This is a genomic window from Pseudoalteromonas sp. CH_XMU1449-3, from assembly GCF_037027245.1.
GTDB classification, from domain to species: domain Bacteria; phylum Pseudomonadota; class Gammaproteobacteria; order Enterobacterales; family Alteromonadaceae; genus Pseudoalteromonas; species Pseudoalteromonas shioyasakiensis.
Map to the genome: position 1 here is coordinate 1 of NZ_JAYMDY010000014.1, position 56,141 is coordinate 56,141.

Annotated in this window: 60 protein-coding genes, 2 tRNA genes and 1 rRNA gene (1 of these 63 running past the window's edge); 26 read left to right on the forward strand and 37 right to left on the reverse strand. The window is 42.0% G+C overall.

Annotated elements, in window-relative coordinates; all coding sequences use genetic code 11:
* From rrf to WA256_RS16115, 9 genes are all read left to right on the forward strand, one after another.
* Positions 1–92: ribosomal RNA gene (gene rrf, locus WA256_RS21065) — 5S ribosomal RNA — on the forward strand; the annotation flags it as partial.
* Between the two features lie 505 nt (positions 93–597).
* Positions 598–1,530: a hypothetical protein gene (locus WA256_RS16080; RefSeq protein ID WP_062566278.1), complete on the forward strand. Its 933-nt coding sequence runs from the start codon at positions 598–600 to the stop codon at positions 1,528–1,530.
* Between the two features lie 30 nt (positions 1,531–1,560).
* Positions 1,561–2,460 (forward strand): DUF350 domain-containing protein, encoded by a 900-nt coding sequence (locus WA256_RS16085; protein ID WP_062566277.1) that lies wholly within the window; start codon positions 1,561–1,563, stop codon positions 2,458–2,460.
* Between the two features lie 73 nt (positions 2,461–2,533).
* A complete protein-coding gene (locus WA256_RS16090; protein WP_442961445.1) occupies positions 2,534–4,186 on the forward strand; it encodes a polyamine aminopropyltransferase in 1,653 nt (550 codons plus the stop codon).
* Positions 4,187–4,265: 79 nt separating this feature from the next.
* A complete protein-coding gene (locus WA256_RS16095) occupies positions 4,266–4,679 on the forward strand; it encodes a YjfI family protein (protein ID WP_054563728.1) in 414 nt (137 codons plus the stop codon).
* Between the two features lie 24 nt (positions 4,680–4,703).
* The gene (locus WA256_RS16100) at positions 4,704–5,396 is read left to right on the forward strand and encodes a PspA/IM30 family protein (RefSeq protein ID WP_054554603.1); all 693 of its coding nucleotides are present in this window, start codon (positions 4,704–4,706) and stop codon (positions 5,394–5,396) included.
* A 71-nt stretch (positions 5,397–5,467) separates the two neighbouring features.
* Complete coding sequence (locus WA256_RS16105) at positions 5,468–6,106, forward strand: hypothetical protein (RefSeq protein ID WP_335992620.1); 639 nt, start codon at positions 5,468–5,470, stop codon at positions 6,104–6,106.
* On the forward strand, positions 6,103–6,420 hold the full coding sequence (locus WA256_RS16110) for a hypothetical protein (protein ID WP_062566275.1): 318 nt from the start codon (positions 6,103–6,105) through the stop codon (positions 6,418–6,420). Before WA256_RS16105 ends, WA256_RS16110 begins: the two co-directional genes overlap by 4 nt.
* Positions 6,421–6,485: 65 nt before the next feature.
* A complete protein-coding gene (locus WA256_RS16115; protein ID WP_054554683.1) occupies positions 6,486–6,671 on the forward strand; it encodes a hypothetical protein in 186 nt (61 codons plus the stop codon).
* Here the strand turns inward: WA256_RS16115 and WA256_RS16120 are convergent.
* The 5 genes from WA256_RS16120 to WA256_RS16140 all read right to left on the reverse strand — a co-directional run bounded on the left by WA256_RS16120 (position 6,664) and on the right by WA256_RS16140 (position 9,765).
* Positions 6,664–7,065 carry a hypothetical protein gene (locus tag WA256_RS16120; protein WP_063528141.1) on the reverse strand — a complete coding sequence of 134 codons (402 nt, stop codon included), beginning with the start codon at positions 7,063–7,065 and terminating at the stop codon, positions 6,664–6,666. The two genes, WA256_RS16115 and WA256_RS16120, sit on opposite strands and share 8 nt — an antisense overlap.
* A 13-nt stretch (positions 7,066–7,078) precedes the next feature.
* On the reverse strand, positions 7,079–7,564 hold the full coding sequence (locus tag WA256_RS16125) for a hypothetical protein (RefSeq protein WP_062566274.1): 486 nt from the start codon (positions 7,562–7,564) through the stop codon (positions 7,079–7,081).
* Positions 7,565–7,713: 149 nt separating this feature from the next.
* Entirely contained in the window at positions 7,714–9,090 is a 1,377-nt protein-coding gene (locus tag WA256_RS16130) for a class II fumarate hydratase (protein WP_105174393.1), read from the reverse strand.
* An 8-nt stretch (positions 9,091–9,098) separates the two neighbouring features.
* A complete protein-coding gene (locus WA256_RS16135) occupies positions 9,099–9,425 on the reverse strand; it encodes a hypothetical protein (RefSeq protein WP_058585360.1) in 327 nt (108 codons plus the stop codon).
* A 145-nt stretch (positions 9,426–9,570) separates the two neighbouring features.
* Entirely contained in the window at positions 9,571–9,765 is a 195-nt protein-coding gene (locus tag WA256_RS16140; RefSeq protein ID WP_054554610.1) for a hypothetical protein, read from the reverse strand.
* A gap of 183 nt (positions 9,766–9,948) precedes the next feature.
* Here WA256_RS16140 and WA256_RS16145 point away from each other — a divergent pair, with 183 nt between their 5' ends.
* Positions 9,949–10,539, forward strand: a complete 591-nt coding sequence (locus WA256_RS16145; RefSeq protein WP_269408428.1) for a DUF938 domain-containing protein — start codon at positions 9,949–9,951, stop codon at positions 10,537–10,539.
* Here WA256_RS16145 and WA256_RS16150 read toward each other — a convergent pair.
* From WA256_RS16150 to WA256_RS16160, 3 genes are all read right to left on the reverse strand, one after another.
* On the reverse strand, positions 10,516–11,655 hold the full coding sequence (locus WA256_RS16150; protein ID WP_335992621.1) for a GNAT family N-acetyltransferase: 1,140 nt from the start codon (positions 11,653–11,655) through the stop codon (positions 10,516–10,518). The genes WA256_RS16145 and WA256_RS16150 overlap by 24 nt on opposite strands.
* The gene (locus tag WA256_RS16155; protein ID WP_335992622.1) at positions 11,652–13,019 is read right to left on the reverse strand and encodes an alpha/beta hydrolase; all 1,368 of its coding nucleotides are present in this window, start codon (positions 13,017–13,019) and stop codon (positions 11,652–11,654) included. Before WA256_RS16155 ends, WA256_RS16150 begins: the two co-directional genes overlap by 4 nt.
* Before the next feature lie 67 nt (positions 13,020–13,086).
* Positions 13,087–13,548, reverse strand: coding sequence for an Lrp/AsnC family transcriptional regulator (locus WA256_RS16160; RefSeq protein ID WP_062566269.1), 462 nt, complete (start codon positions 13,546–13,548; stop codon positions 13,087–13,089).
* 113 nt (positions 13,549–13,661) lie between these two features.
* On the opposite strand from WA256_RS16160, the gene WA256_RS16165 reads away from it, so the two are divergent.
* Positions 13,662–14,831: a PrnB family protein gene (locus WA256_RS16165; protein ID WP_054563718.1), complete on the forward strand. Its 1,170-nt coding sequence runs from the start codon at positions 13,662–13,664 to the stop codon at positions 14,829–14,831.
* Positions 14,831–15,949: an aminotransferase class V-fold PLP-dependent enzyme gene (locus tag WA256_RS16170; RefSeq protein WP_332393185.1), complete on the forward strand. Its 1,119-nt coding sequence runs from the start codon at positions 14,831–14,833 to the stop codon at positions 15,947–15,949. The genes WA256_RS16165 and WA256_RS16170 overlap by 1 nt, the downstream gene beginning before the upstream one ends.
* On the opposite strand, the gene WA256_RS16175 is transcribed toward WA256_RS16170, so the two are convergent.
* The 5 genes from WA256_RS16175 to WA256_RS16195 form a co-directional block, all read right to left on the reverse strand.
* Complete coding sequence (locus tag WA256_RS16175; protein WP_062566266.1) at positions 15,921–16,685, reverse strand: MBL fold metallo-hydrolase; 765 nt, start codon at positions 16,683–16,685, stop codon at positions 15,921–15,923. The genes WA256_RS16170 and WA256_RS16175 overlap by 29 nt on opposite strands.
* Before the next feature lie 69 nt (positions 16,686–16,754).
* Complete coding sequence (locus WA256_RS16180) at positions 16,755–17,255, reverse strand: DUF4124 domain-containing protein (RefSeq protein ID WP_335992623.1); 501 nt, start codon at positions 17,253–17,255, stop codon at positions 16,755–16,757.
* Positions 17,256–17,363: 108 nt separating this feature from the next.
* Positions 17,364–17,456: transfer RNA gene (locus WA256_RS16185), tRNA-Ser, on the reverse strand.
* Between the two features lie 53 nt (positions 17,457–17,509).
* Positions 17,510–17,600 (reverse strand) — tRNA-Ser (locus WA256_RS16190).
* 227 nt (positions 17,601–17,827) lie between these two features.
* Entirely contained in the window at positions 17,828–17,968 is a 141-nt protein-coding gene (locus WA256_RS16195) for a hypothetical protein (protein ID WP_166341396.1), read from the reverse strand.
* A 324-nt stretch (positions 17,969–18,292) separates the two neighbouring features.
* On the opposite strand from WA256_RS16195, the gene WA256_RS16200 reads away from it, so the two are divergent.
* On the forward strand, positions 18,293–19,141 hold the full coding sequence (locus WA256_RS16200) for a diacylglycerol/lipid kinase family protein (RefSeq protein WP_269408422.1): 849 nt from the start codon (positions 18,293–18,295) through the stop codon (positions 19,139–19,141).
* Between the two features lie 54 nt (positions 19,142–19,195).
* Here the strand turns inward: WA256_RS16200 and WA256_RS16205 are convergent, their stop codons facing one another.
* Positions 19,196–20,125, reverse strand: a complete 930-nt coding sequence (locus WA256_RS16205) for a DMT family transporter (protein WP_054563712.1) — start codon at positions 20,123–20,125, stop codon at positions 19,196–19,198.
* Positions 20,126–20,226: 101 nt separating this feature from the next.
* On the opposite strand from WA256_RS16205, the gene WA256_RS16210 reads away from it, so the two are divergent.
* A complete protein-coding gene (locus WA256_RS16210) occupies positions 20,227–21,669 on the forward strand; it encodes an aminotransferase-like domain-containing protein (protein WP_054563711.1) in 1,443 nt (480 codons plus the stop codon).
* Positions 21,670–21,730: 61 nt separating this feature from the next.
* Here the strand turns inward: WA256_RS16210 and WA256_RS16215 are convergent, their stop codons facing one another.
* Positions 21,731–22,531: a YggN family protein gene (locus WA256_RS16215; RefSeq protein ID WP_054563710.1), complete on the reverse strand. Its 801-nt coding sequence runs from the start codon at positions 22,529–22,531 to the stop codon at positions 21,731–21,733.
* A gap of 391 nt (positions 22,532–22,922) precedes the next feature.
* Between WA256_RS16215 and WA256_RS16220 the strand changes: the two genes are divergently transcribed.
* Positions 22,923–23,111, forward strand: a complete 189-nt coding sequence (locus WA256_RS16220; RefSeq protein ID WP_082389337.1) for a PA3496 family putative envelope integrity protein — start codon at positions 22,923–22,925, stop codon at positions 23,109–23,111.
* A 52-nt stretch (positions 23,112–23,163) separates the two neighbouring features.
* Here WA256_RS16220 and WA256_RS16225 read toward each other — a convergent pair whose 3' ends face one another.
* From WA256_RS16225 to WA256_RS16235, 3 genes are all read right to left on the reverse strand, one after another.
* Positions 23,164–23,646, reverse strand: coding sequence for a glutathione peroxidase (locus tag WA256_RS16225; RefSeq protein ID WP_054563709.1), 483 nt, complete (start codon positions 23,644–23,646; stop codon positions 23,164–23,166).
* Positions 23,647–23,753: 107 nt separating this feature from the next.
* On the reverse strand, positions 23,754–24,053 hold the full coding sequence (locus WA256_RS16230; protein ID WP_063529256.1) for an AzlD domain-containing protein: 300 nt from the start codon (positions 24,051–24,053) through the stop codon (positions 23,754–23,756).
* Positions 24,050–24,757 (reverse strand): AzlC family ABC transporter permease, encoded by a 708-nt coding sequence (locus WA256_RS16235; RefSeq protein ID WP_063529257.1) that lies wholly within the window; start codon positions 24,755–24,757, stop codon positions 24,050–24,052. Before WA256_RS16235 ends, WA256_RS16230 begins: the two co-directional genes overlap by 4 nt.
* Positions 24,758–24,908: 151 nt before the next feature.
* On the opposite strand from WA256_RS16235, the gene WA256_RS16240 reads away from it, so the two are divergent.
* The gene (locus WA256_RS16240; protein ID WP_062566261.1) at positions 24,909–25,559 is read left to right on the forward strand and encodes a cytochrome b/b6 domain-containing protein; all 651 of its coding nucleotides are present in this window, start codon (positions 24,909–24,911) and stop codon (positions 25,557–25,559) included.
* Between the two features lie 62 nt (positions 25,560–25,621).
* Here WA256_RS16240 and WA256_RS16245 read toward each other — a convergent pair whose 3' ends face one another.
* Together WA256_RS16245 and WA256_RS16250 are read right to left on the reverse strand one after the other, a co-directional pair.
* Positions 25,622–26,074, reverse strand: coding sequence for a c-type cytochrome (locus WA256_RS16245; RefSeq protein WP_058585373.1), 453 nt, complete (start codon positions 26,072–26,074; stop codon positions 25,622–25,624).
* 103 nt (positions 26,075–26,177) lie between these two features.
* Positions 26,178–26,648, reverse strand: coding sequence for a DUF2721 domain-containing protein (locus tag WA256_RS16250; RefSeq protein ID WP_054554628.1), 471 nt, complete (start codon positions 26,646–26,648; stop codon positions 26,178–26,180).
* A 244-nt stretch (positions 26,649–26,892) separates the two neighbouring features.
* On the opposite strand from WA256_RS16250, the gene WA256_RS16255 reads away from it, so the two are divergent.
* On the forward strand, positions 26,893–30,294 hold the full coding sequence (locus WA256_RS16255; protein WP_335992625.1) for a S8 family serine peptidase: 3,402 nt from the start codon (positions 26,893–26,895) through the stop codon (positions 30,292–30,294).
* A gap of 129 nt (positions 30,295–30,423) precedes the next feature.
* Complete coding sequence (locus WA256_RS16260; protein WP_335992626.1) at positions 30,424–32,589, forward strand: S9 family peptidase; 2,166 nt, start codon at positions 30,424–30,426, stop codon at positions 32,587–32,589.
* A 21-nt stretch (positions 32,590–32,610) separates the two neighbouring features.
* Here the strand turns inward: WA256_RS16260 and WA256_RS16265 are convergent, their stop codons facing one another.
* Genes WA256_RS16265 through WA256_RS16280 form a run of 4 tightly spaced genes read right to left on the reverse strand, consistent with a single transcriptional unit; the run spans position 32,611 to position 36,309 of the window.
* Complete coding sequence (locus WA256_RS16265) at positions 32,611–34,086, reverse strand: sensor histidine kinase (RefSeq protein ID WP_062566258.1); 1,476 nt, start codon at positions 34,084–34,086, stop codon at positions 32,611–32,613.
* Positions 34,086–34,811: a response regulator transcription factor gene (locus WA256_RS16270; protein WP_062566257.1), complete on the reverse strand. Its 726-nt coding sequence runs from the start codon at positions 34,809–34,811 to the stop codon at positions 34,086–34,088. Before WA256_RS16270 ends, WA256_RS16265 begins: the two co-directional genes overlap by 1 nt.
* Positions 34,812–34,869: 58 nt before the next feature.
* Positions 34,870–35,598 carry a spondin domain-containing protein gene (locus tag WA256_RS16275; protein WP_062566256.1) on the reverse strand — a complete coding sequence of 243 codons (729 nt, stop codon included), beginning with the start codon at positions 35,596–35,598 and terminating at the stop codon, positions 34,870–34,872.
* A gap of 9 nt (positions 35,599–35,607) precedes the next feature.
* Positions 35,608–36,309 (reverse strand): spondin domain-containing protein, encoded by a 702-nt coding sequence (locus tag WA256_RS16280; RefSeq protein WP_063530416.1) that lies wholly within the window; start codon positions 36,307–36,309, stop codon positions 35,608–35,610.
* Between the two features lie 205 nt (positions 36,310–36,514).
* Here WA256_RS16280 and WA256_RS16285 point away from each other — a divergent pair, with 205 nt between their 5' ends.
* Together WA256_RS16285 and WA256_RS16290 are read left to right on the forward strand one after the other, a co-directional pair.
* Positions 36,515–36,886 (forward strand): DUF4870 domain-containing protein, encoded by a 372-nt coding sequence (locus WA256_RS16285; protein WP_054563699.1) that lies wholly within the window; start codon positions 36,515–36,517, stop codon positions 36,884–36,886.
* Between the two features lie 57 nt (positions 36,887–36,943).
* Positions 36,944–37,384: a YqaA family protein gene (locus tag WA256_RS16290; protein WP_062566284.1), complete on the forward strand. Its 441-nt coding sequence runs from the start codon at positions 36,944–36,946 to the stop codon at positions 37,382–37,384.
* A gap of 248 nt (positions 37,385–37,632) precedes the next feature.
* Here WA256_RS16290 and folX read toward each other — a convergent pair whose 3' ends face one another.
* From folX to WA256_RS16320, 6 genes are all read right to left on the reverse strand, one after another.
* The gene (gene folX / locus WA256_RS16295; protein ID WP_054554637.1) at positions 37,633–37,992 is read right to left on the reverse strand and encodes a dihydroneopterin triphosphate 2'-epimerase; all 360 of its coding nucleotides are present in this window, start codon (positions 37,990–37,992) and stop codon (positions 37,633–37,635) included.
* Positions 37,993–37,994: 2 nt separating this feature from the next.
* A complete protein-coding gene (gene folE, locus WA256_RS16300; RefSeq protein ID WP_055199245.1) occupies positions 37,995–38,549 on the reverse strand; it encodes a GTP cyclohydrolase I FolE in 555 nt (184 codons plus the stop codon).
* An 18-nt stretch (positions 38,550–38,567) separates the two neighbouring features.
* Positions 38,568–39,287, reverse strand: coding sequence for a dihydromonapterin reductase (gene folM, locus WA256_RS16305; protein ID WP_062566254.1), 720 nt, complete (start codon positions 39,285–39,287; stop codon positions 38,568–38,570).
* Positions 39,288–39,535: 248 nt separating this feature from the next.
* Complete coding sequence (gene nadE, locus WA256_RS16310; protein ID WP_054563697.1) at positions 39,536–40,372, reverse strand: ammonia-dependent NAD(+) synthetase; 837 nt, start codon at positions 40,370–40,372, stop codon at positions 39,536–39,538.
* Between the two features lie 67 nt (positions 40,373–40,439).
* Complete coding sequence (locus tag WA256_RS16315; RefSeq protein WP_062566253.1) at positions 40,440–41,066, reverse strand: YceH family protein; 627 nt, start codon at positions 41,064–41,066, stop codon at positions 40,440–40,442.
* A gap of 15 nt (positions 41,067–41,081) precedes the next feature.
* Positions 41,082–44,447, reverse strand: coding sequence for an ATP-binding protein (locus WA256_RS16320; protein WP_332393194.1), 3,366 nt, complete (start codon positions 44,445–44,447; stop codon positions 41,082–41,084).
* Between the two features lie 165 nt (positions 44,448–44,612).
* Between WA256_RS16320 and WA256_RS16325 the strand changes: the two genes are divergently transcribed.
* Entirely contained in the window at positions 44,613–46,895 is a 2,283-nt protein-coding gene (locus tag WA256_RS16325; RefSeq protein WP_332393195.1) for a penicillin acylase family protein, read from the forward strand.
* Here the strand turns inward: WA256_RS16325 and WA256_RS16330 are convergent.
* Complete coding sequence (locus tag WA256_RS16330) at positions 46,888–47,988, reverse strand: GGDEF domain-containing protein (protein WP_240701471.1); 1,101 nt, start codon at positions 47,986–47,988, stop codon at positions 46,888–46,890. The two genes, WA256_RS16325 and WA256_RS16330, sit on opposite strands and share 8 nt — an antisense overlap.
* A 259-nt stretch (positions 47,989–48,247) precedes the next feature.
* On the opposite strand from WA256_RS16330, the gene WA256_RS16335 reads away from it, so the two are divergent.
* Positions 48,248–49,780 (forward strand): carbon-nitrogen hydrolase family protein, encoded by a 1,533-nt coding sequence (locus WA256_RS16335; RefSeq protein WP_058585386.1) that lies wholly within the window; start codon positions 48,248–48,250, stop codon positions 49,778–49,780.
* Positions 49,780–50,097 (forward strand): DMT family transporter, encoded by a 318-nt coding sequence (locus tag WA256_RS16340; protein WP_304637075.1) that lies wholly within the window; start codon positions 49,780–49,782, stop codon positions 50,095–50,097. Before WA256_RS16335 ends, WA256_RS16340 begins: the two co-directional genes overlap by 1 nt.
* A gap of 40 nt (positions 50,098–50,137) precedes the next feature.
* Here the strand turns inward: WA256_RS16340 and WA256_RS16345 are convergent, their stop codons facing one another.
* Complete coding sequence (locus tag WA256_RS16345) at positions 50,138–51,016, reverse strand: DMT family transporter (RefSeq protein WP_082710959.1); 879 nt, start codon at positions 51,014–51,016, stop codon at positions 50,138–50,140.
* A 235-nt stretch (positions 51,017–51,251) separates the two neighbouring features.
* Between WA256_RS16345 and WA256_RS16350 the strand changes: the two genes are divergently transcribed.
* On the forward strand, positions 51,252–51,635 hold the full coding sequence (locus WA256_RS16350) for an MAPEG family protein (RefSeq protein ID WP_063700644.1): 384 nt from the start codon (positions 51,252–51,254) through the stop codon (positions 51,633–51,635).
* 78 nt (positions 51,636–51,713) lie between these two features.
* Here the strand turns inward: WA256_RS16350 and WA256_RS16355 are convergent, their stop codons facing one another.
* The 3 genes from WA256_RS16355 to WA256_RS16365 form a co-directional block, all read right to left on the reverse strand.
* Entirely contained in the window at positions 51,714–52,919 is a 1,206-nt protein-coding gene (locus tag WA256_RS16355; RefSeq protein ID WP_335992629.1) for a M56 family metallopeptidase, read from the reverse strand.
* 8 nt (positions 52,920–52,927) lie between these two features.
* Positions 52,928–53,302, reverse strand: a complete 375-nt coding sequence (locus tag WA256_RS16360; RefSeq protein WP_054554650.1) for a BlaI/MecI/CopY family transcriptional regulator — start codon at positions 53,300–53,302, stop codon at positions 52,928–52,930.
* A gap of 68 nt (positions 53,303–53,370) precedes the next feature.
* Positions 53,371–54,057 (reverse strand): pseudouridine synthase, encoded by a 687-nt coding sequence (locus tag WA256_RS16365; protein WP_269408432.1) that lies wholly within the window; start codon positions 54,055–54,057, stop codon positions 53,371–53,373.
* Positions 54,058–54,137: 80 nt separating this feature from the next.
* Between WA256_RS16365 and WA256_RS16370 the strand changes: the two genes are divergently transcribed.
* A complete protein-coding gene (locus WA256_RS16370) occupies positions 54,138–54,443 on the forward strand; it encodes a DUF6482 family protein (protein ID WP_062566248.1) in 306 nt (101 codons plus the stop codon).
* 47 nt (positions 54,444–54,490) lie between these two features.
* Positions 54,491–54,898 carry a GNAT family N-acetyltransferase gene (locus WA256_RS16375; protein ID WP_335992630.1) on the forward strand — a complete coding sequence of 136 codons (408 nt, stop codon included), beginning with the start codon at positions 54,491–54,493 and terminating at the stop codon, positions 54,896–54,898.
* Positions 54,899–54,911: 13 nt separating this feature from the next.
* Here the strand turns inward: WA256_RS16375 and WA256_RS16380 are convergent, their stop codons facing one another.
* Entirely contained in the window at positions 54,912–55,271 is a 360-nt protein-coding gene (locus tag WA256_RS16380; protein ID WP_332393200.1) for a HopJ type III effector protein, read from the reverse strand.
* Positions 55,272–55,280: 9 nt separating this feature from the next.
* Positions 55,281–56,141, reverse strand: the 3' portion of a protein-coding gene (locus WA256_RS16385) for a retropepsin-like aspartic protease (RefSeq protein WP_335992631.1). Its footprint extends 252 nt past the window's final position; 861 of the gene's 1,113 nt are visible here — the last part of the coding sequence; its start codon lies beyond the right edge, outside the window; the stop codon is at positions 55,281–55,283.

Genomic DNA, 56,141 nt, shown 5'->3' on the forward strand with positions numbered 1-56,141 from the left:
CCCACCTGACCCCATGCCGAACTCAGTAGTGAAACGAAACAGCGCCGATGATAGTGTAGCAGCTGCTATGTGAAAGTAGGTCATCGCCAGGCTCCAAATAAGAGAAAGCCCGATTCGAAAGAGTCGGGCTTTTTTGCGTTTGAAGCTGTCAGCTTTCAGCCGTCAGACGTCAGTTGAACTGTGGGGTTGTCCTGTACAGAATCATCCTCAGCAACAAAACCCCGTAGGAGGCACTTCAGTGTCGAATTCAGACCTTAACAAACACATTCACGGCTTAGCCATTCCTACAAGTACACTTTGTCTAGAACCTAGAACCTAGAACCTAGAACCTCGGGCAGAGGAAGACGCAGCACCAAACACCCACACCGCGCGGCTGATCGCTGACGGCTGAAAGCTGATAGCTCTGTGATGTGTTGGGTTTCGCTCCGCTCTACCCAACCTACGCCAGACCTTAAAACTTTCCCCTCGCTAACTTTCCCCTCGCTAACTTATGTAACCTACCAACCCAATTTACCCTTTGTTGCAATTTTAATCTTGGTTTAGTACCTGAGCTATGTAAAACTATTTGCGTTTTTAAACCACAATCAGGTGACATGAATGTCTCAAATAAAAGCTTGGAAACTTATTAGCCTGTTTTGTTTGGTAAGCTTGCTTATGGGCTGTGAGTCGAAAGAAGAGCAGCTGAAACAAACAATACAACAATCCATAGAAAAAGCTGAAGTTGAATTAAATCAACTCGGTACAGCGCTTGATAATGGCTCTTTGCGTAATGCGACGATACTTAAACAATACGGCAAGGTGCTTGCTGAGCAGCAACCGCAACTTTCTGAGATCGCCCGTGTAATTAGTCTTGATGCCACTCGTGAAGGGGCTATTTATTCAGGTCTTACACAACGCTTAGCTGATGTTAAGTCTACTTATCTAATACCCCCTTATGAAGATACTCTTCATCAACTTGATCTCATTCGTGATGCTGCCAAGCCATCTTTATTTCAAGATGCGCTTACCGATCCTATTAATATGCTTGCTGATATGTCGCAGGGGTCACTAGCACGGGTTGGCGCAATTAGTGAGGCCGCTGAAGGTGAAAGTGTTGGTAACCAGTTAGTTGGTAATCCTAACTATGGGCAATGGCAAACGAATAGCAGCGGTACCAGTTTTTGGGTTTGGTACGGGATGTATCGCATGTTGGGCGATGTATTCGACCGAGTTGAGTATGGTCGCTGGAGCCGCCACAGAAAGTACAGCTATTACAATGACTATGGCCGTTACCGTTATTCGAGCCCAAAACAGATTAAAGCACAACAAACGGTAGAGACACGTACTCGTCAGTCTTATCAACGCCAAGGTAAACAATTCACTAGTCCGTATGCCACTAAGCGCAGTGGCGCATCTGGATTAAGCCGTAGCAGCTATACGCCGCCACGCACACGCAGTAGCTATGCTTCTAGCAGTAGTTACAGTAGAAGCTCTGGGTCATTACGTAACAGCTCGAGCAGAACATCACGTGGCATTAGCCGCGGTAAGTAGTGAAAAGAATAACCACCGGAGTTACAACACATGTATGAATTTAATGGAATAACAACTTGGTCGTTGCAAGCTTTAGCAATCGACTTTGCAATCATTATCGCTTTATTTGTCAGCCTAAAATTTATCAAAGGCTGGGTATCTAACTTACACGCTAATGATGAAATAACTGAGCGTGACAATTTTGCTTTTGGTATTAGCTTTGCGGCTGGGCTTGTGGCACTGGCTATTGTTCTTAGTGGCGTGAGTAGCGGCTCATTTGCACCGACTTTACAACAAGAAGCATTACAAATGCTAGGTTATGGTGTGATGGCGATTGTGCTTATCAAGCTAGGTCACTTCTTCCAAGACAAGGTAGCGCTTCGTAAAGTGAGCCTGCATGACGAAATCGTAAAAGGTAATGCGACTGCTGCACTCATTGATTTTGGCCATGTGGTGAGTGTGGCTATTGTTATTCGCTCAGCTTTATTTTGGGTGGCAACCGAAGGCTGGCATGGTATTCCAATTGTGATCGCAGCTTTTGCCATTGGCAGTATTGCGATGCTACTGATCAGTCAATATAGAGTGCAGTTATTCAAGCGTACTAATCGCAGTGGTGATTGCTTACAGCAAGCGGTTATTGACGGTAACTTAGCAGTAGGTATTCGTTATGCTGGCTTTTTAGTGGGTAGTGCATTGGCATTAACGGCTGCATCAGGTATTGCTCCTTATGCGGCTGACAACATTGTTGCTAGTTTAGGATACTGGGCATTAAGTGCAGCAGTGAGTTTAGTTGCTTTCATTTTACTACACTTAGTGACTATCAAAATCATCCTATCTGGTTGTGATATTTCAGATGAAGTGAACCGCCAGAAGAACGTGGGTGTAGCAGCTATCTCTGCAGCAATCTCATTTGCGATTGGTTCGACTATGGCAACCTTGTTAGGTGCCTAATTAAGTGTCTACTACAACAAGCGCCCCAAGTAGAGCCAATCTACTTGGGCATGATTTCCTATTAATAACTGTTATGGCCGTACTCGCTGGGTGCGGCCTTATTTATGAGTACCTGCTATCTCATTATGCAGGTCGTGTCTTAGGCTCGGTCGAGAGTGCCATTTATGCCATGATCGGCACCATGATTGTCGCTATGGGTATCGGTGCATTTTTAGCACGTTGGTTTAAAGATGCATTTACTGCTTTCGCGTGGCTAGAGAGTATTATTGCCTTGGTCGGCATGGGCTGTATTTTAGCGATAGCGAGTGTTATCGCTGTCAGTTATTCATTGCCGCATATCTTCTCCGAAATTTTTAACTTGCCTGCAGATACCGTACTTAATGGCTATGTATTTGAAAAGCTACAAGAGTGGTCACGTTTCTTACCCTATGTGTTTGGTCTGTTACTCGGGCTATTAATTGGTATGGAGATCCCGCTGATTGCGCGTATTCGCCAGCAAGTTTATGGCCGCTTTTTAGAAAATAATGCGGGAACTATTTACGGGGCGGATTATATCGGTGCCGGTGTCGGTGCTGCTATTTGGGTGAGCATTATGCTTGCGATGCCAATTATGCAAGCAGCAGCTTGGACGGCGTTGTTTAATATTATTGCTGGCCTCGTGTTTTTATGGCGCTATCATCAACATGTTCGCTTCGCTAAGTTACTGCTAGTTTGCCATGTGCTGTTGTTGGTATTTTTTGCGTTTGTGCTTGTGTTTGGCACCAGCTGGATGAAAAACTTAAGTAATGTTTTATACAAAGATAAAGTTATCTACTCGCAAGCAACTAAGTATCAGCACCTAGTCTTAACTGAGCGTCTGAGCCGTAATCAGCCCAATGCAATTACCGATCTTTACCTCAATGGCCGTTTACAATTCTCAAGTGTGGATGAGCAAATTTATCATTCTATGCTTGTCTATCCTGCTATGTTGGCTTCAAATCGTCATGACCGCGTGTTGATCATCGGGGGCGGTGATGGACTTGCATTGCGTGATGTTTTGAAGTGGCCAGTAGAGCATGTCACTCTGGTTGACTTAGATGGTCAGCTGTTAAACTTATTTGGTAATGATGTTGGCGACTATGATGCGCCAGAGAAAATCAGAACACGTTTAACAGCGCTAAATAAACATTCTATGAGCGATCCCCGCGCTGATATTCGCATTGCAGATGCCTTTTTAGAGGTCGAAGCTATGCTTGCTAAAGGCGAGCGCTTTGACACTATTTTAATTGACCTACCAGACCCTAATCACCCTGATCTTAATAAGATGTACAGTGATTATTTTTATAATCATGTGCGTCAGTTGTTGGCGCCTGATGGGGCTGTGGCCGTGCAATCAACATCCCCTTATCATGCGAAGAAAGCATTTTTAAGTATTGCTAAAACAATGAAAGCTGCTGGCTTTGGTTATGTTGAGCAATACCAACAAAATATCCCTTCGTTTGGTCAATGGGGTTGGACTATCGCGACCACCGCTGGCAAATCAGCAAGTCAGCGAATTCGCGAAACTAACGAATTACCCGTGCCATCTCGTTGGGTAAGCAAAGAATATTTATTGGCTTCTTTTGTGTTTCCGAGTCATTTTTTTGAACAAGTAAACACGATTGAAGTCAATAGATTAGGTTCTGGAACCTTATATGATTATTACCGCCAAGCGTGGCAAGTTGAAACCGAATTGTACAAAAATTGATATTTTATAGTTGACATAATATGTCGGCTATGCAAATCTTAACTCAGACATAATATGTCAAAACGTGAAAAGGTGAGACATGGAATTAAATGAACTATCAATCAAACTGGCTTCTTTTGAAACAGAAGGTGTGAGCTTTGAGTCTTTCTTGATTGCCAACGAAGGTGAACAAGATGTGTTACAAGTTATCGTCGATGGGAATGATGAGTTACCTATCTTTGTTACTCAAACAGAAGAGCAATTACTGTGTATTAGCTACCTGTTTGCTGAAAACGAAGTACAAGCAGATATGCGTAATGAGTTAAACGAAACGTTACTACGTTTAAATGTACCAATCCCATTAAGCGCATTTGCAAAAATTGATGATAAATACGCTATTTTTGGCGCGTTATCGGTTAATTCATCGTTTGATGATATTACCCATGAGTTGGTAACACTGGCAGACAATGCGATTGATGCACTTGAAGCCGTGACCATTTATTTAAACGATTAATTAGCAATTTCTGGAGTTAAGATTATGAGTATTTTAAAGAAACTATTTACAGCTGTACGTGGTGGCGCTCGTGAAGCAGGACAAGCAATTGTTGATGCAAACGGTATCCGTATCTTTGAACAAGAAATTGCTGATGCACAAAATGCCCTACAACGCGCTAAAAAAAGCCTGACTGAAGTAATGGCAAAAGAGATGCAAACGAAGCGTAAAATTAGCGCACTAGATGCATCAATTGCTGAACATGAAGCGTATGCAGGCCAAGCACTTGAAAAAGGTAACGAAGCTCTTGCATTAGAAATCGCAGAAAAAATCGGTGATTTTGAAGCTGAAAAAGCAGAGCACGAAGAAGTGTTAGCTGGTTTTAGTAACCACATTGTGCAACTAAAGCAGCAAGTTAAAGAAGCTGAAAAGTCGATTAAAGAAAACCAACGTCAATTAACAATGGTTAAAACGACTGAGAGTGTGCAGCAAGCAACAATGGCTGTAAACAGCACGCTAAATACTAATAGCTCATCAATGACATCAGCACGTGAGTCTCTAGAGCGTATTAAGCAGCGTCAGCAAGACCGTCAAGACCAGTTAGGTGCGGCTAAGCAACTAGAAGCTGATACTAATGGCGATGATTTAAAAGCGAAAATGGCTGAAGCGGGTATTGGTGATACCAATCCGAAAAGCGCGGATATTCTGGCGCGTATTAAAGCAAAACAAAATAGCTAATCAGTTAACGGAAAGACAAAAGGTAACCCACGCACTGGGTTACCTTTTTTGCTTCAACAAGGAGTCAGCCAATGTTTAACTTTTTCAAATCTAAAAAAGCCCCAGAGCGTCAGCTTACTGATCCAAGCCAATTACTCGTTGGTGATATGCTGACGGTGATTGATTCGTTCGCTTACCCAAGCTGGTTAAAAGGACAAACACTGCGTGTTATTGATGTGCAAACGTATCAGTACCAACGTAGTGCAGAGTATGAGTTGGTACTCGAGAGTGAATCTGGCCAAGTGGTGTTTTTGCAAATTGAATCAGATGATGGTGAGCAATGGGCAAACTTTGCGATCAAAATTCAACGCGATGATGTTGATGAGATTTTTACCCTTGATGAGTTCGCTCGTATTTTTGATGAAGACGAATTAACGGCAATTAATGTACAAAATAGTCCGGAGCGTTTTAGTCACTTTTTAGCATCGAGCTACAAGCAATCAGAAGCGCCTTATGTGTGTTATTTCCATAATAAGGACTACCGCAATAAGCCTTTACCTCGTTATGAAGATGAAGGCGGTGAACCGTGTGAAATGATCTGTTTAAGTTCTGATGATGAATCGCATAATTTAAATATTGAGATTTGGGAAGGCGGTGAAACAGAGGTATCACTGACGTTAACCAGACCAATTAGCGATATTGTTGACTTATTTCCTGGGGATGCCAAGTGAGTGATGCAAAAGCCAAATGGCAGCGTCAGGAGCAAGCCGTTAGAGCCACGCAAATGGCGTTTGATTTAAGCTCTGAAGTGCAAAAATCAATTAAGAAGCAAGCCATTGACCAAGAGCTTACGCCATCAGATATGATCCGTAAGATTTTGGATCTCGACGTTAAGTCAAAAAAAACCAGACAGCGTTTATCGTTTAACTTAAATGATGAAGAGATTGCTTTATTGGCTGAGCGTTTTGGCGTTGCAGCCGATGATAAGCGTGCTGTGAAGCAGCGCGTGGCTGAATTACTCATTGAACACAGTAAAAAAAGCTAAGGTTTTGCCTTTACTTCTTTAAGCCCTTACACTGAGACTAGATGTTTTAAAGAAGTGGCATGACTGTGGATATTATTTTACTTGCGTATTTAGTTATTTTTGCATTATTTGGCACTGCTGCAAGTTACTTTGTTCGCTACATTTATGCTTACTGGGTGCATAATACAATGCAGGTTAAGTACATATATAAGGCCGGGATTTGTATCATCAGCGTGGTGATTGTTTCCGGCCTTATTGCATTATTTACTTAATCTCGATTGCTTGGCACTGCTTTGAAATACACAGTGATTGTACAGGCAGAACTGGTGAGCAATCGTTAACGGTTAATGCTTGATCAGATGACTTTTCAGCTGCTGTAATTCGCTCCGCAAGTTGTTCAGCTTGCTCTTGTGCGTTGTTTAACGTTGAATAGACCACATAGCGACTTGGGCCACCACATGCTCGCTCACCAACTTCTAACACCTTACATTGAAAGCTCGCAGTACAGCTATTATTACTAACGATATCGTTCAGCTGATCATTTAAATCACCTAGATCAACGCGCGCAGAACTAGCCGACGTTGTTGTTTCGCAACCGCTTAAAGCAATGCTTGCTAACACAGTTGTGGTGATAAAAAGTTTCTTGAAAGTCGATGAACGAACCATTATTGCTTATTCCTTAGTATACACTTGCCGCTGAGCCTTCGATTCTAACACAAGTATTCTCAGAACACTGCGCACCTGGTGCGGTTAGATGCTGACAAATACTCATCATGTCGTTTGCTGCGTTAAATTGCTTTTCAAGGGCGGTGATATCTTTTGCAAGTTTTTCAACCTCAGCCGTGTCAGCTGTTTTGGTTGAATACACAATGAAACTACTTGGGCCGCCACAGGCACGACTACCAACAGGTAATACTTTACATTGGGTACTGTTGTCACAGCTTGGATCATCGATTAATTGTTTAAGTTGCTCATGGGCAGAGCTAATAGTGGCTTTATCTGGGGCTGCTTTGGTCACTTCCTCAGCGTTTTTTATTTCAACGGCTTTTGGTGCCTCGACAAGTTTATTGCTGGTTGCCGTTGATTCGGCTTGCTCATTAGTTGCAGCGTCCGAGCACGCAGTTAATAACACAGGAAATAAAATTGCCAATAGTGGATAGCGCATAACATACCTAAAAATCGTTGAATAAGTACTCACTATCATACACATTGCTCAAAGTGGAGCAATAAAAACGTTAGCTTTCAGTAAGTAGCTCTGTATTCACAGAGCTACAGTAAGATAAAAGTTTTACAGCTATCTGCAATAAATAGGTATTACAAACCACCTTGGGTTAGTTTGGCAGGGTTCAGTAACTCGCTCAGTTCTTCGCGCGAAATATCCGTATGCTCAGCAGCAACATCAATAATAGGACGACCTTCTTGATAAGCTAATTTGGCAATTTTTGCGGCTTTGCTATAGCCGATCACCGGATTAAGTGCAGTAACCAGAATTGGGTTTTTAGCGAGCGCTTTATCAACATTGCTTTGGTTTACTTTAAAGCTGGCAATCGCTTTATCTGCCAGTGCTTCACTGCTATTCGCCAGCAGTTCGATACTTTGCAAAATGTTTAAGGCAATCACAGGTAGCATTACATTAAGCTCAAAGTTACCCGCTTGACCAGCCACTGTAATGGTAGCGTCATTGCCAATGACTTGTGCGCTGACCATCGCTGCCGCTTCAGGGATCACAGGGTTTACTTTACCCGGCATAATTGATGAACCTGGCTGTAGAGCTTCAAGTTCAATTTCACCAAGACCTGCAAGTGGGCCTGAGTTCATCCAGCGCAAGTCATTGGCTATTTTCATTTGTGCTACAGCAAGTACCTTTAGCTGGCCTGACAGCGCAACAATGGCGTCTTGTGAGCCGATGTTATAAAAGAAGTTTTTGCTTGGGCTAAAGCGAATACCTACATTCTCACTCAAGTGTTGGCAAAACTCACCGGCAAACGCTGGATCGGCATTTATGCCGGTACCAACTGCTGTGCCACCTTGTGCAAGTTCACAAACTCGCTCAAGAGCTTGGCGAATACCTGCCATTGCATGATCCACTTGTAACTGCCATGCAGCCAGTGTTTGTGCAAAACTCACAGGCATTGCATCCATTAAATGAGTGCGACCGGTTTTAACAATATGGCCTACTTCGGCTTGTTTGCTTTGTAGGCTTTGACTGAGTTTATCGAGTTTAGGAAACAGCTCATAAATGATGTTAATAGCGCTACTTACAGCAATCGCAGTGGGGATCACATCATTTGAGCTTTGTCCCATGTTCACATCATCGTTGGGGTGAATGGTTTCTCCTGCAAATTGGCTCGCCAGCGTTGCAATGACTTCATTGGCATTCATATTTGAGCTAGTGCCAGAGCCTGTCTGAAATACATCAACCGGAAACTCTGAAAAATGCTTACCATCGATGACCTCCTGGCATGCTTGCTCAATGGCTTTGGCTTTACCTTGGCTCAAATGGCCTAAAGCAGCATTACTTTGAGCGGCAGCTTGCTTAATGTAGGCGAGGGCGGTGATAAATTGCTTAGGCATGGCTAAGCCACTAATTTGAAAATTGTTGATAGCGCGTTGCGTTTGAGCTTGATACAACGCATTCGCAGGGACTTGTAGCTCACCCATGCTATCTGATTCGGTTCTAAATTGGCTCATAAACACTCCTAAATCGGGTTAAATTCTTGGCTGAGAAGGCACGCTTCTCGCTCCAAACTGAAATACTTTTCAATACAGTTATGAGTTTTGTAGTAACGCTTTAGCGCAAGTTGCGGTTTATAAAGCTGAGCCAAACATTGTTTACGAATTGCATTATGCACTAATGAATCACACATCTTTTCAAGTAGTTCATGAAAGGTGCGTCTTAGATACAGCTCTTGCAAAATAAAGTTGTGATGCTTTTCGTAATAGCGTGCAATGTTTAAACCCGCTTCAACATAGTTCGCAACAAGTGCAGGGGCATGTAGCCCAGGTCTTTGGCAAACACATTTCATTTGCCGCTGATAATGGAGCATAGCATTGTGAGAGTGCATAGAAAAACCGATTAACTGTAATGATAATTGTTATCATTACAGTTAATCGGTTTTAGTGCAAGTCTTATATAATGAAGCTAAGACTGAATGGATTAACTGTGTGTGATTAATTGTAGCCGAGAATAAAAATCTGGTCTGTTTCATGTTTTTTCGGCGCCTGTACATTTTCTTTGTTACATTGAGAAAGAAGATCGATCACGGTTGCTCTGTCGTCACAACTTGTTAAGGCGGCTTTTTCGCTTTCAGCACGTTCGCTGGCTGCAAGTGCTGCATCTACAGCGGTGTAGGGTGAGATATACATAATATTGCTCCTATTGGTTAACTCACTTAGGAAATAGCATAAGCTGTACCAATATTTATCAATAAATTTAACTTGTTGAAAATAATGGTTTTATATTTTTAACTAATAAATTCACCGCGACTTTATTATTTATTTTTGCTTTACTGTTGTGCACTAATTACCAAACATGGTGCACTAATTTGTATGGATAAACCCTTCTCTCAAGCCTGTGAAAACAACAAATTACCTATTTTAAACGTATTAGCAGAGTTCTTTTCTGATGTGACGGATGTATTAGAAGTCGGCTCAGGTACTGGGCAACATAGTGTGCATTTTGCAACGCATTTAGCACATTTGCAGTGGCATTGTAGTGATCGCGAGGTTAATCACCCGGGGATTTTACAATGGCATCAAGAAGCTGCATTAACTAACTTGCATGCGCCACTGACACTCGACCTTAATGATCCTTGGCCGGTTGAAACTGTGAATGCCATTTTCACCGCGAACACAATGCACATTATTAGCTGGCCACTGGTGGAACGCTTTTTCAAAGGTGTAGCAAAGCATTTAGCGCCAAAAGGTAAGTTGTGTATTTATGGACCATTTAAGTACCAAGGTAAGTTTACCAGTGCTAGTAATGCTGAATTCGATGCTTTTTTAAAACAGCAAGATGCAAATAGTGCGATTCGTGATTTTGAAGCGATTTGCCAACTTGCAGAGCAAGCTGGCTTATCCTTTGTTGAAGATGTGCAAATGCCAGCGAATAACCAATTATTGCTGTTTAAAAGGCAGTAAGCTTTCGCATTGGGCTTTATAGAGCGCCATATGTTGGCGTTCTCTAGTAATAAAATCACTAATGGCAACTGCAAACTCAGTGTGCTGAATATGATGCAATGAATAGGTATTTACGGGCTTAAAACCGCGACTTATTTTATGCTCACCTTGTGCGCCAGAATGGAACTGTTTAAGTTTGTTGGCAATGCAGTATTCAATGCCTTGGTAATAGCAAAGCTCAAAGTGCAAACTATCGAGCTCATAGTTCGTTCCCCAGTATCGACCATATAAACAGTTCTGATCTTTAAAACTGAGTGTGGCGGCAATCACCTCTCCTTGATATTTAGCGAACATTAAAACCAGTTTGTCGGCCATGCTTTGCTGTAATAACTCAAAAAAAGCGGTATTCAAATAACCATTGTGGCCTGAGCGCTTTAAATACGTTTGGCGGTAAAAATGACTAAATTGCTGCATGTGCTGTTTGCTGATGTCAGCACCTTCGATCCATTCTACGGCTATCTGCTGTTCAGTTATTTTAGCGCGTTCTTTTTTGAGCGATTTACGCTTTCTTGCGGTGAGTGAAGCTAAAAAGTCCTCAAAGCAATTATAGCCTTCATTAAACCACTGAAACTGCACACCATGACGTTGCATTACGGTTTCGCTAGTTAATGCAGTCGCTTGCTGTTGGTGGCAAAAATTTATATGCCAACCTGACCAGCCTAACTGCGCTGCTGTTGCTGTGAGTATGTGCTGAATATACGCATAGACTTCAGCGGGCTTATTGTGATTTATACTAATTCGTTGCCCTGCAATAGGTGTGAAGGGTACGCCACACAGCCATTTAGGGTAATACTCTAGGCCATGTTGTTGATAGGCTTCAGCCCAAGCCCAGTCAAATACATATTCACCATAAGAGTGGTGTTTTAGATACCCGGGTAGTAAGGCTATGACCTGTTCTTGCTGGTAAATTGCTAGGTGCATAGGTTGCCAACCCGACTCTTCACTCACACAGCCCGTTTGTTCTAAAGCCGCTAAAAAAGCGTGATCAGTAAAGGGCGTATCATCAAAAAATGACTGCCAAAGAGCGGCATCAATCTCGCTTATTTGATTAAACCAGCGGTGGCTAAGCTCACTCATTGTGCAGCCGATTCAATATCTTTGATGAAACCCTTGATATGCATAGCAAGCTTATCGAAATAAGGGTTAAACGTGAGTCGTGCAAAGGGTTTGTGCGCTTGTAAATTTTCGGCTGTTCGTTCACCCATCACAACGTCTTTTTGGTATTTGCAGGCTGAATAAAGCTTGTCGTCATCTAAGTAGCTTCCGCAATTGCGATACAATGCTGTGCGACCGTAGTAAGGGTTGCTGGGTTTATTAACAATACCAATATGTGACATTCCTTTGATTTTTTTACAGTCATCGGTGTCGCAGTCATCACGAATTATTTGGTAATCAGCTGGAAAGCTAGCGGGGATGTTTTTGTCATCCCCATAGTATACAAGGCGATCAAGCTGGTTATTTTTGCGCGTTTTTGGGTCGTGCAGCTTAGTTAAAATTTTAAAGGTTGCTTGGTTATCTATTGTGGTGTCAACATCACTAAAAGTGCTAAATATCGCTACATTAGGGAGTTGGCGATGACGAAGCTCATCAAGGCTAATACGGCTCATTGCTTCGTGACTAGCTGAGGCTGCACTAAATGGAAACGACTCATACTTGGCAAAATCAAGGTCCGCGTCTTTATCAATCCAATTCACAAATGGAATCGCATCGACCCATTTCGCCAGCCAACCGTTTTTATTGTGTGGCTCGCTTGCAGGTGAAAACAGCATAGCAGCAGTAATCTTATTATCGACCGGGCCTTGAGTTAAGTAATCAATAACTAGTGCAGCACCGGTTGAGTACCCCCCTAATATCACCTGATCAAAATCTTTTAATGTGCGCTCAATGGCATACACGCTAGCCTTTTGCCAATCATCGGCATCTATGTCTCTAAGTGCTGCAGGAGCGGTACCATGCCCAGGTAGTAAAATTGTGCGTACCGTATACCCTTGTTGATAATACACTTGTGCAAGGTCGTGATAGGTAAAGGGTGAGTCGGTTAAACCGTGGATCAAGAGCACTGCTTTACGGCTATTGGCCTGTTTAAGTTCAAATGGGCTTATTAAATCGGCAACAGTCGCGTTAGCTGGTCGAGCGCCTTGTGCAACAAGCTGCTGATAGGTGTCTGTGTAAACAGGGCATGGCAAACTAGCACGCGGGTTTTCGCTACTAATTTGCAAGTAGGCAGCGGTTAAATAGTCACTAAATGCTTGCTCGATATTATAGCTAAAGGTGCTATGGGTGCGTGGTAATGGCTCTCTAAATAGTCCTTCGCGCTTACTTTTCATCATCAGTTTTTGGTCTTCAAGCTGAGTAAGGCAGGTTTGTTGCTGCGCCATTAATGAGCTGCTAAATAGCCCACTGATGGCCCAAGAGATAGCAACTAAGTTGATGAATTTCATATTTAAGCATCCTTTTAAAGCCTGTTTTTAGCTTATCGAGTTATGTTTTATTTGCAAGCAAGGTGCGTCAAGCGAGCGGTAAATGACGCTTAGTGAACGCTTGTTTTAAGACCACTGTCGATTCGATGTTAGCAATACAATCAATACTACCTAATTTATGTTTCACAAAGCTTTCATAGCTTTCTAAATCAGCGGCAACGATCTTCAGCAGGTAATCATAACTGCCTGAAATAACAGAACACTCAAGTACATGGTCAAGCTTCTCAACCTGCTGTTCAAATTGCTCAGCAGCGGCAACAGAGTTCTGGTTTAAGCGAACAAAGGCATACACAGACACATTTAAATCAACTGCTTTAGGATTGATGGCAGCATGGTAACCACTGATCACATTTGCTGATTCGAGCTTTTTAATGCGGCGTAGGCAAGGGGTATCGGACAGGCTAACCGAGTGTGCCAGCTCTGAGACAGAAGTTCTCGCATTATCCTGTAAAGCATTAAGTAATTGTTGGTCTTTTTTATCTAATTTCATTTTTATTTGAGTGATTTTCACTAATCTAGATGGATTCTAGTCTATATTTTGGCGATTAGCACTCATTGAACTCTGTTAACATTATCGCAATATAATTATTTTGGAGTGAGCCTGTGACTGAGAACACTAAGGCATTTGATAGCTGGCTTCGCACCCGTTTTGTTGAGATCAACAGCGAATTAGAAAAACTATATTGGCAACAAGACGATAAAGCGAATGTAGAGGGTGTCGGTGAGCACCTTAAACGTCAATTAGAGCAAGAAGGTAATGAGCATATTCGTGCTTTACTGGCTGAGGGCAATACCGATGAAGGCTTTGATAACGCCTTCGATTTATTAGGTAATGTTGGTTTGTATATGGCGGCATGCCGTCGTCATGAGATCACTGAGCCTTCTCGTGAAACAAGTTCACCTCTTGTTGAAGCTTCTGCGTTGGCAATGCACATTGGTGCATCTATTGGTGTAACCCCGCGTTTTGCAACGGCGCATTTAACCACCCACAACAAAGCGGTTGATGGTTTGTATAAGCGTTTTACTGACCTTGAAGATGAGAAAATCTTTATCGATTACAATACCAAGGGCATTTTAGCGTATAAGCGCGCGGCGGATGCTTTATTAAAAATTCAGCCGTTAGGGATATCACATCCTATCGCGGCAGATTTACTCGCAGTAGCAAAACAAGCATTGCTTGATGTGATTGAGTCGAACAATACGTTATACAACAAGCTCGATACAGACCGCTTTTTCTATTGTGTACGCCCGTATTACAAGCCGTATCGAGTAGGTAAAGAGGTATATCGTGGCGCGAATGCTGGTGATTTTGCGGGCATTAATGTCATCGATTTATTGCTTGGTCTTTGTTTTGCTAACGAACCTAGTTACTCGCAAATGCTGGTGGATAAATTCTTGTATATGATGCCTGAAGATCAGCAGATCCTGCGTGAAAGCATGCGTATGACAAGCATTATGGATGACTTTTTAGCAGCAGAAGCTGAGCGCGATAGCGAATGGTTACAAACTAACTTAAAGCTGTTCATTCAAGTGTGTAAACTGCATGGTGATACAGCCATTGGCCACCATAATCAATTAGTCAGTAAATACATTGCGCAGCCTTCACAGCAAATGCAGCAACAACATATGGATAAAGTCACAGCCAGTGGGCCGCCTTTGCATGTGTTACTTAACTCATTAGAGCAGTTACGTGATCGCCGTGCGGCAGCAAAACGGGATGATATTCGTACTCGGTTTGATGATTTAACTAAGTTAAAGCAGTGGATTAAGTAATGAGTAAAGACGATTTTGTAATTCCACAAGGCAGCTATTTGCTTAACCACTCTGTTGGGCGCCCCTTAAAATCTGCTGAGCAGCATTTTCATCAGCAGTTTTTTGCCGCTTGGCAAAATGAAAATAAAGAACCATGGCAACAGTGGTTGCAAGGTGTTGAAGCATTTACGAGTAGTCTCGCTAAACTATTTAACTCGCAAAGTGAGTTATTTTGTCCACAAGTTAACTTATCGAGTGGTTTAACCAAGCTGTTGATGTCGCACCCGCGACTGCAACAAGAAAATTGCAAAGTGTTAATGGCAGAAAGTGACTTTCCAAGCATGGGTTTTGCGATGCAAAAAGCCCTACCTGAAAGTGCTGAAATCGTGTTTATTGGTAAGCATGAAGATTTAACTGATGCGCAGATTTGGCAGTCATATTTAGCGAAAAATGATATTGATTTAGTCTTTATTAGCCATGTTTATTCAAACACGGGTCAGCAAGCGCCTATTCATGAAATTATAAATATCGCGAAACAACACAACACATTGAGCTTACTAGATGTTGCGCAGTCTGCGGGTATTTTAGAGGTCGACTTAACTAAGCTTGATGCCGATTTTATGTTGGGCTCGAGTGTTAAATGGCTATGTGGTGGACCGGGTGCTGCTTATTTATGGGTTAACAGCAAGCAGCTATCACTTTGTCAGCCACAAGATGTTGGCTGGTTTTCTCATCAAAATCCGTTTGAGTTTGATATTAAGCACTTTGCTTATCATCAAACCGCGTTACGCTTTTGGGGCGGTACTCCTTCAGTTGCACCTTATATTTTAGCTTCGCATAGTATTAATTACTTTGCTGATCTTGGTATTGAGAAAGTACGCGCTCATAACTTAGCAATGCTCGCTCAGTTTCATGATCAATTAGCTGATTATATGCGCTCACCAATACAGGCTGACAAATGCTCTGGTACGGCTATTATGCATTTTGGCGAGCAACAAGCGGCTGTTAAAGCTGCGCTTATTGCAGCGAATATTGCGGTTGATGAACGTCACTTAGGCTTAAGAGTCTCTGCTCATATTTATAATGATCAGCAGGATATAGATACTTTTATCACGACTGTGAAAAGCGCCTTAAATTAAGAGCTTGTCGAGCTTTTGCTTTGACGGAACGCCAGTGCGTCATTGGTTTTTCGGGGACCAGCGCTAAAATTTGCTCAAAGTCGATGTCATCAATACTGACTTCGTTGCTGTGGGCAAACATAATCCGTTTTGGTTGTAGCGCTTTTAGCATCAACAAAGAGCTTAAATACAGCTTCGGGTAAAAAACAGGAAAGGGTGGTACAAGCTGCCCTTTTACTTTCACTAGTAAATCAGCAATGTAAATTCGCTCGCTAGGAATATGATACAGGCTAATATCTCGGTCAGTGTGACCTGGGCTATGTAGTGCTTGCCAATCGTCAAAGCCGGGTAAGGTTGCATCAGTAGCAAGGTAATAATCTGCATCTAGATGGCGGCTGTACCAAAGGTTGTGCCGTTTTTTATTTAACCTACCGGCGACCCACCAAGCCAAAGCGATATCGGTTAAATGCATTAAGAAACCGTCAATGCCTCTATACCATTGACCTGGAGCATTCGACGTCGCTATTTTGCCGCCGCTTAACTTTCTTAGTGCATGCGCTCCACCGGCATGATCTGGGTGCATATGGGTGACAACAATCAGTTTTAAGTCAGTGATGGGACGCTTTAGTTGTTCGGTAATATAGTCAAATACTGTATCAACATCAGCACGGCAACACCCATCAAGCAGCATCAATTTATCTGGATATTCAACTAAATAGATATTTTGAATATAACCTTCGAGCGTGTGAATGTGCAAAACAATTGATCCCTAAACTAAATCAGCAAATGTTGTTATATCATGTCTGACCAGTTTTGGTAAGTTAAGCTAATTGGATTGCGTGCCTCGCTCTTTGAGCTGCTTTTTGTTTTCTTCTAACTGTGCTACCTGTTTTTCGAGGATGCTGATTTGGCTCTTATAGTAAGCGTTAATACGCTCACTTTGTTTGCTGATAGCATCATCAATAGACGTTGCGCCTAACCTATTTGCGGCATCTTGCGTCATATTATTGAGTTTATCGATGCGCTCACTTTGTTGTTTTTGTAGTTCTTTAATTTCTAGCTGAAGGCGCTCTATTTCACGATCGGCTTTTTGAATTTTTAAATAATCTTCAACACTTAAGTCGGCAGGCTTTTGTGGTTTTTGCGGTTGCTCTGTAGCTGGTGTTTGGCTAGTTGCTGGTGGCGGTGCAATTTTCACGATTACTGCATCTTTTCCACAAGGCTGCTCCGTAAAAGTGGCAACCCCGTCAATCATGCACTTATAAATAGTGGCTTTACTGTTGGCGCAGGCAAGTAGGGCAAGAGTAAAAAATGCAAAACGAAACATAGCATCACTTTGTGTAGCAAATAGATACTTAGCATGCATGAAATATAATGAAGTGTGCAAGTTTTCGGGCATAAAAAAACCGCTTAAAAGCGGTTTTTAATAATAAAATGGTGGAGAAGGAGGGATTCGAACCCTCGATAGAGCTACAAACCCTATACTCCCTTAGCAGGGGAGCGCCTTCGGCCACTCGGCCACCTCTCCAGCGCATAATTCTGATTGTAATTTGCTGAAATTAATCAACAAATAAAAATAAGTGGTGGAGAGATAGGGATTTGAACCCTAGAGGGGCTACAAACCCCTGCCGGTTTTCAAGACCGGTGCATTCGACCACTCTGCCATCTCTCCACATCGTGATGCGAGAATAATACTTAGCTGAATCGGCTGTGTAAATAGGAAAAAGTTTGTTTGCTTGTTTTTTGAGCGTAAAGAGGGAGTTTTTTGTAAAAAGGTTTAATTAATTGCTGTTTTTAACTTAAAAGAAAGGGGTTGGAGCAGTAAACGGAGGAGCTAAAGAAGGATCTTCGTTAGTGGTTGGGTGTTTACTGCACCGATAAAGTAACCATGGTTGGGGATTACTTGTGTTGTACTGCGCCGCCAAGAGCTAACTTTTTGCCGTAGCGATTTAGTTTTGCCAACATTTTTGCTTTGCGGTTTGTTGGTTTTACGGCAACATGAGTTGCAGCGTTTTGGTTTAATGTATTAATTGGGTTCATTACTTTGCTCCGGGTTGTGTTTGGTTGAAAATGTGAGTATTTTGCAATCAAACTGAACAAAAATAAAACGATAAAAATTGAGTCTGTCGGATAACTTTTTCTAATCCAAAAACCTTTTATTAACATGGGGTTAAGTTTTTACCTTAGTGGTATCTTGCATTCTTATGCAGTTTGTTTGACGCTGAAGTGTAGGTAAATAAAGGTTTTTAGTTTTTATTCTTTTTATTTATGCGTTTTTAGAGTGAGAAAGTGACTAAATATTCAGATTAATATAATTTGAACGAGTGTGGTGTTTTTACCATGCAAGAAAAGAAGTAACCGTTGATGTTGATAATAATAAAGCCAAGTGACAAAAAAAATCATAAAAACAGTGTTGATTGGCTACTAAAAGAATGTAAAAAAAGACAGATTGAGCCTGAACTGTATTTAACCACAGGCAAGTTTGAGAATGATTGCGCTGATATAGCGCTTTTGGCTAAAAACCAAACTCAAGTTGTGGTGATTGGTGGTGATGGGACGCTGCATTTAGCTGTTAATGCATTAATGATGAGTCGCTGCTCTATCGCGTTAATTCCGGCAGGCACAGGAAATGATTTTGCTCGTGGCTTTGCGTGTAAACAACAGGCTTGGTATGACGCTGTTTTTAATAGCCGTACTGAGTTAATCGATGTTGGACAAATCAATCAGCGCTATTTTATTAATGTGGCGGGAATAGGTTTTGACGCTGAAGTCGTGACTCAACTAAATAAAGCCGGAAGTTTTAGCTCGTTTGGCTACACTTGGCAGGGCATCAAGCAGCTATTTTCATTTAAGGCACAGTCACTTCAGGGTGAGTTTAATGGCAAAGCACTCAGCTACAGTAATTTAGCGACGATTTTTGCTAATCATCATTACTTTGGTGGTGGCTTAAAGATTGCCCCTCGGGCAAAGTTAAATGATGGTCAGCTTGATTGCTACTGCATGCCAGCTGGCGGTTTGTTGAAAAACCTGATCAGCTTTTTGTATTTACTGCTCGTAAAGCATCATGGTTTGCAAGCGCTAGAATATACCCAGTTAACAACTGCAGAGGTCACCACGAAAGGGTTGGCTATAGAGGCCGATGGTGAGCTTGTTGGTTTTACTCCGGCTAAAGTTAAGATTCACAAACAAGCACTTCGTTTTCATATGCCATAAAAAAGCGCCGGCAAAATTTGCCAGCGCTTGGTGTTAGAGGCGACATAGTCACTTCTAACTGGGGACGGAGCTTTTTTGCTGCAAGTTACGCGCAGCAAAAAATGCTTTAATTTGTCGAGTAGGAGTCAGCACGATAGCATTACCGAATAACACTAGGCTAAAACCCATAAAGGTATTCGCTTGCCATTCAAATCCTTCAAATAAAGTACTTAACACCACTGCAACCAGTGGGAATAATACGATTACATAGCTTGCGCGCTCAGGGCCGATGTTTTTAAGTAGCGCGAAGTAACAAGCAAATGCGATTACGGTACCAAACACTGCTAAGTAGAAAAGCGACACCCAATAGCTACTCGGGGCGTTCAACGTGAGCTCAACATCACTTACTAAAACATAAGCTGCTAGACCTAAAGCGCTGTATAACATACCCCAGGCATTGCCTTGAAGTACGCCAATGTTACGTTGTGAATTTCGAACACTGACCATATTCCCCAATGAAGCCACAAAGGTTCCAGATAGCGCAAGTAGTAACCCGACCAACGCACCATTACTCAAGTCGAATTGCTGAATTTGTGGCCAAAACAAGCTGGCAATACCCATTACGCCGAGTAGAGCGCCAAAGTAAATTCGTTTCGCAATTGGCTTTGCGAAGAACAAGCGGGTATTAATAATGTTCATCAATAGCAACATAGAAAACGCAATTGAGGCCATTGCTGAGGTGAGATAGTTCTGAGCCCAATACAGCACTAAGTAATTTAAACCAAAGTTAAATAAGGCTAATAAAGCAAAAAATCCGTGATCACGCAGTGAATAATGCATAGGTAGCTTTTTCATGAGCACAAAGGCCCACATTAAAATAGCTGCAATGGCAAAGCGGTAAAATAAAGAGACCTCAACAGCGACATCACCTAGTTGAAACTCAATAGCTAGCCAAGTCGATCCCCAGATCAGCACTGTAGCAAGGTAGAGAGCGGCGCTTTTCATAGTTAGTACCCAAAAATTGAAAGTATGTTCATTTTAATCCTCTTCTGTATACTTAACATATACAGAAAACTAGAAATGCAACCTATACAGTTTGGTGGGCTATGTCACAAGTTATCAGTCGTAGTAACAGTGAGTTCTTATATCAACAAGTTATTCAGCTAGTTAGAGATCTTTGCTTGCAAGGATCGTTATTACCGGGCGAAAAATTACCTTCGCTCAGAAAAATGGCAGACAAGCTCAACATCAGTATTCCTACTGTAAAACAAGCGTATCAATTACTTGAAGGGCAAGGATTGATTGAAGCAAGAGAAAAGTCAGGGTACTTTTTAAAGTCTTCACAGTTAAATCAGTCACGACCAAAGCGAGTTAGGCTCAGTCGAGAGCCGACCACAGTCAATAAGCAAGGCTTGATTGAGCAAGTCTACAGCGCTATCCATAAAGCTAATGTGGTGCCATTTGGTATCGCCAACCCTGTAGCCGCTGCACCGACAGATAAAGCACTGGCACGAACAATGCGCCGAGTAATGACATTAGCGGGCGCATCGGCAATTAATTACGGCCCGATGGATGGCTTTGCACCACTTAAAAAACAACTCATTCATCGCTATCTGGATTTTGGCATTGGGGTTGATAGCGATGAATTAGTGATCACCAATGGTGCTCAAGAAGCGTTGGCGATTGCCCTTAAGTGTGTCGCTAAACCCGGTGATGTTATTGCTATCGAGTCGCCTTGTTATTTTGGCATTATCGAATTAATTGAAAGCTTAGGCTTAAAGGCACTGGAAATACCGCTATGCCCCGATGAAGGAATATGGCTAGATGATTTGGCTCAAGCACTCGATGAGCATGATATAAAAGCCTGTGTGTTTTCAACCTCATTAAATAATCCTGTTGGCAGTTTTATGCCTGATGCCAAGCGTGAGCAATTAGTGGCACTTTTAGAGCAGCGTGACGTGGTGCTTATTGAGGATGATGTTTATGGCGACTTACATTTTACAGCTAAGCGTGCCACTCCTGCACAAGCTTATTCAAAAAAGGGCTTAGTGATCACCTGCGCGTCGTTTTCAAAAACAGCCGCACCTAGTTACCGCATTGGTTGGATCATTGCCGGTAAGTTTGCAGAGCAAGCAAGGCGACACAAACGTGCGCTTAGTTGCTCAGCGCCACTTATAAACCAGTGGACCTTGTATGAGTTTATAGCTAGCGGTGAGTACGACCGTAACATTCGTTTGCTTAGACAGCGCTTAAGTACCAATAAAGAACGTATGATTTGGTGCCTGCAGCAATATATGCCAAGTTGTGCGCGTATAAGTAACCCGCAAGGGGGCTGTGTTATCTGGGTTGACCTTGGTAGCCAATATGATGCGGTAAAGTTATTCCACTTGGCATTAGAGGCGGGGATCAGCATTACTCCAGGGTTGATATTCTCAGCGGGTAAAAAGTACCGTAGCTGTTTTCGCTTAAGTTATGGCTTGCCTTGGTCTGAAAACTTAGAGCAGGCGATTAAAACGTTATCGCAACTGACTGTGCTGGCCAAAAAATAAAAAGCGCAGAGCAAGCTCTGCGCGAAAGGACCAAGTGTTTTGGTTCAGGGATGTTAATTCATTACTCTGCGTTCTGTTTAAAAGTAAATAGTTGATACTCTTTTAGCTCTGGTACTAGAACCACTAGCTCTTGCTCTTTATGAGCGATATCAGCAAAGCTGCCGCATAATGCATCTGCACGCTCTTCAAGTTGAGCTGCTTGAGTTTCTACGCGCGCTTCGATTTGTGCGCCCATGTTTTCCATACGTTGCTCAAACTCATCCATGTCGCCACCTGAACCTAAAAGTTCAGAGCCTAGCGCCACTAAAATACTGCCCATCGATTGCATCATGGCTGACTCGACAGCCGATTCGATTTGCTCATCGAATTGGTCTTCAAAGTTTTGGCCAAATTTTTCGAAATTTTGCTGACCCATGGTGAACGCACCTTGCTGATAGAAAGCGTTTTGTACTTCTACGCTGATATCGTCCATTAATTCTGAAATGTCGCTTAGGCCATCAATATTGAAAGCATTTGAGACTTCTTCGATGGCTACACCAGCTATTTTTACACCATCAAGTGCGATATTTGCTACTTCAGGAAGTTGGCTGCGTAAGCTGTCTGAGTAATCTGCAATTGCTTGCTGTTGTGAAGCATCAAGCGACACGCTTTGACCATCGATATATAAAGTGTGTTGATCGATGATTTTCATAGTGCGATTATCGGCTGTGTATACTTCTAACTCGCTTGGTGTAATGCGTACATCATTTATAAATTCAACATCACACTGCTCACCGCTGAATGAAATATTTGTATCATTATCGTTATGAGCCATTGCGCCGGTAGCGATAAATAAAGAACTTACTAACAATAACTTTTTCATTTTTTTCTTTCCTGTTTGAAATGACACAAATACATAATCAAATTGAATGCCAAAATTCATAAATTCAATTAATTCAATAGTTTGTTGTGTTTTAAGGCTTTTTCAAAAATAGCGGGGAATAATTTTTTAACCATTTTTTAGTCAAATTAACTAAAAAATACACATGCATAAATGACTTTTATCGAAACGATAAAAAACTCTCACTTTTCAGAAATCAAATTTAGCGCTATTTATTCACAATATTGACATATGACCTATTTAGCATGGGTGTATGGCTTTATTTTGGTGGTTTTTTAGATACTAAATTACTACCGAGCTTTTTAATCTTTGCCAATTCATCGAGCAAATTTTAATCTCAAGAATTGGTCTCAAACACTTTATGGAGTGGGTTGTGGGTAAGACATTTAGTTATGACGCGCTAGATGACGATTTTGTTGAAGACGAGTACGAAATGGTCGGGCGTAATCAACACGACAAGAAAAAGCAACGCGTAAAGAAGAAGTTGGAAGACTATCTTGAACAAAAACGCTTGCGCAGAAACTTAGGCGATGACGACTTTGACGAGTACTTGAACGACTAAGCATAAATTTAGATAAAGAGGCAATTTGCCTCTTTATTGCTTTTAGGCTTTGTTATTTGCCCAGTGCAGCTGCGATGTCTGACTCGAGCTGTTCAGGTTTTGTCAGTGGCGCATAGCGCTTAATTGCCTTGCCATCTTTACCAATTAAAAATTTGGTGAAGTTCCATTTTATTTTGCGGGTGATAAATCCCGGTAACTCTGATTTTAGGTATCTAAAAACAGGGTGAGCATGTTCGCCATTCACATCGACTTTGCTCATCATTAAAAAGCTAACGCCGTAGTTAATTAGGCAGCCTTCTTTAATTTCTTTTGCATCACCTGGTTCTTGTTTTCCAAATTGGTTACATGGAAAACCAATTATTACTAAGCCTTGCTCATGATACTTTTCATGCAGTGCTTGTAAGCCTTCATATTGTGGAGTGAAACCGCATTTACTTGCTGTATTTACAACAAGTACGACCTTGTTTTCAAAATCAGAAAAGTCAACGGTTTGGCCTTGTAGGCTGGTGGCAGAAAGTTGGTGAAATTCGCTCATAATGATAACTTTTTATTATTGTTGCATTGATTCTAACTTGCTTGGAGTTTTTCTAAAAGGGTAAATTTTAATCAGCGGTTTTTCTTACTTGGCGTTAAGTATCGCAGCTAACTTAAAATTATAAATAATCCCATCCCTGCCAGTGTTGTGTAGTATATGTTATGTGTTTTATAGGCCACGATAACAGACACAACAGCAGCACTTAGGTAAGGGTTTTGCCAATCTAGATTTATCCCTTCGTCATTAATAAACACAATGGGCACCCAAATCGCGGTGAGTACGGCAGGGGCGCTAAAACTTAAAAATTGCTGCATTTTCGGACCGACTTTGAATGGTAATGCGCGGTGCAAAAATAAGTAACGTGTGAAGAAGGTAATACACGCCATTAATAAAATGGTGATCATCATAGCGTATGCTCCTCTTTTGCTTGCCAGCGAATAATTAGATAACCAACCGTCATAGCGATAAGAGCCGCGGTGACAAGCCAAAGTTGAAAGCCCTGATTTTTTAATAGCGTTGCAACAACGCCAGCGGTGATCACAGTAGCTAGTGTTGCAAGGTTTTTTACACCCGGAATAACTAAAGCGATAAACGTGGCTGCGATGGCGAAATCAAGCCCTAGGTGTGTTAAATCGGGAAGGAGGCTTCCTGCGACAATACCTAGCAAGGTCCAGATATTCCAAGCAATATAAAAACTAAACCCGGCACTGAGTGCGTAAATAAGGCGCACTTTTGTGCGATAGGCTTTGCGATGATGCGAAAAAGCAAATAATTCATCCGTCAGTACAAAACTCACAGGCAGGCGCCAACGAAAGGGTTGATCTATGACTTTGTGGCGAATAGCTAAACCATATAAAAAGTGCCGTGAGCTAATAATGAGAGTGGTAAATAAGATAGTTAAAAGCGGGGTATTGCCGGCCATTAATTCAATCGCAACGAGTTGTGCTGATCCTGCAAATACCAACAACGACATAGCTTGTGTTTCTAAAGCACTGAAGCCATTTTGAACGGCTAACGAGCCACATAAAATCCCCCAAGGTAACACCGCAAGACATAAGGGGAGCATGTCGAAAAACCCTTTTAGCAAGGCTCTTATTGTTGATTTATGCATCTTATCGCTCATGTTTGTTGTTATGGCTCAGATCAAAACAGCTGAAATAGAGGTGTGTCAAAATAACTGAAGTTTGCAATAATGTATAGCCGAACCCATTGCTGAAATTTCATATCTGCAAGTTATAAGCGTCTTTAAAGGGAAAGTTACAATGTCTAAAGTTAAAGTATGGGATGGCTTTATAAGAAGCTTCCATTGGTTATTAGTTGCGGCCATCGCAACCCTCTATTTTAGTGCTGAAGAAGGTATGTTGGAGCTGCACTTTGCTGCAGGCTACTTCACTCTAGCGCTTATTATTACACGTCTTGTTTGGGGCCTTATTGGTAGTAAAACGGCAAAGCTGTCTGCGCTTATTCACTCACCTGTTGCTGCAATTAAGTCATTTACAAGCAATGAACATAAGGCGGGTCACGGCGCGGCGGGTAGTTATATGGTGATAGCCTTTTTTGCGTTACTCATTGTGCAGCTAACCTCTGGCTTAATGACTAGTGACGATATATTAACGGATGGTCCACTCGTCGAGCATGTATCCTCAGATACCGTAGAGTTTGCCGGTTGGTTACATCATTTAAACTTTGATATTTTGTTGTATGCCATTGTGTTGCATGTAATAGCGATTGTGATTTACCGCATTAAAGGAAAAAACTTAGTGAAACCTATGCTTACGGGTAATAGTGAGCAAGTTGCGGTTACTGAGCCTGTCACTAAATCACCGTTGATAGCTTTTGTTATTTTTGCAGTGTGCTTAGTGGTGCTATTTACGACTTGGGGTGCAGAGCCGCTCAGCTATTTGCTTGGGTAGCAACTTCAAAACATGAAAAAAAGGCGCTAATAAGCGCCTTTTTAGTTTAAATCATAACTAGACTAGTCTTTGAAAGACTTATGGCAATCTTTACAGCCTTTAGCCCAAGCGCCAAATGCTTTGCCGATTACTTTCTTATCGCCACTTTGTGCTGCTACTGCTAGCTCATCAGCATATTGTTGGAAAGCAACTGCTTTTTTCATAAAGGTTTCGTTGTCGCTCCATACAGCTGCAAGTGCAGATGTATCACCCTTGTCAGAACCCGCTACGAAAGCTTCCCAAGGCATTTTAGATAATGCCGCTGCATTGTCGGCACGCTTTTGAAAACGTTCTGCATCAAAAGGTACTTTTCCTTTTAGCATATCGCCCATGTCACCAATTTGTACGCGGATCATTGAAAATGCTGCTTGACGATACTCGATTGCATCGCTTGGCTCTTCAAATACAGAATTTGCTGAAGCGCCTAGTGCCATTGTTGAAAGCATTGCACCCACTACTAATTGTTTTAATTTCATTCCTTTTGCCCCTTAAGATGTCATAAAAGTAAACTAACTGAGTTTTATCTTAGCTCAATATAATATTCAAGTGTATCGCGGTTAATCTTAACTTAAGTTTAATTTAATCATTTATATCAATATCAGCGAAGATCATGCCGCGGCGCATGCTTCTTGTTGCTAAGAAAACCTCGCATAGTAAAGATAAAAATCCACATATCAAAAGCGCCATAGCAGCCACAAAGCAGCTAGCAATTGTCACGCTCAAGTTGATAGATTGAATATGCGATAAAAATAGACACATAACCACAGCACATACTAATAAGGCACTGAGTACACTTAGACTAAATGCAATATGGATGCAGCGAGAGCGTTTCAACAGTGCCCTTAGCTCCGTTGTTAATGACTTATTGAAGTCTTCATCCGTACTGACTTTAAGTTTACGTTCTAACTGTCTCGCTCGATCGGTAATACGCGCTAAGCGGTTTGAAAGCACGCCTAACGTTGCAGCAATACCGGTAATTAAAAAGACGGGTGCAACAGCCGTTTGAATCACCTTTGCCATGGTAAGAATGTTGATTACTTCTGAATTCATTTTCAATACTCTATTTACTAAAACTCAACACACTGTTCATTTACAAATATTTACAACTCTAGCTTGTATCTTTAAATCATTTTAAAACAATATGTTACTTAAACTCAGTGTTCTTTGTTTTAGCTGAATGTAATTCTTATGTAACAGAAATGTTGTTCTTGCTAGGGTTTCCGTTTTATATTGGTTCTGAAACTTTGTTTCAATCACTATTTAGACGATAACATAACATATCCCAGGGGAACCCATGTCTAAAAATCTAATAAAAAGAACTGCAGTTGCTTTGGCTGTAACCAGTGCAATGTGCGCTAGTGCACAAGCCAATGACTTTTCTAAATATAATCTTGCCGGCAAAAAATTAATCCAATCGAGCGCGGTAACTAAAAAAGAACAAAAAGCTCATCGCGAAGCTACAAGCTGGTTAATTAAGTTAAATGCTCCAGCATCAGTTAATGCTAAAACAATGGGCGCGGATGTAGCGTCAATTCAAGCGCAAGCAAAAGTAGCGCAAGCAAGCGTAGAGCAAGCAATCAATAGTATGGACTTGCCTGTACAAGTTGTCGCTAAAACATCAACACTAGTAAGCTCAATCGTAGTCAATGGTAATAAGCAAGATGTTGCTAAGTTACTATCGAACTCTCAAGTTGAGGGCATTTACCCAGTATACGATTATGAATTGCATGTTGCTGACAGCGCTGACTATATTGAAGCAACTCCTTTAGTATCTAATGGTTTAGCAACAGGTGAAGGTGTTCGCGTTGCTGTGCTTGATACAGGTATTGACTACACTCATACCGCTTTTGGTGGTGCGGGGACTGATGAAGCCTATGCGGCAGCTATTGCTGATCCTGCGTCAGTTGATTGGCCACAAGGTAAAGTATTAGGTGGTTATGATTACATTAACGATGATGCCGATCCTATTGATGTAGATACAAACCACGGTACACACGTTTCTCACTCTGTTAACGGTATTGCACCAAGCGTAGATTTATTTGTTTACTCTGTATGTAATAGTGGCTGTCCAGGCCTTGCACAACTTTTAGCTCTTGAAAGTGCAATGGATCCGAATGGTGACGGTGATATGAGCGACCGTGTTGATGTTGTAAATATGTCACTTGGTGGCGATTACGGTGATATTGCAAACGATGCTGTAGGCTTATTCATCAACCAAGCAGTTAAACTTGGTACAAACGTTGTTATCTCTGCTGGTAATGATGGTGCTTATCCATTCATCGTAGGTGGCCCAAGTACAACTGAAAACGCTCTTTCAGTGGGTGCGATGACTCACCCTACCGGTGAAGAATCAGTTGGTAGTGGTACAGTTAATGGTGAAGAAGCTGTTGTGCAGCCAGCCAGCTTTGGTCCACAGATGGCATTTAGCTACACTAATGAAAACTTGGAACTTGTGTACCCAGATGCAAATCAAACGGCTTGTGAAGCGTTTGCTGACGACGTAGATTTTACAGGTAAAGGCGTTATCATCGACCGTGGTGCATGTGCATTTACAGTTAAAGTATTAGCAGCACAAGCTAAAGGCGCAGAGTTTGTTATTATTGCAAACAATAATGACGATGGCACGCCAGCACCTATGGGCGGTTCAGATCCAACTGTTACTATCCCTTCTGTAGGCGTAACGTTTGCAGCTGGTACAGCTCTAAAAGCGGGCGGTACGTTTAACCTAACAGTTGAGCGTCTTGTTATGTCTGGCGCGATTGCTGATTTCACATCGCGTGGTCCTTCAATGGGCGGGCTGTTAAAACCAGAGATTACAGCACCAGGTGTAAACATCATGACTGCTCATCCTGGTCTTGGTGATGGTCTTACTGGCGCAACAGGTACTTCATTCTCGGGCCCAATTACTGCTGGTGCGGTGAGCTTATTAAAAGAAGCGCTGCCAGAGCGTAACGCGTTTGAAATTAAAGCGACATTAATGAACACGGCAAACCTAAATGTAACTATGGAGCCGTTAGCGATTAACCCAGACGCTGAGCTTGCACCAATTAGTTATATCGGTGCGGGTCTTGTTGATGTTAACAAAGCGGCTAACTTACCCGTTGCTGCATGGGCTGCAGATACCAAACAAGCTGCGCTTTCGTTTGGTTTAGTAAACGCATCAGAAACAGTTGAGCTTACTAAAACAGTTCAAGTTAAGAACTTCTCTAACGAAGACCAAGTGTACACACTTTCTCTTGAACAACGTTATGCAGACGATGTTGAGCGTGGTTCATTCTCACTTGACTACCCAGAGTCAATTACAGTGCCAGCAGGTCAAACAATGTCATTTGACGTGACAGCAACAATTGATCCTGCAACTCTACCTGAGTGGACCTTAACTGAGGAAAATATTGGTTCTCAAGATGCCACGGCTGACTTAACTAACCTAGAGCTTGATGGTGCGCTAATCTTCTCTGATGGCAGCGATGAAGCATTCCACCTTGTATACCACGTATTACCAAAAGCAAATGCGGCAATGAGCTTCATGCCAGTTGTGACTGATAACGGCGTTGCACATGAAGTAACAAACACAGGTGCGGTAGCACTTGATCCTGTATTTGCCCCTACAGTAATGACTGATGATATTGATGAAGACCAACGTTTTGACTTAGTAGGCGCATCAATCGAAACATTTGCTGTATCAGCTGAAATTTGTGAAAGCGGTTATGTAACACTTACTACATTAGTGCTAAACGAGGGAATTACTCACTCTTACGTGGGTGGTTTCATGGCTGACTTCGATATGGACCAAGATGGTGTTTACGATGTTACAGTACAAAATGGTAAGTTAGAGTGGTTCTACGATGTTGAGCCGGGCACTGCAATTACCTTTACTCACGGCTATGGTAGTGCTTCTGGTTTCTTAGATAATTATTACCAAATTATCGGTAACAACCACCTCACAATGCAAAGCTGTATTGAAGCATTTGGCCTAACAGCCGATGACATTGGTCGAGCAACTGTAGATGTTCGTTTCCGTACAGAAGAAGAAACATGGACACCAATTGCAACTGAAGAAGGTGATGTTGCAATGGGTACTTACACATTCACAGATGCATCAAGTGATGTATATGCAATGTTTGTAGATGAAGCTGGTGAAGCTGTTAGCTCAATTGAACCAGGTGCTTCAGCTACTTTATACAATGCAGGTGAAGACTTCATGATTCTTTCAGACTCGGGTTCTAAAGCGTATGCTGCAACACCTGAATCAGACTCGAATACTCCACCAGTTATTGTTGATACTGAGTTCTCTGTTGATGAAAACACTGAAAATGGTACGGTAATTGGTACGCTAGAAGCAACTTATGGTGCTGATTTAGCAAGCCCTGTTACAGAGTTCATTGTAATTAGCTCAAGTTCAACAGCTATTTCAGTAACATCTTCAGGTGATGTTGTAGTTATGAATCAAGACGTACTTGATTATGACGCTGGTTTAACATCAATTGAACTAGAAGTTGTTGCAACTGACAGATCAGGTAATGTTTCAGAGTCTGCTATGGTAACTGTTACAGTTAACAACCTAGCTGATGAAGCGTCTGAGCAACCAGTTGTAGTTGAAGAACCAGAGAAGAAAAAATCTTCTTCAGGTTCACTAGCATGGTTAACATTACTTGCTGCACCGTTCGCATTTATGCGTCGTCGCAAGCAAAAGTAATTACTTGATAAGTAAGTGATAAAAGGGAGCTTCGGCTCCCTTTTTACATTGCTTCACAAAGGCTACTTATATATTGCAGTTTTTTTACTTATATTGGAGACAGAATAATAAAACGAAAACAGGAACCCCATGAAAGTTGGCCATTCACTTTGCCTAGCGGCACTCTCTTTAGCTGTTCTATCAGCGTGTAATAAAGTCCCAGATAATAAAGAAAAAGCTGTTATCACAGAGCAAGTTCAGATTGCAGCACCCGTCGCCAAAAAAATACCTCATGAAATGACCATTCATGGAGACACTCGTGTCGATAACTACTATTGGATGCGTGATGATAAGCGCAAAGATGCCGCTGTTATTGCTCATTTGAATGCTGAAAATGCGTATGTTGAAAGTAAGTTAGCGCATACTCAAACGCTACAAAACACCTTGTTCGAAGAACTTAAAGGGCGTATTGAGAAGGATGACGATACGGTACCAACAAAAAAAGGGGAATATTACTATTTCTCACAAACGCGCGGTGATGACGAATACCCGGTTTATGTGCGTAGCAAAGATAGCCAAGGAGAAGGTAAGCAGGTTATCTTAAATGTGAATGAGCTTGCTAAAAATCATGACTATTTTGCCGTAACCGGTTTAGCTGTCAGCCCAAATGGCAACTTGCTGGCTTATGGTGAAGACACTGTGAGTCGTCGTATTTACACAATTAAAGTAAAAGATTTAACCACAGGTAAAATGCTCACAGAAAGCCTTGAAGGTACAGAAGGTGATGTCGTGTGGGCTAATGACAACAAAACCTTTTACTACATCAAAAAAGACCTACAAACGCTGTTAGGCTACCAAGTATATCGCCATACGCTAGGCACCCCGCAAGCCGACGACGAACTCGTTTACGAAGAGAAAAACACTAGTTATTACACCGGTATTTACAAGAGTAAAGACCAACAAGAAATCTATATTAGCCATGGCAGCACCAGTGCATCGGGCGTCTCGGTTATTGATGCCAATGATGTCAAAGCAATGCCAAAACGTTTTATTGAACGCGAAGCAGGGCTTGAATATGACATCAAAAAGTTAGGCGATTGGTATTACATCGTTACTAATTTAAATGCTGTTAACTTCCAACTGATGAAAGTGCACCGCGATAAGGCTCATGATAAAGCTAACTGGCAAACGCTAATTGCTGGTCGTGATAACGTGAAACTTGAAGGCATTGAGCTATTTAATAATCACTTGGTGTATGAAGAGCGAGAAATGGGGCAAACCCGAATCACTATTCGTGACCTTCGTAACCAACAAGAGCAAGTCGTTGCATTTAATGACCCAACTTACATGGTCTTTAGTTATGGTAATGGTGAGTTAGATAACCCTAACTTACGTGTTTACTATTCAAGTATGACGACGCCAGGCAGCAGCTACGATATCAACCTAGAAAGTGGTGAAAAAAACCTGCTTAAACAGCGTAAAGTGTTAGGTGACTTTAATCCTGACAATTATGCCTCTGAGCGAGTTTACGTGACCACCCGAGATGGTGTCGATGTTCCTGTGAGCCTTGTTTATCGTAAAGACATGTTCAAAAAAGACGGCTCTAATCCGCTTATGCAATATGGTTATGGTTCGTATGGTGCGACCATGGATCCGAGCTTTTCTAGCTCTCGATTAAGCTTACTTGATCGTGGTTTTGTGTTTGCGATTGCGCATATACGTGGCTCACAAATGCTGGGTCGTCCTTGGTACGAAGACGGCAAGCTGCTGAAAAAACAAAACACCTTTAATGACTTTGTTGATGTGACTAAATCATTAGCAGCTCAAAAGTATGGTGATAAGGATAATATTTTTGCCATGGGTGGCAGTGCAGGTGGCTTACTAATGGGGGCTGTTGTGAATCAAGCGCCTGAACTTTATAAAGGGGTGATTGCAGCAGTGCCTTTTGTTGATGTAGTCACGACCATGTTAGATGCCAGCTTACCACTGACAACGAATGAGTATGACGAGTGGGGCAACCCGAACGATAAAGTCTATTACGATTACATGCTGTCATATTCGCCGTATGACCAAGTTAAGAAGCAGGCTTACCCAAATATGTTAGTCACCACCGGTTTACACGACTCTCAAGTTCAGTATTTTGAGCCTGCAAAATGGGTTGCTAAGCTACGTGAATATAAAACCGATGATAACCTGTTGCTGTTCAAAACCGACATGGAAGCAGGGCACGGCGGCGCTTCTGGGCGCTTTAAAAGCTTGCAAGATACCGCTTTATATTACGCCTTTATGCTCGATTTAGCGGGTATCGAAAAATAATAACAACACAGGCATCCGTGATTAAGCGGATGCCTGCATCGCTAAATTAAAACGAAATTCACTGCCTTTTCCTAAGGTACTTTTTACGTTTATTTCACTATCCATTAGGTTGAGCAGTTGCTTGCAAATAGCAAGTCCCAAGCCTGTTGAGCCTCGTTTTATACTATTACGCGCCTGATAGTGAGGTTCGAAAATCGCATTGAGTTCATCCTCATGAATACCAACCCCGGTATCAGACACTGCCACGTATAACTGATCACTTTGCTGGCTAACTTTAACGGCTATTTCACCGCCATTTGGGGTGTGCCGAATGGCATTTTCGATTAAGTTTGTAAGCACCCGCTCTAATTTTGCAATATCTGCTGTCACGGTAAAATCGCAAATTTCGGGAATAACCTTGAGCGAAATCCCAGCTGATTGCGCTGTTAGAGCAAGCTTTGCCACACAATCATAAATCAACTCGCCCAAATTAAAGGTCTCGGATTGTATTTTCACTTGGCCGCACTCTAAATTAGCCAGCTCAAAAATTTGTTCAATCAGCTGTTTTAGTTGCTGGCAGTTATCCATTGCAAGGTTGAGATAATGACGTTGCTCGGGCTCGTTTAAGTGGCTATCCGGTTTATTGATCACCTCTAGAAAGCCGTGCAGTGAAGAGAGCGGCGTACGTAAATCGTGTGATAAATGAGTGAGTAACTCTCGGCGTTGCTTATCAGCGTGCTGTAATGACTGAAACTGCTCATCAATACGCGCCAGCATGGCATTGACGCCTTTGCTTAAATTGCCAATTTCATCATCAGCTGTATAGCTAGAGTCCAATGACATTTTGGTTAGGCTGTAGTTAGCCGCTTCTATTTTATTAAGCTCTTTATTGAGTTTTTTGAGCGGTAAGGTGAAAAACCGAAATAACAGCAACATCGCAATAAAGAGCGCAACTAAGGCGGCTACAAACCACATTGCGGCTAGCCAAAGGTTATCATTGGCTTTTATGTTTTTAAGGGTTGTATCGTAAGCTTGCCCGCCAATTATCACGTACAAATAGCCTTGCAGTTGTTGCTGATTATAAACTGGTGCGGTCGAAAAAATTTTTACGCCATCCTTGCTACGTGGATCGTCACCATAAATTGGCGTGGCAGTGGGGTTGTCGAGTAGCTGCTGTATTGGGCTTAAGTTTATTTGTTGCCTTACGACTTGCCCCGGTTTGGCTGAATAAGTCAGTAAATGACCTTCTGGGTCTACAAAATAAAACTCAAAAGCCGGACCAAGTATCATCAGCGTGTGAAATAAGTTTTCTAGTGCCTTATAGTCATACACACCTTGCTGGATCAGTGGGTTATCATGCACTAAATGTTCGGCTAATTGAAGGTGCAAGTTTTGCTGAGCATGGTGTACCGAGCTTTGCTCTAGCTGCTTACTCCAATTTAAGACGAGTGCGCACAACAGGCTAAAAATAAGCACTAATGACCAAGCGAGTTTTTGATAAAGCGTCATTGATTTCATTAGTTTGCACTCAATTGACCGGGGTTTAATTTATAGCCTACACCCCAAACTGTTTCGATAAAGTTGGCTGGGTGATGTTGCTCAAACTTACTGCGTAAACGGTTTATATGGGAATTAACCGTATGCTCGTAGCCGCTGTGTTGATAGCCCCATACTTGGTCTAGTAATTGTTGGCGGCTAAAAACATGGTTTGGGTGTTTAGCAAAATAGACCAGTAAATCGAATTCGGTGGCGGTTAAGTTAATTGCTTGGTCAGCTAAAAATGCTTGGTGGCTGGCAAATTCAATGTGTAGTTCTCCAAGTTGAATTGCCGCTTGAGCGCTATCTTCATGATGTGATTGAGCTGCCATAAGTTGTGACCTATGCCGTAATTGTGTTTTTATTCGTGCTTGTAATTCTCTGGCGAAGAAAGGCTTGCAAATATAGTCATCAGCGCCCATTTCCAAACCAATCACTCTGTCCATATCGCTACTGAGTGCGGTCAGTAAAATAACGGCAATACTTGGGTAGTGCTCTTTAATTTTGCGGCATAAGCTCAAGCCATCCATTTGTGGCAGGTTAATATCAAGCAGTACTAAGCCGTAACTTGAGCTGGCAAGCTTCTTTATTGCAGCTTCAGCGCTCGAGGCTTCATCAATATGTAAGTTTAGGCAGTGCAATTGTGTGCTGATAAGTTGGCGGATTGCTCTATCATCTTCGACGATTAATAATTTTTCTTGGCGCATGGCTCACTCCAAATCACAGAGGCACATCCTTATGACCTCGGTGTAAGGAGTGCGATTATTATTGCGTCCGCGTTATCGTGATCCGAGCAACCGGGTTATCAAACTTATGCTGGCTTGTGAGCACAGAGTTTGTCAGGCCATCATCTTGACTAACCACACCTGGGTGCATTGCAACACGGTTAATATCGTCACGCATTTCGTTGTAGCCTTCGCCTGAGTCGGCAGGACCAGGGATCGTGCCTTGTGCTTCAGAGTTAGCCTCTGTGCCTGCATCATAGGCAAAACTAGTACGAGACAGTGACTCATTAACCGCTAACGAAGACACGTCTATAGCATTAAGACCGGTAAACGCGTCATTTGTATTCACCAACATGGTCGCTAAGCTAATTTTTAATGAATCAAGCTCTCCCGTTGTCAGGGTCAACGTGACTTGCTCACCTGGTGGTAATGGGCTTTCTGCTGAAGCTGCTTGCATTGTCATTTCTGCTGCGAGTAGCTCGCTGTTATCGCCGCCTTCAGCCATAATTTCAAGTGCTTCAGATGCTGGCTCGCCAATTTTCCAAAGCATGCCATCGGTGTGAGCAATCACAGCAACAGGGGAGAAAGGTTGAGCAGCGGTGAGATTGACTACCTCCACCATAAATTGATGATTTGTTGCCATCTCACCCATTTCCATTGTCATTTCTTCCAGCGCTTCATCCATGTTGTCTGATGATTTATCTGAATCCCCACAGGCCGCAAGGCCGGCACTCAATGCGAGGATAATTAAGCTTTTTGAAAAGCGCATAATAACCTCCTATTTAACCGTAACTGTTAGCATCGCAACTGGGTTTAACCATCTGTGTACGGTGTTATCGAGGTCACTCATACCTGCTTCTAAATCGTCGTCACCTAAATTACCCGGATGAATATGCACCATCATATTGGTTTCGTTACTGGTGACGCCGCTGCCATTCATACCCGCATTACCACCTGGTGCGGCAGGAATGCCTGGCGTGCCCGGCATACCTGAACCCTCAACAACAAGCTCATCATTGGCTTCGGTTCCTGCATCATACGCATTGAGATAAACAGTGTAGGTACCAGCTTCGGTTGGGATCATCCAACTATCTAAACCTACAAAGCCATCATTGGTAGGCAGTAGCATTGCTGTTAGAGATAAGTAGTTATTGCCATCCTTGGTGGATAAGCTCGCCATCGTTGAGCTTGCTGGGGCTAATAAACCTTCAGCTGGGTTGGCAACCATGTCGCTGTTTGCGGCTGTGGCTTCAGTCATTAATGGCTCGAGATTGCCACCTTCAGCCATAGTCTGTAGGGCTGTAGAAGCAGGCATAGCAACGCTGAAAAGTTTGCCATCACTGTTATGGGCAGTAATGAGAATAGGGGTAAAGTGTAAACCTTGCGTGAGGTTAGTTAGTTTTATATCAAGCTCAGCAGCTTGGCTTGCAAGGCTAGTTACTGCGCATGCAGCGAATAAAGTTAAAGGTAAAGCTTTCATGTGAGATTCCTGTTTTTGATGATTCAAAACCAGTATCGAATAGCAATATCCAGAAACCCTCACGAAGTTATCACATTTTTATCACAACGTTGATTACAGCCTTTTTTGCTGGTTGAGAGTTTTAAATTTAACCAATTTAACTAGGGTAAAAGGTCATTACGGTTTATAGTAGAGATACAAACAGACCCATAACAAGGAATTTAAAATGGATGATAATCAAAAAGTTGAAATAATTGTGGCAGATAAAGAGCAGCGCACATGGGCAATGTTTTGTCACTTAAGTGCCTTAGCTGGCTTGCTTTTCCCGTTTGGTTCGGTGATTGGGCCTTTGATTGTTTGGCTTGTAAAAAAAGAAGAAATGCCACTTGTTGCTGAGCATGGTCGCAAATCATTAAACTTTCAATTAACCATGATGATTGCTTACATTGTGTGCTTTATGCTGATGTTTGTTGTCGTTGGAGTCATCCTGCTACCATTAGTAGCGCTATTCTCATTGATTATGGTGGTCGTATCGGCGATTAAAGCCAACGATGGTAAAGAAGTTAAATACCCTATGGCGATAGAATTTATAAAGTAAACTAATTGCCATATACTAAAAGCTCAGCCATTTGCTGAGCTTTTTTATGTGATGTTTATGGCCTACTTATCGTTATTTTTCAGCGCGTTTATTTCCGCAACCTTATTACCTAGCTCTTCAGAATTAGTAATGACAGCTATGATAGCCAGTGGTGACTATCTACTTTGGTTGTTATGGTTAAGTGCAACTGTAGGCAATGTGCTTGGGAGTTGTGTGAATTATTGGCTGGGCACGCAAGTCATGCGATTTAAAGAGCGTAAATGGTTTCCCGTTTCACAAAAGTCGATAGACAAAGCCGAACAGCAATTTAATAAATACGGTATTTACAGTTTGCTATTTGCTTGGCTGCCTATTGTCGGCGACCCTTTAACGGTTGTTGGCGGAATTTTTAGGGTTAAGTTTTCAATCTTTTTGTTACTCGTGACCCTAGGCAAAGGCGCACGTTATTTAGCTGTGCTTGCCTTTGCAGTAGGACTAGGGCGTGTTTACCTTTTATGATTAATTTTGCAGCAGTGTGTTTGGTATTTAGGCAAGGCAGAGCCTATGTAGTGTGGTTGTTCCACATAAATAGGTGATAACGCAGCATCAATGCCAAACACGCGCTGCCCTTCGGGTTCTTCCTAGGGGCGATTAACTCTTTGTTGCTCGATTTTTACTTAGCCCACTAGGTTACAAATCTCGCGCCGCGATTAAATCGCCCCTAGAGTGAACAAATTTTAATCCACAAAGGTGAACACGCCCTTATTCTAGCTTTTTTGCCAATCTAGGGTCAGTGATACTGAATCAGCAAAGCGCAGCGCATGAGGTTTATCGACGCGTACTTTGGCATAGTGAACACTTTGATGCTGGTGGCAAATTGCTAAAATTTCAGCAACCAGTTTTTCTAACAGCAAAAAGTGGCCTTCTTCGACAAGGCTGATCACTTCTTTAGTAATGGTCTTGTAGTTTAGTGCTTTATCGACTGCGTCAGTTTCACAAGCTTGATCAGCTGGGTAATGAATTTCTAAATTAATCACCACATCTTGTTTTTTCTCACGTTCCTCAGGGTTAAAACCTATAAAGGTCCGTAGCCTGAGGTTAGTGACATTAATAATTGCGTTGGCCATCATTACCCTCTAACTAGTTGTAAGAACTCGTTACGGGTTTTTGGATCGGCTCTGAAGTTACCTAACATAACCGAAGTACGCATGCTTGAGTTTTGCTTTTCAACACCGCGCATCATCATACACATATGTTTTGCTTCAACTATTACACCAACACCTTTCGCGCCAGTTACTTCTTCAACCGCTTTAGCAATTTGATGGGTTAATTGCTCTTGAATTTGAAAACGACGTGCGAACATGTCAACAATTCGCGCAAACTTAGATAAACCAAGCACTTTGCCATCAGGAATATAAGCAATATGGCAGCGGCCAACAAATGGCAGCAAGTGGTGCTCACACATAGAGTAAAGCTCAATGTCTTGGATCAATACCATGTCATCGGCATCTGAAGTGAATACCGCATTGTTGGTGATTTCATCTAATGTTTGACGATAGCCTTTAGTCAGATACTCCATCGCTTTTGCTGCGCGTTTTGGTGTGTCGAGTAATCCTTCACGAGCAGGATCTTCACCTACTGCGGTAATTATTTGTTGGTAACTATTTTTTAAATCATCGTGCATAGCTTTCTCAGTAATTCGTTATTTTAAATGTCTGCCACCATCAACAGGCATAGAACGACCTGTGATGTAGTGACTGCTTAGTAATAGTTCTACGCTGTTAATAATCTCGGCGCAGCCGGGCTCAATGCCCATTAGCGATTTCTTTAATGTTTTGGCTTTGTATTCGTCGCTATCGTGTTCATTAAAGATAATTAACGAAGGAGCGATAGCATTCACTTTAATGTCTGGTGCAAATTTAGCGGCAAACGACTTAGTTAAATTATCAAGCGCCGCTTTACTTGCTGCATAAGCAAGGTGCTTAGGGCTGCCTTTTTCAACCACATAATCGGTTAAGTGAATAATATCTGCGGCTTGGCCACTGTTTTGCTGATAATGTAGTAACAAATCAGAAGCTGCTAAATTAATTAAATAGGGCGCTTTGGCGTGGATACGCATCATGTTATCAAACAGGTCTGCGTAATCGTGGTTATTTGCTTCGCAATCCCAGCTAGACGCATTATGGATAATTGCTTTGAGCTGGTTGGTATGGGTTTTTAATTCTTCGATAAAATGCCCGATAGCTTGGTCACTATTAAAATCAGCATGGATGCAAATAGCGCCTTTACCAGCAAGCACATCAATTGCTTCATGGCGGGTGCGGTAAGTGACTATGATTTCTTGCCCTTGCGCTAAAAAGTGCTCGGCCAGAGCGAGTCCAATACGTTGGCCTGCGCCAGTAATTAAAATGGGCGATGACATAAACTAATATAAAACCTTAGATTTTTGATTTGAAATGTAATGTATTTAACTGTAACAACTATAAACCAAATTACAGAACTATTTCATCTTTACTGCAATCATGTTGCTAACTTTTACGTCAAGCATAGCGCTCTAGATCATTTAGCGCGGCCGATAATGAGTGATTGAAGGTTTTGAATATTGCTAAGGGACTGTACGAGGAAGGAAAAAGGGCAATTATTATTGCCCTTTTAGTGTTTTAACCGTTTTTAAAGCTCGTCGTATACCGTTGGGATCGCTTGGCGCTTATGTTGAGTACGTAAGTAAATTGCTGTTAGCTTTTCTTCGACTTCATTGCTGACTTCTTTACCTTCTAAGAAATCATCAATTTGATCGTAAGTGAGGCCAAGCGCTTCTTCGTCAGTTAGACCTGGGCGATCACACTCTAAGTCGGCCGTTGGGGCTTTATGTACAAGGACAGCTGGCGCTCCCAAGTGCTCAGCAAGCGCACGAACTTGACGCTTTGATAAGCCAAATAAAGGTGCTAAGTCACATGCTCCATCACCAAACTTTGTGTAAAAGCCAGTGATGTTTTCAGCACTGTGATCGGTACCAACAACTAAGCCTTGGCTGAAACCGGCAATTTCATACTGCGCAACCATGCGTTGGCGTGCTTTTACATTACCTTTGATAAAGTCGATTTTAGCTTGCTCTGGTAATTCAGCACCACCACCAACAACCGCTGCCATTGCTTGTTCATGCATGCCATCGACAGCCGCTTTAATATTAACCGTCATACGCTTACTTGGTTGAATAAAATCTACGGCTAGTTGTGCTTCGTCTTCATCTGCTTGTACGCCGTAAGGTAAGCGCACAGCAATAAATTGATATTCGTTGGTGTTATGTTCTTGGTTTAATTCATCAACCGCTAATTGGCATAAACGGCCACAGGTTGATGAGTCAACACCGCCACTGATCCCTAATACAAGTGAGCGAGAGTGCGCAGCAATAAGTCGGCTTTTAAGAAAGTTAACACGACGGGTGATTTCCGCTTTTACATCAATAGTTGGTTGGACTTTCATTTCCGCCAGAATGTCGGCACGCATGGTAGAGCTCCTATTTTTCGTTGTGGTTGTCAGCGTCTTGTACATTATGTTACGGGCGCGGTTTTTATTAAAGACCTAAATGCGCTTTTATTGCGTTAATTTGTTGCTTAAGTTCTTCGATTTCACTTCGTAATTGCTGCACTTCACTACTATTATCCTGCATTGGCTCATTAGCAGCCATATCCTCAGTAATGCTGTCTGGGTCAACAAATAAGTGCATGTAGCGGCTCTCTCGTTTGCCGGGCTCTCGTGCTAAGCGTGCCACATGTTCTTGTGCAATGAGTGCGTTTAATGCGGCTTCGACTTCATTGACGTTACTGAACTCAGCGAGGCGGTTGCTGCGAGTTCTCAGTTCGCCTGGTGTTTGCGGGCCACGTAACAGTAACAAACAAATAATGGCGCGTTGCTGCTCAGTAAATTGCAAACTACCAAATTCGGTATTGCAAAAGCGGTGAGCGTATTTATTTACACGCCCAGATAGCCCTTCATCAACCGTTACTAAGCGTGATGCAATAAGCTCATCGAGGGTATCTTGTACTTGCGCTTCAGTGAGAGACAATACAGGTTCACGGTTAGACTTTTGATTACATGCATTAGTCAATGAATTTAAAGATAACGGGTAATGTTCGGGTGTTGTACTTTGCTTTTCGAGTAAACAGCCAATAACACGTTGTTGAATTGATGATAATTGCATGGTTTTACTCTCTTTTTATTCTTCAGTGCTTAGCCACACTGTTAACTTTTTATTGAGCGAGTCAAATTTAAGGGGTTTGGTGACATAGTCGTTCATACCTGCGTTTAAACAACGTTCTTTGTCACCTTGCATCGCATTTGCAGTGAGTGCGACGATATTAACCCCCTGATGAGCTGCGCCTGCTTCACCTGCCCGAATGGCTCGCGTTGCTTGGTAACCATCCATTTCTGGCATTTGGCAATCCATTAACACTAATTGGTAGGGGCTTTGCTCGCGGCTTGAAAGCTTTGCAATCGCTTCAAGGCCATTTTCAGCGATATCAAAACTAATGCCTGCTTGTTTTAGCAACGAACCTGCCACCATCTGATTCACTTTATTATCTTCAACCAGTAAGACTTGCGATTCAGCGCTATCGCTACTGGTCACGACCTTAGTTATTAAGGTTTCTTTATTAACCTGCTGCTGTTCAATGTACTTGTCGTTTGCCAGAGAATTAAATAAATCAGACTGCGTTAATGGTTTAAAGATAATACTCTCAACTTTTAATGTTTGTCTCGTTTGTTTTTCAGTAAGACTCATTGGGGCCATCAAAATCCGTTTACAGCTGGTGGCATTAAAGTATTTTAAGAATGATTGTTGGTGCTCTTTTGTTGCGCTGCTATAAAAAAGATAATCCACTAAAATTGCATCGCAGCCATTATCGGTTGGCATTGCAGCACGATTGAGTAAGCTTGGCATATCACTATAGGTCTCGACCTCTGCTCCCCATAGCTGCAATTGTTTTTTGGCAATATTGCTACTGAGCTTACAATTATCAGCAATTAAAATATGCTTTTTATCTATAATGTGGCTTGGCTCTGGCGCTTGCTTTGTATGATCACGTTTAACTTTTACAGTAAAATTAAAGGTGCTGCCTTCCCCGTACGAACTAACCACACTGACATCACCATCCATTAACTGACACAGCTGTTTTACTATTGCAAGGCCAAGCCCTGTACCGCCGTATTGGCGTGTAGTTGATGCATCCGCTTGCGTGAATGAGTCAAATAAAGTGGCTTGCTTTTCGGGCTTGATACCTACACCCGAATCAATAACAGAGCAGTTCAAGAACAATTCTTCGTTGTTTGTTTCGAGTTTGGCGATGACGATAATCTCACCATCTTTTGTGAATTTAACCGCATTGCTAACTAGGTTATTGATAATTTGCCTAATCCGGTTTGGGTCGCTAATGATAAAGCCGTGATTAAGGTGTGTGGTATCTAGCAGCAACTTGGTATTGTTTTGTTCTGCTTTAATGGCAAACGATTCGATAGTATCGCCAAGTAGTTTTGATACATTAAAGCTAACATTTTCAATATCGAGCTTACCGGCCTCAATTTTAGAGAAATCTAAAATATCGTTAATGATATGCAATAGTGATTCAGCCGATGATTGCGCCAAATCTATATGGTGGTTTTGCTGGGTGTCTAGTTTGGTTTGTTTGATGATATTGAGCATCCCGATCACGCCATTCATAGGGGTGCGGATCTCATGACTCATGCTTGCTAAAAATTCACTTTTGGCTTTTACTGCTTGTTCAGCAGCTTCTTTTGCTTGAACGAGTTGTTGTTCGGTCTCTATACGGCGCTGACTTGCGTGTAAACTACCAATGAGTGCCGCAACTGCGATTAAAAAGCTTTCTTCATTTTTACTCCAATGTCTGCGGTTATGACATTTTTCGGCGCACACAACCCCCATTGTTTTGCTACCTGTGGGGATTATCACAGTCAGCATTGAGCGTATATTAAACCAATCAAGATAGTTGCTACGTAGGTCACTAGTCAGTGGATGTTGCTGTGCATCACTGGCATTAATTACAGCGTGATTGTTAATAGCATCAAAATAATTTTGAAATTCAAACTGCTGGAGTGAAATCGGCTCACTAAATTCAGGCTGACTTTGGTCGTGAATAGCAAAGGTATTGAGCGATTGGCGATCGTCACTAAATAGCCAAATACTAGCGCGATCAATATCAAAAGCGTGACAAATTGCTTGCACAATAACATGTTTAGATAAGTTAAGGTTACCCGTCAGTACCGCATCATTAACGGTAAGAGAGGCTAAAATCTCATTATGTAAGGCTATTTTGTTGTTTTCTAGCTCATCTCGCTTACGGGTATCAATATTTTGTAGTGAACCAAAAAGTTTTATACAACGGCCATTTTTATGCTCGGCTTCACCATGTAGCAGCACCCAAACTTCATCACCTTCAGCAGTTATGATTTGCACTTGAGTCTCAAAACTCTCACCATACTTGATTGCACGCTCGTTAAGGCGACGAATTTTATCCCGGCTTTCACCAGCCTTAAAAAGTGTAAAGTTAGCAGGCCACTCTGGCTGTACATTAAGAGGAAACTTAAAAATTTGCTTGGTCATATCAGACCAATAGACGGTTCTTGTCTCTAGATTAAAAGACCAAGCGCCGACTTTAGCAAGACTACTCATAGTTTCTAACATACGTTCGCTTTTGTACTGTCTTTCGACCATGCGTAAAAAGAATACAGAGGCGCCAGCAAATAAAATACAAAATAGAATAATGGCCAGTCTAAGCGGCCAAATAGCAGAACTTGGTGGCTGCCATCCAGATTTTGGTGTGGCGTACATCTGCCACTCACCACCTGGAAAGTTAATTCTAAAGCTCAAAGGGTTGGTATTGAGCACGTCTTGTGAACCGTAGAAAAAATCACCTTTAGCACCAAGGCCATTTCTGCCTTGCAGGGCAACATCATAATGCTGACTCAGTGCGATTAACCCCGAGTTTGTATAGATTTTATCTATATCGAGGACAACAGAGAGTAACCCCCAAAAAGTGAGCTCTGGTGGAGTGAATACGGGCATTCTTGCTATCAATGCTTGACCACCTTGCACCAACTCTAATGGGCCGGCCATAACAATACGGTTTTCATCCCGTGCTCTAATTGCGTCGTCACGCTGCGCTGGGTTTTCTAAAAAGTTGAGCCCAATAGATTTCTCATTACCCACAAGAGGATAAGTCATCTGAATAACCATATCCGGTGCTGCGCCGATGTTCCTAAGCTCTGAAGACGTTGAAAATAGGGGGCTGGCAATTTGCGTGAAGCGGGCTTGGTCTAAATTGGGTTCAGCCGCAACGGCAACCGCCAAGCCGCGTACAAGTTGAATGTTAGATATTAAGGTGGCTTCGAGCTCTGCACGATAGGCACTTACTTTTGCCAGCTCCTGTGCACGAAAAGCATCTTTCTCGCGGCTGTAATTAATTTGGTCGATTACAAGACCAATCACGATGATACAGGCAAGTGAAAACCAGAAGGCTAGCTTCAGTTTTTGTAGTTTTTTATTATCTGTTTCGGTCGCTAGCGGCATGAGAAATATCAGGTTTTATACTATTTACCTACTATAGACAATTTCTGTGGTAATTAACAATGAACAGCAAATCTATAAACCTAATTTCAATTATTTGTATCGCAACACTATTCTTTCACAAAACTCAGGTTAATATAGTGTTACTTTAGCGCAAGGATAATTGGCATGTTTAAGATAATCAAATGGTTACTAATAGGTTTGTTCGTTGTGGTGTTACTCGCAACGGGGCTTGTTTATGGCGTATTAAACTTAAGTTTACCGGCACTTGATGGTCGCGGTAAAAGCGACGCTATTTCGCAATCAGTTAAGATTGAGCGAGATACCTTAGGACAGGCTGTTATTCATGCCGAAAACCGATTAGATGCAGCCTATGCGCTTGGTTTTGCTCATGGTCAGGACCGATTCTTTCAAATGGATTTACTGCGCCGTAATGCTGCAGGTGAGCTTAGTGAGTTATTTGGTAAAGCTGCCGTTGGGCTTGATAAAAAAATGCGCTTTCATCAGTTACGTAAACGCAGTCAGATTGCTGTCGAGCAGTTACCTGCTAAAGATAAAGCGCTATTAAAAGCCTACGCGAATGGGGTTAATGAAGGCCATGCGCAAGTGGGTTTCGATAGCTTTGAATATTTACTCACAGGCGCTGAAGCAAAACCTTGGCAAAGCGAAGACAGCTTACTAATCATTTTTAGTATGTATTTAGATTTACAAACAGCCACCTTTGAGCGCGACAAAACACTGATCGAAATCGAAGATTTATATGGTAAGGCGATGGTTGACTTTATTACTCAGCCTAGCCTTTATCAAGCGGCACTCGACAACAGCCAATTAGCACCTTATGACGGCAGTATTCCTAATCTCAAAGACCCTCAATGGGCTATGACTGACATTGCAGACCGAAAGGAACTTGGCAGTAATAACTGGGCGGTTACTGGGCAGTTAACTGAAACAGGTGCTGCAATGCTGTCTGACGATATGCATTTATCGTTTGCTGTGCCAATCATTTGGTACCGTGCCCAGCTTAATTACCCTCTCAATGGCGAAATGCAACAAATCACCGGTGTGTCATTACCAGGGGCTCCTGCCATTGTTGTTGGTACCAATAATAAAATAGCTTGGGGATTCACCAATGGTTATTTAGATACAGCCGATTGGATAGCCCTTGAGAGCAAAGAGAAAACCTGGCAGATAGATGAACCTATTTTACTCAATGACGGTAACAGCGAAAATTACGCTTTAACCATGAGCGAGTATGGCCCAGTTAAAGAAATTAATGGCAAATCTTATGCGCTAAGTTGGGTTGCCCACCATGAGTATGCGGTTGATATGGAGTTACTTAAGCTTGAGCAAGCAAACACGGTTGATGATGCACTAGCGCTTGCTGCTGAGGTGGGTATTCCTGTACAAAATCTGATGGTTGTTGATGATAAAGGTAATGCAGCTTGGAAGAATATGGGAGCCGTGCCTGCCCGTAAAGAGCCCCATCAATTATCTGTGGCTGAGCAAGCGTATCCTGCACAGTGGCACGAAAACGAAACCCAGCGTCCATTTGTTAAAAACCCAGAAAGTGGCCGTTTATGGACGGGCAACTCACGAGTTGTTTCCGCAGAGGATGACCAGCGCTTTGGTAATGGTGGTTATGCAATGGGGGCTCGCTCGGCACAAATTCGCGACCGCTTATTTGAAAAACAACAGTTCAACGAACAAGATTTTTATGACTTACAACATGATAACGAAGCGCGTTTCTTAACGGCTTGGCATAAACTGCTGGTCAAACAGCTTAGCAACGCAGGCGATAAATACGCGCTGTATTTAAAAGAGCTAAATAATTGGCAGGCGTGTGCTTGTAGCGACTCAATTGGCTACACCTTAGTAAAGCGCTACCGCAGTGAAGTGATTAACGGCTTATTTAGCCCGTTAGAGAATAAGCTAAAAGCTCTCGATAGTAGCTTAAAACCAGTAAAACGAGACTTAGAACCTGCTGTTTGGCAACTTATCGAAGCGCAGCCTCAGGCATGGTTAAACCCTGAGTATGCAAACTGGCAACAACAAATGATAGGAGCCTTTGACCGCGTTATCACTAAACTAACCGATCAATACGGTAACAACCCGCATAGCTGGGAGTGGGGCAAGGTTAACGAATTAGTGATTGAGCACCCATTTGCCAAGCAAATACCTGCACTGAAAAGCTTATTGAATATGCCTACGGAGCCTGGGTTTGGTGATACTTTTATGCCTTCGGTGCAAGGACGTAGCTTTGGTGCTTCACAGCGCTTTATTGTTCAACCTGGGCACTTAGATAAAGCGATAATGGCTATTCCGGGTGGGCAATCGGGGCATCCATTGTCAGAATTTTATCGTGCCGGGTTTAACGATTATGTTAGTAATGGTTTAACGCCATTATTGCCACAAGAGATTGCCCACAGTATCACTATCGATGCGGTTAATTAACCGCATCAGTATCTTTGAAAGCAGGGCGTTGACCTTTAGCAATGGTAGTTTGGTTGCGTCCTGCGTGCTTGCTTTTATACAGCGCTTCATCAGCGTGTTGTAGCATTTTTTCTATTGAAGCGAGCGGTTGCCATTCAATAAGCCCAAAACTCATAGTGACATTGAGATCGGGGAATTCATGATGCGCCTCTAGTTCGGCAATTCTTAAACGTAAGGTTTCAATTTTTGTAAAGGCCTGCTTTGCATCTGTATTAGTTAATAAAATTAAAAATTCTTCACCACCCCAGCGTACCGCTATATCTTCATCATCAATAAATTGGCGAATTAGCCTTGCAACATTAACGAGCACCGTATCACCTTTTTCATGGCCATAATTGTCGTTAATACTTTTAAACTTATCGATGTCTGCCATAACAATACAAAGACTGCTCTCAAGCTCTATGCTCTTTTGATGTGCAGCAGTGATTAATTTTTTTGCAAAACGGCGGTTGTAGAGCTTAGTGAGTGGATCTCGGGCTGCCATTTCTGTTAACTCAACCCGTTGTGACAAAGTGATTTCTCTGATTAGACCCATGCCATAGACCATAGGTAAACCGGCAATAATAATATTGATTACATTTACATGTGGTAGTAACTCTGGGTAAGCAAAGCCGTACTGAACATCTGAAAAAAATACATATAGCAGGGCGAATATCGCAATCATCACTAAGCTATATAAAGCTGCACGCTTAAAGGTTAATTGATAATCGATCATTAAAATACAAGATACAGTCCATAGGTAAAACTGGAACCCTGCGCCTAAGCCAAGGGTGGCACAAACAATTACCGCATGAATAATTACTTCAAGGCAAAATACTCTAAGTGCTAGCGAAGTCAGCCCTTGTTTAATTAAAAAGATGCCGCTTGCCCAAGCAAGCACACTCAAGATATTAACTAAAGCAAGCGTATTTGCCCCTATGTGAGCAAATACGGGGATCAGCAAGACATGAACAATCAACGCGAAATAGGCGATTTTAGAAATAATCAGAAATTTAACGTGTTCAATCTCTTCTAAGCCAGATTGCTTTGATTGTTTTAGTAAGTGTTTGATCAATCCAACCTCAAATACACATGGAAGTAGCCTAATTATAGATGAAAAGTTGAGCAATGCAGGTTTATAATTGCTCGCTTTTGCTTTGTAAACGCATGTCACTGATGTTTATGAATGAAGCTAAGCGTTTGTTCACATCATGTTTGTTAAGCTTGGGGCTTGGCAGAGTGGGCATTTGATGCCACTCTAGTTAAAGCTAATCTAGAAACATGCTGAGCAATGTTTGCTGTGATTATTCTCTCGTGCCTAAAAAGGAGTAGCTATGCCGGCGGAAAAAACGCATTTAGAGATTTGTAATCTAACCAAAGAACAGTACCCACAAATAAAGACCCTTATGGATCAAGCGTACCCAGGGCTTGGTGGAGCTTGGCCAAGCCATACTATTTTTAGGCTAATAGACCAGTTTCCGGAAGGGCAAATAGGTATTGTTGACGATGGTGTCTTAGTCGGCATCGCACTGAGTGTTCAGGTAGATTACGCGCGCTTTTCTAACCCACATACCTACGAAGATATTGTTGATGGCCATGACCGTGTATTTAGTGATCCTGAAGGTGATGCACTTTATGGTTTAGATGTGGTGATTTCATCAACTCACCGAGGTATGCGATTGGGTCGTCGCTTATACGATGCTCGAAAAGAGCTGTGCCGTCAGTATAACTTACGCGCCATTCTAGCGGGTGGGCGTATTCCGCGTTATTACAATCACAGTGCAGAGATGACGCCGATGGAGTACATCGAAAAAGTTGACCACAAAGAGCTGTACGATCCAATTTTAAGCTTTCAGCTATCTAATGATTTCCAAGTTAAACGTTTACTTAAAAAATACCTTCCTGAAGATCAAGAATCAGTTGGTTACGCCACTTTACTTGAGTGGAATAACATTATGTTTGAGCCGACTGATACAGTACTTGAGTCGACCAAATCAATTGTCCGTGTCGGTGCCGTACAGTGGCAAATGCGCTGTGTTGAGTCTGTTGAAGAGCTGCTCAAGCAAGTGGAATACTTTGTTGATACGGTGTCTGACTATAAGAGTGACTTTATTCTGTTTCCGGAGTTTTTCAATGCCCCGTTAATGGGCCTCACCGAGCAAAGCAATCAAACTGAAGCCATTCGCTATCTGGCCGAATACACAGAAACCTTCCGTGATGCAATGTCGCGCATGGCGGTTGAATACAATGCCAATATTATCACAGGCTCCATGCCGCTTGCTGAAGATGACAAAATTTATAATGTCAGCTACCTATGCCATCGTAGCGGTAAAATCGATGAGCAGCGCAAAATTCATATTACGCCCCACGAGCAAAATGACTGGGTGATCCAAGGCGGTGATAAAATTGCTGTATTTGAAACCGATGCGGGTCGTGTCGGTATTCAAATTTGTTACGATGTAGAGTTCCCTGAGCTGTCACGTATTCTTGCTAAGCAAGGGTTAGATATTTTGTTCGTGCCATTTTGGACGGATACAAAAAATAGTTACTTACGTGTTCGTCATTGTGCGCAAGCACGTGCAATTGAAAATGAATGTTATGTTGTGATTGCAGGCTCGGTTGGTAACTTACCTGAGGTTGAGAGTTTAGACGTACAGTATTCGCAATCAGCAGTGCTTACTCCTTCTGATTTCTCATTCCCACATGATGCGACCTTGAATGAAGCAACACCGAATACCGAAATGCTGTTATTCAGTGATTTAGATATGGATAAACTGAAAATCCTTCACAGTGAAGGTACTGTTAGAAACTTAAAAGACCGCCGCGAAGATTTGTATGACGTGATCTTGAAAAAGCGAGATAACTAATGGCGTGGTTGTATTTAATTGTCGCAGGTCTGTTAGAAATTGGCTGGCCTGTTGGCCTTAAAATGTCTCAACAGGCAGACAGTCGCTGGTTAGGCATTGCAATTGCCGTCGCATTTATGGTCGCTAGTGGTATTATGCTGTGGTTGGCGCAAAAGGATATTCCGATGGGAACATCTTATGCGGTATGGACAGGCATAGGAGCCGCGGGCACTTTCTTAGTTGGTATTTTATTTTATGGTGATGCCGCAACATTTGGCCGCATTGCCGGAGTATTGCTGATAATTAGCGGTGTAATAACGCTAAAAATTAGTCATTAAAAAAGCGGCAATGCCGCTTTTTTAATGACTTGGGATAAGACTAATTTGGTAGCATTACCAGAATGGCTGCCAGTGCAATTAACACAAGCCCAGCCGTGTCTTGGCGCTTTAAAGGTTGTTTTAACCAAAGAATCGATACCATAATGGTAAAGAATACTTCTATCTGCCCAAGCGTTTTTACATAAGCAACATGCTGCAAACTCATGGCACTAAACCAACCGATTGAACCTAAACAGCTACAAACACTAACAGCGGTAGTAGTGCCTTTGTGATGCCACATTTTCTTAAATGTATCGCGTTCTTTGAATGCAATATACACGCACAGCATCAGGGTTTGTAAGCTGATTATCAGTAACAACACCCAAGCGGCAGAGTGTGGGAAAGTCAGTCCTGAATTTAAACTTGCTTCACGGATCCATGATGAAGAGAGAGCAAAAGAAGTGCCGCAAGCAAGTCCAAGCAGTGCGGTGCCCAAATTAAAGTGTTTAACATTCGCGATGCCACTTAATAGCAATACCGCAATTGCACCAATAAAGACCCCAATCCAGCCTAGTAGCGACAGCGCTGAGCCAAAGAACATAACGCCTAAAATGGCCGCCATCAGTGCTTCACTTTTAGCAAGGCCTGCACCGACTGCAAAGTTATTCATTTTAAAAAGTTTAACCATCAAACCGGTGGCAAGGATTTGGACGATACTGGCGCCAACAATGTAGCCAATAAAAGCCAGATTAAAGTCAGGAAGTGCGGCGTCTTGATATTGATAAAGTACAAATAAATACAGTGCAGCAATCGGGCTGGCAATAATAAAGCGAGCAAGCGTTACCCCTGCAACGCTCACTGTTGCACTCAGTTTACTTTGCAGTGCATTGCGCCACGACTGCATAAATGCCGCAAAAATAGTTAAGAAAATCCAAGTCATATTGAAAATAAATTAATAAGGAGAGGCGCTTAGAGTAACAAAACCAAAGTATGAGAGCATTAGCTTATCGACCAACTTGAGAAAAACTCAGCTGTGACAATATGCCGCAGGGCTTTTATGCCGGCTTTAGACTATAGTGACAATGATGCTATTGCTGGCCGCTGCTGTTTTAAGTAGCGGCTTTTTTTTGTTTGCGCTAGGGTAAGCTATTACAATTAAAAGATAAGGAAATATCATGACCACACTGATTATCTGCGCACTCATCGCAGTACTTATACCCTATTTAGCTAAAGCACCTGTGGCTTTTGCACAAAATAAGTTGTCAGGCTATGACAATAAACATCCGCGAGAACAACAAGCTAAACTAACAGGCTTTGGTGCTCGAGCATTGGCTGCACATCAAAATAGCTTTGAGTCACTGATTATTTTTGCGGTCGCGCTGGCAGTTGTAATAGGTAGCAATAATGTCTATCAGGTGACAGAAACCTTAGCGATTATGCATGTTATCGCCCGCGTGTTGTATTGTATTTTCTACTACATAAACCAAGATATTCTGCGCTCATTAGTCTGGCTAGTGGGGTATGTCTGTGCTGTGGCGATGATTGCTGTTTGCCTTTAGTGATAGAGTTAGTAGTCAAAAACCACAAAGCAAGCGGCTTAAATAAGGCGCTTGCTTTAGGGTCTTAAGTGGTTACTTTTACTTAGAGCTAACTTTAATTTTCTCTATTAAATCCTTTGCTTGATAGTTTTCGTCTAGGGCGAAATCGAGTTGTACTAAGGCGTTTTTAAAGCCAGATTCAGACGGCGCATATTGCCATTGTTTTAAGGCTCTTTTCGCTTCTCGATTGAAAACACCTTCAGGCTCTGCACTTACTACACTAACATTGCTGGTGGCGCCGCTTGGTAAAATATCGTATTTCAAAACGACTGAACCGCTAATACCTTGCTCTGCAGCTTGAATTGGGTATATCGGCTCTACACGCATAACCGCTTGATAGTCCTTTGTCTTTTCAACGGACATCGGCTGTTTTGCAATGGCAAAGCTGCTAAGCATGCCCGCTGTAAAAATAACTAACGCTGTTTTTGCAATAAATGAGCTGTTGTCGATCTGCTTTATTTGATTTAGACGTTGTAACATGGTGTTTTTATCTCCGTATTGTGAATAAGCCATTAAGCCTGTTCTGCTAAAGCTTGCACAGTTCACTAATGCCTTACTGTATAGAATTCGTTGTTCAGTTGATTTATTTTTGAGTACCTGTTCATCACATGAAAGCTCTTGAATACGGCGCAGACTTGCATAACCAAGCCAAGCGACAGGGTTAAACCACAGCAAAATAGTGGCACTTAACGCGATGGCATTAATTAGGTTATCTTTGCGTTTAATGTGCACTGATTCATGCTCTAAAATAAGCGCTAAAGCATGGTTATCGTAGTGGCTTTGATAGTTTGTAGGCAGCACTAGCTTGGTGTTTATAACCCCTACAACCATAGGTGAACTCACCTGATTGCTTTGGTATAAGCGCATGCTTTGGTTGCTGTGCTGATCAACCGTAATTGGCGCTAATTGCAGTTTTGCTAGAAAACGGTAATGAAAATATACGGCAGTGATCAGCAGTGCGGCACTAATAAAGCCATAAATAGCAAACCAAGTGAGCGTAAACTGTGGCATTATTGCTGTGTTTGGCGTGATAGTCAGCTTACTGATAAAGTCGTTTTGAATTGGTTTTAAGTGTTCTGGTAGGTTCGCTAACAATAAACTAATCGGTAAAAGCGCCCACAGTGTATAAACCAAGCGTGCCGACAGCTGGCTTAGCAACTTTCGCTCTAGCAGCAATAAAAACATTATTGCAGATGAGATCAAAAGTTGTTGATCTAACAACCAATTAAAAAATGCATCTAACATAACAAGCCTTATTTTTGCTGTTTTTCCCAATCATCAATGACCTTTTTCAGCTCATCAATATCATGTTGCGAGAGTTGCTCTGATTTAGCAAAGCCACTCACCAGTGGCGCAATACGGCCATTAAAAAAGCGTTCAATAAAGCTTTGGCTTTCTTTTAATGTGTATTCTTCACGGGCGATGCAAGGAGTGTAGTTATATTGGCGGCCTTGTTTCTCGAAGCTAAGTGCACCTTTTTTAACTAATCGGCTTAGTAGCGTTTTGATGGTTTTTTCGTGCCATTCTTTATCGTCACTTAAACGCGCAATTACTTCACTTGCCGTGGCTGGGTAGCCAAGCCATACCGCATCTAATACTTCAAATTCAGCTTTAGAAAGTTCAATCATTTTTATGCCTACAGATGTAATCTTTAAGTTAAGATTACACGCGTAATCAATTAATGCAAACTTTTTTGTTAGAGAATGTCACTTTTTTTGATACTGACTATCTGTCCTTCGGGCAAATTCAGCGTGGTGAGTGACAATTTTGCGATATCTGTGCGGTGCAGGTCGATGACTTTGTAGCCACAAAAACGAGCCATTTTACGTATTTGCCGATTTAAGCCTTGTTTTAAGACGATACAAAACTGTGTTTCGGTGACTTGAGCCACCTCACAAGGAAGGGTTATTTGTTTATCGACAGGCACACCGTTTGCCATTTTTTTACAAAAATCACTATCAAGAGGTTTATCTACGGTGACTAAATAGCGTTTGGGTTGGTGGTAATCAGGGTGGATAAGTTGATTACAAAACTCACCGTCATTGGTCAAAATCAACAAACCTCGGGAGTCTTTGTCGAGCCGGCCAATTGGGTAAACCCGAGTGGTTTTAGGTAGACTATGAATAAGACTGGTTGGGTCGTCAGCATTTAATTTGCAATCTATACCAACGGGTTTGTGATAAGCAAAGTAGGTGAGTGGCGCTTTTTCTGATATTTTTTCGCCAAGTACAATCACATCATCGTGCTCATCAACATGATCTATATGATTTGCGGCACGGCCATTTACTGTTACCTCACCTTGATCTATCAAGCGCGATGCTTGCTTTCGAGAGCAAACACCCGCATGGGCAATAAATTTAGCAAGTCGTACTTTTTCTGGCATGAGTGATTTTTGTACAATTAATTTGATCACAGTATATCAAAATCACGTATAAATAGTTCCACCACCAAAGAGGAACGCACATGCCTATCAAGTTATCAGAGCTTGCAGATCACCAACCACTGCAAAAGGTCATCCTTCATTCATTAGAAATGGCGCTGTATCAAGTGTCTGTGGTAATTAATAACGTTGAGTATTATGTTACTGATGAGCAAGGTGAGTTTATTCGTGATATTAGCCCGTTGCATATTCAAAAGCGTCTTGATCACCTAAGTTATGGTGACATGGTTCTACGCCACACCAGTGCTTATGATGAAATGTGCGGTCAGCCCGAAAAGCTGGCGAGTAACATGCTCGAAGTACCCTATGGCAAGAACCACTTATACTGATTAACGATATAAGCGTATACTGAGTCATAACATTTTATAGGTATACTATGTATCAATTAAAAAGTGATGACTCAGCTGATCTAAACAACCAGCTAAGAGAACATATTGTGGCTTTTAACGCTGAGCATTTTAATGCCGAGCGTATTCCTTTAGGTTTTAAATTTGTTAATAAACAAAATAGTGTTGTTGCCGGTATTCATGGCCAAGTATTTGGTAATTGGCTGCTTATTAGTTGGCTTTGGTGTGATGATAAGACTCGTGGTAAAGGGCTAGCGACACGGTTGTTAGCTGAATTAGAGAGCAAAGCTAAAGCATTTGGTGCAAGCACCGCTCAACTTGATACGCTCGATTTCCAAGCCAAACCCTTTTACGAAAAAAACGGCTACCAAGTTAAATACGAGATGAAAAACTACCCACTCGACGGCTGCCGTTATTTTATGGAAAAAACCCTTTAACTATTGGTTTTAATCACTTCGCCTTAAGCACGTCTTGCTCGGTAAAAGTAATCCCTAAGAAAGGGGTCGCTTCAGGGGCAAGCATAAAGGTGCGAATGTTCATATGGTCTTGCCCTTCAGGATTGGGCAACACGTCATCACGATAAAACGCGCCAAAACAATCTAGGGTATTTTGTTTGCTTAGTTGATTAAGCTTTGCAAAGGCAAAAATTTTACACGAACCGTTATTTTCATTTGCTTCGCTTAGCAGGCCATGATTGTTAAAACCGCTTGGGGTAAAATCATAATTGTTGTCTATAACCGCCATGGTATCGGTAAACTCAATTTGCTGTGGTGAGCTTGCTAATGTCGCCAGAAATTCGTTAAGAGTCATTGCTTGTCCTTAAAAATTGTTCTTTATCAACTCTAACTCATTCACTTGCTGATTGATATTAAACTTAAAATTCTCTAAAAAGTTCATACCTAATAAGCCATAGCCAGCATGATTTTCTATTATCAGCACTTCAAAATTACGAATACGTTGTTGACCGACTTGAAATGATTCGAGCTGATAACGCTGTGCTTCAACAATTCCATTAGCTGTGTTTACTTGCAAGGTGCCAAGGTAATTGGCTGGGGTGTTAAGCGAGTTTAATAATGTTTGGTTAATTACAGTAAAGCTAGCGCCCGTGTCGATCATCAGCTCGGTTTCAATATCATCGTTGATAATACTGTTTACTAAATAATGTGAACCTCGAGCGGTTAACTCTATAACTTCAACACCTGCGAGGGCTTGTTGAATCAACTTATGTAATTGCTCAGCCTGTTGTTTATAGTCATGATCTTCGGGTAGTTGATCTAGGGTTATTTGGCTCGCGACATAATCTTCTAAATGGTAGTTAGCTAATGCATGGTTATATAAGTAATGGGCGTTGCCAGGCGCGTAATCAAGCCATTGTTGACTAATATTAAGTAGGGCTTGCCATTGTTGTGCTGCAGTAAGCTCATCAATATAGGATGTGCTTAGCTCGTCTATTTGTTTGTTAAGTTGTTGCTTATCATTGCTGTCTAACTGGTTGCTAAGAGCCAGTAAATTGATAATACCTTGTTGGGTATCACCTTGTGCGATTAAACGCTTAGCTTCAAGTTCAAGCATGGTGACATCGTAAGGGTGGCTATTTAAAAAGGCCGTTAAAAATTGCTCACTTAAAGTGAATTTTTGATGGGAAAGCCATGTCTCAAGTTGTTGTTGCCAAGCTTGCTT

Excerpts from the sequence above, each read along its gene's own strand:
- WA256_RS16080 (WP_062566278.1), top strand. The coding sequence starts at position 598 with ATGTCTCAAATAAAAGCTTGGAAACTTATTAGCCTGTTTTGTTTGGTA.
- WA256_RS16085 (WP_062566277.1), top strand. The coding sequence starts at position 1,561 with ATGTATGAATTTAATGGAATAACAACTTGGTCGTTGCAAGCTTTAGCA.
- WA256_RS16090 (WP_442961445.1), top strand. The coding sequence starts at position 2,534 with ATGGCCGTACTCGCTGGGTGCGGCCTTATTTATGAGTACCTGCTATCT.
- WA256_RS16095 (WP_054563728.1), top strand. The coding sequence starts at position 4,266 with ATGGAATTAAATGAACTATCAATCAAACTGGCTTCTTTTGAAACAGAA.
- WA256_RS16100 (WP_054554603.1), top strand. The coding sequence starts at position 4,704 with ATGAGTATTTTAAAGAAACTATTTACAGCTGTACGTGGTGGCGCTCGT.
- WA256_RS16105 (WP_335992620.1), top strand. The coding sequence starts at position 5,468 with ATGTTTAACTTTTTCAAATCTAAAAAAGCCCCAGAGCGTCAGCTTACT.
- WA256_RS16120 (WP_063528141.1), bottom strand. The coding sequence starts at position 7,065 with ATGGTTCGTTCATCGACTTTCAAGAAACTTTTTATCACCACAACTGTG.
- WA256_RS16125 (WP_062566274.1), bottom strand. The coding sequence starts at position 7,564 with ATGCGCTATCCACTATTGGCAATTTTATTTCCTGTGTTATTAACTGCG.
- WA256_RS16130 (WP_105174393.1), bottom strand. The coding sequence starts at position 9,090 with ATGAGCCAATTTAGAACCGAATCAGATAGCATGGGTGAGCTACAAGTC.
- WA256_RS16135 (WP_058585360.1), bottom strand. The coding sequence starts at position 9,425 with ATGAAATGTGTTTGCCAAAGACCTGGGCTACATGCCCCTGCACTTGTT.
- WA256_RS16140 (WP_054554610.1), bottom strand. The coding sequence starts at position 9,765 with ATGTATATCTCACCCTACACCGCTGTAGATGCAGCACTTGCAGCCAGC.
- WA256_RS16145 (WP_269408428.1), top strand. The coding sequence starts at position 9,949 with ATGGATAAACCCTTCTCTCAAGCCTGTGAAAACAACAAATTACCTATT.
- WA256_RS16150 (WP_335992621.1), bottom strand. The coding sequence starts at position 11,655 with ATGAGTGAGCTTAGCCACCGCTGGTTTAATCAAATAAGCGAGATTGAT.
- WA256_RS16155 (WP_335992622.1), bottom strand. The coding sequence starts at position 13,019 with ATGAAATTCATCAACTTAGTTGCTATCTCTTGGGCCATCAGTGGGCTA.
- WA256_RS16160 (WP_062566269.1), bottom strand. The coding sequence starts at position 13,548 with ATGAAATTAGATAAAAAAGACCAACAATTACTTAATGCTTTACAGGAT.
- WA256_RS16170 (WP_332393185.1), top strand. The coding sequence starts at position 14,831 with ATGAGTAAAGACGATTTTGTAATTCCACAAGGCAGCTATTTGCTTAAC.
- WA256_RS16180 (WP_335992623.1), bottom strand. The coding sequence starts at position 17,255 with ATGTTTCGTTTTGCATTTTTTACTCTTGCCCTACTTGCCTGCGCCAAC.
- WA256_RS16195 (WP_166341396.1), bottom strand. The coding sequence starts at position 17,968 with ATGAACCCAATTAATACATTAAACCAAAACGCTGCAACTCATGTTGCC.
- WA256_RS16200 (WP_269408422.1), top strand. The coding sequence starts at position 18,293 with ATGTTGATAATAATAAAGCCAAGTGACAAAAAAAATCATAAAAACAGT.
- WA256_RS16205 (WP_054563712.1), bottom strand. The coding sequence starts at position 20,125 with ATGAAAAGCGCCGCTCTCTACCTTGCTACAGTGCTGATCTGGGGATCG.
- WA256_RS16210 (WP_054563711.1), top strand. The coding sequence starts at position 20,227 with ATGTCACAAGTTATCAGTCGTAGTAACAGTGAGTTCTTATATCAACAA.
- WA256_RS16215 (WP_054563710.1), bottom strand. The coding sequence starts at position 22,531 with ATGAAAAAGTTATTGTTAGTAAGTTCTTTATTTATCGCTACCGGCGCA.
- WA256_RS16225 (WP_054563709.1), bottom strand. The coding sequence starts at position 23,646 with ATGAGCGAATTTCACCAACTTTCTGCCACCAGCCTACAAGGCCAAACC.
- WA256_RS16230 (WP_063529256.1), bottom strand. The coding sequence starts at position 24,053 with ATGATGATCACCATTTTATTAATGGCGTGTATTACCTTCTTCACACGT.
- WA256_RS16235 (WP_063529257.1), bottom strand. The coding sequence starts at position 24,757 with ATGCATAAATCAACAATAAGAGCCTTGCTAAAAGGGTTTTTCGACATG.
- WA256_RS16240 (WP_062566261.1), top strand. The coding sequence starts at position 24,909 with ATGTCTAAAGTTAAAGTATGGGATGGCTTTATAAGAAGCTTCCATTGG.
- WA256_RS16245 (WP_058585373.1), bottom strand. The coding sequence starts at position 26,074 with ATGAAATTAAAACAATTAGTAGTGGGTGCAATGCTTTCAACAATGGCA.
- WA256_RS16250 (WP_054554628.1), bottom strand. The coding sequence starts at position 26,648 with ATGAATTCAGAAGTAATCAACATTCTTACCATGGCAAAGGTGATTCAA.
- WA256_RS16255 (WP_335992625.1), top strand. The coding sequence starts at position 26,893 with ATGTCTAAAAATCTAATAAAAAGAACTGCAGTTGCTTTGGCTGTAACC.
- WA256_RS16260 (WP_335992626.1), top strand. The coding sequence starts at position 30,424 with ATGAAAGTTGGCCATTCACTTTGCCTAGCGGCACTCTCTTTAGCTGTT.
- WA256_RS16265 (WP_062566258.1), bottom strand. The coding sequence starts at position 34,086 with ATGAAATCAATGACGCTTTATCAAAAACTCGCTTGGTCATTAGTGCTT.
- WA256_RS16270 (WP_062566257.1), bottom strand. The coding sequence starts at position 34,811 with ATGCGCCAAGAAAAATTATTAATCGTCGAAGATGATAGAGCAATCCGC.
- WA256_RS16275 (WP_062566256.1), bottom strand. The coding sequence starts at position 35,598 with ATGCGCTTTTCAAAAAGCTTAATTATCCTCGCATTGAGTGCCGGCCTT.
- WA256_RS16280 (WP_063530416.1), bottom strand. The coding sequence starts at position 36,309 with ATGAAAGCTTTACCTTTAACTTTATTCGCTGCATGCGCAGTAACTAGC.
- WA256_RS16285 (WP_054563699.1), top strand. The coding sequence starts at position 36,515 with ATGGATGATAATCAAAAAGTTGAAATAATTGTGGCAGATAAAGAGCAG.
- WA256_RS16290 (WP_062566284.1), top strand. The coding sequence starts at position 36,944 with ATGGCCTACTTATCGTTATTTTTCAGCGCGTTTATTTCCGCAACCTTA.
- folX (WP_054554637.1), bottom strand. The coding sequence starts at position 37,992 with ATGGCCAACGCAATTATTAATGTCACTAACCTCAGGCTACGGACCTTT.
- folE (WP_055199245.1), bottom strand. The coding sequence starts at position 38,549 with ATGCACGATGATTTAAAAAATAGTTACCAACAAATAATTACCGCAGTA.
- folM (WP_062566254.1), bottom strand. The coding sequence starts at position 39,287 with ATGTCATCGCCCATTTTAATTACTGGCGCAGGCCAACGTATTGGACTC.
- nadE (WP_054563697.1), bottom strand. The coding sequence starts at position 40,372 with ATGCGTGCCGACATTCTGGCGGAAATGAAAGTCCAACCAACTATTGAT.
- WA256_RS16315 (WP_062566253.1), bottom strand. The coding sequence starts at position 41,066 with ATGCAATTATCATCAATTCAACAACGTGTTATTGGCTGTTTACTCGAA.
- WA256_RS16320 (WP_332393194.1), bottom strand. The coding sequence starts at position 44,447 with ATGCCGCTAGCGACCGAAACAGATAATAAAAAACTACAAAAACTGAAG.
- WA256_RS16325 (WP_332393195.1), top strand. The coding sequence starts at position 44,613 with ATGTTTAAGATAATCAAATGGTTACTAATAGGTTTGTTCGTTGTGGTG.
- WA256_RS16335 (WP_058585386.1), top strand. The coding sequence starts at position 48,248 with ATGCCGGCGGAAAAAACGCATTTAGAGATTTGTAATCTAACCAAAGAA.
- WA256_RS16340 (WP_304637075.1), top strand. The coding sequence starts at position 49,780 with ATGGCGTGGTTGTATTTAATTGTCGCAGGTCTGTTAGAAATTGGCTGG.
- WA256_RS16345 (WP_082710959.1), bottom strand. The coding sequence starts at position 51,016 with ATGACTTGGATTTTCTTAACTATTTTTGCGGCATTTATGCAGTCGTGG.
- WA256_RS16350 (WP_063700644.1), top strand. The coding sequence starts at position 51,252 with ATGACCACACTGATTATCTGCGCACTCATCGCAGTACTTATACCCTAT.
- WA256_RS16355 (WP_335992629.1), bottom strand. The coding sequence starts at position 52,919 with ATGTTAGATGCATTTTTTAATTGGTTGTTAGATCAACAACTTTTGATC.
- WA256_RS16360 (WP_054554650.1), bottom strand. The coding sequence starts at position 53,302 with ATGATTGAACTTTCTAAAGCTGAATTTGAAGTATTAGATGCGGTATGG.
- WA256_RS16365 (WP_269408432.1), bottom strand. The coding sequence starts at position 54,057 with ATGCCAGAAAAAGTACGACTTGCTAAATTTATTGCCCATGCGGGTGTT.
- WA256_RS16370 (WP_062566248.1), top strand. The coding sequence starts at position 54,138 with ATGCCTATCAAGTTATCAGAGCTTGCAGATCACCAACCACTGCAAAAG.
- WA256_RS16375 (WP_335992630.1), top strand. The coding sequence starts at position 54,491 with ATGTATCAATTAAAAAGTGATGACTCAGCTGATCTAAACAACCAGCTA.
- WA256_RS16380 (WP_332393200.1), bottom strand. The coding sequence starts at position 55,271 with ATGACTCTTAACGAATTTCTGGCGACATTAGCAAGCTCACCACAGCAA.